The organism is Paenibacillus sp. 598K (genome assembly GCF_003851045.1).
GTDB lineage: Bacteria > Bacillota > Bacilli > Paenibacillales > Paenibacillaceae > Paenibacillus_D.
In genome coordinates this window covers 631-46854 of sequence record NZ_BFBX01000045.1, presented here as the reverse complement: position 1 = coordinate 46854, position 46224 = coordinate 631, and the positions used below count along the sequence as shown (strand labels likewise).

Sequence of the window (46224 nt, the reverse complement as noted above, 5' to 3'; positions counted from 1 at the left end):
TGTGCTACGATTTCAGACTTATAGCCTCCTTCATAGCACACTCGTCCTTCATACGAGGAACGTCGGCCAATGGCTTCAAAGAAAGCGGCCCCCATCCCGAACTCGCATGATGAGGACCGCCAAGGCGCGTATAAAATCAGACCGATTGCTTTACTTTTTTGTCGGACTTGCCAGCGAGGCCGAGCACCTCGACATTAGCCGTATCGATCTGATCGATCAGCTCGGGATTGTCCATCAGCTTCAAGCCGTAGGACGGGATCATCTCGCGCAGCTTCGGCTCCCACTCCTGCAACTGTCCAGGGAAGCACTTCTGGATGACTTCAACCATGACGGATACGGCTGTCGAAGCGCCGGGGGATGCGCCGAGCAGCGCAGCGACCGAGCCATCGGCAGCGCTGATGACCTCGGTGCCGAATTGCAGCATGCCCTTGCCCTGCGGCGTGTTCTTGATGATCTGTACCCGCTGGCCAGCGACGAGCAGCTCCCAGTCCTCGCTCTTGGCGTCCGGCACAAAGTCGCGCAGCGCCTCCATCCGCTTCTCCTTGGAGAGCATGACCTGCTTGATCAGATACGTCGTCAGCGGTACGTTCTTGACCCCTGCCGAGGTCATCGTCACGAGATTATGCCCCTTGACCGAGGTGATCAGATCGAACATCGAGCCGAACTTGAGGAACTTCGGCGAGAAGCCCGCGAACGGGCCGAAGAACAGCGACTCCTTGCCGTCGATGAACCGCGTGTCCAGATGCGGCACCGACATCGGCGGCGCGCCGACCGGCGCCTTGCCGTATACCTTGGCATGATGACGAGCGACGATCTCCGGCTTGCGGCACACCATGAAGATACCGCTGACCGGGAAGCCGCCGATCCCCTTGCCCTCGGCGATCCCGGTCTTCTGCAGCAGATGCAGGCTGCCTCCGCCGCCGCCGATGAAGACGAACTTGGCATTCAGCCGCTCGACCGAGCCGTTCTGGGTATTGCGCACCTTGAGCTGCCACGAGCCGTCGCCTGCGCGCTTGATGTCGTCGACATTGCGATTGTACTGAAGATCGACTTTTTTGCGCTTCAGGTGATCGAACAGCAGCCGCGTCAGCGAGCCGAAGTTGACGTCCGTGCCCGAGTCGATCTTGGTCGCCGCGATCGGCTTGCCGGCGCTGCGATCCTTCATCATGAGCGGGATCCACTCATTAAGCTTGGCATGCTCCTCCGAATATTCCATCCCTGCGAATAGCGGATTGGCCGACATCGCCTCGAACCGCTTTTTCAGGAACTTCACATCCTTCTCGCCTTGCACGAAGCTCATATGCGGCAGCGAGACGATAAAGTCGCGCGCGCTCTTGATCATCTTCTTCTTGACGAGATAGGACCAGAATTGCTGCGACACCCGGAATTCCTCATTGACCTTGATCGCCTTGCTGATATCGATCGAGCCGTCCGGCTTTTCGGTCGTATAGTTCAGCTCGCACAGGGACGCATGTCCCGTACCGGCATTATTCCATTCATTGGAGCTCTCCTCGCCCGCAGTCGACCGCCGCTCCAGCACGGTGATGTTCCAGTCGGGAGCCAGCTCCTTCAGCAGCGCGCCGAGCGTTGCGCTCATGATGCCGGCCCCGATCAAGATGACGTCTGTTGCCTGTTGTCTGTTGCCCATGATTACCATCCTTATATCTTGAGATTTGCAGAAAGGATGCAGGCGCCCCAGCTCCAAAACGCCACAGCAAAGCCCGAGCGCAAACAAATGTCGCACCCCTCCGAATCACTACATACCTATCTATCTTATCACTATTGGGGGTGGATTAAAATATGTATTTCCATGCTATACCGTTGGTTATATTTCGGAAGATTAATTAGGGGCGGGTATAACTTTCGTGGAATCACAGATCAGTATGAATTGGGCTATGCTGCGAAGGTAAATATACACCTACAGAAAAAGGGGCCCATCCACCATGCTGGTCGTAGGAAGAAAACCGGGACAATCCATCATTATCGATAACAGAATCGTCGTATCCGTCATTATGAGCGAGGACGGCCAGCTACGACTGGCGATTGATGCGCCGCGAGACGTGCCGATCGTGCGCAGCGAGCTGCTGGAGCGAAATCAGGGGCAGCCCTGACTCGCTACTCCAGCAGCCTTAGCTCGCGTGCTCGCGTGATCGCCTGGACGCGCCGATTGACTTGCAGCTTGCCGTATATATTGAAGGCGTGGATCTTCACGGTACCTTCCTTGATGCCTAGTCGGGAGGCGATCTCCTTGTTGGAGAGCCCCCCGGCCATCAACCGAAGCACGTCCAGCTCGCGCGTAGACAGCTCCTCGAAGGGCCCGATGGCCGGGGACGACATGTCCGCAACAGTCGTCGCCAAGGATGCCGGCTCCATCGTTGGCTCCGCCCTTACCTCTATCGTAGGCCCCATCTCGGTCGACACCGCTACCGACTCCAGGTCCGACACCGACGCTAGCTCCGTAGCCACGGCCGCTGCGGCTTCGGGAGCGTCGGCGGACGAGGCATAGGTATGGGCGGCATAGATCATCCGAGAGAAGGCCATCTCCAGCAGCGGCAAGCAATCCGTCGTCATCACGCCAGGGAGCCGGTTGTTCTCCAGGTAGACGAGCAAGGGCTGTCGCCCCGGCCACGGCAGCGACATGCACAGGATCGAACGCGGCGACCGCTGGCGAATATACGGGTCGGTGGCATAGACGCTCTGACTTGCATCGACCACAATGACGGCTTGTCTGGTCCGCCTGACATGGTGTACGACCGAGCTGGCGTAGCATCCACCCCCTCCTTCGTTGCCATCGGCGGCGAGATCGTTAACGTCCCGCGCGCCTTCGATGACCACCCCCTGCTCGCCGATCGACAAGAGCAGTCCGCGCTCCGCTCCGGAGTTCAGCAGGGCCAGCTGCAGGAAAGCGCCCAGCAGATCTGCAAGCTGCGCATCGCTGCCATCCAGCTTGGACGCATGGCGCAGCGCATCCATCGCCCAGCGATCCTCGACCCCGGCGTTCAGCGGCGGACGCGGCTTGGCGTATTGCGACCTTGGACGCTCAGGCGGCTCGGCTGCATCCGCTGCTACAGATTGACCCGCCCCTCTCAGCTCTGGGTATAGCCGCTGCAGTCGGTCAGCGACGCCATCCGCCCCCCATCTCAGATAAGCCTCATGCGCTCTGAGGATATAGTCCGCCTCCCGGTCTGGGCGATGGAGCGTTTGCTGGAGACGTGCCGCCCGTTCGCTGGCGATCGCTTCGTCATGCGCATCACCGATCGATCGCGCATAGTCTATGGCTTGATCATATCGATTGCAGGCCGCCTCCAGCTTGCCGTTTAGCCGGTCCGACTCTGCCAGCAAGACGAGATATTTGGCCCTCGTTCGCTCGGGCACGACGTGGGTCCACTTTTTCATCTGGCCGAGCAGGCGCTTGAGCGCCTTGCGATAGCTCCTCCGAAGGGAGGGCGGGGCATCCGCGTAGATCGTCATCATCGTCAGGGCAGAGTAAAAGCAATATCGCTGATGGTAGGACAGCAGCATCGTCGCCTTCAGACGCCTTGACTGCTCTACGACGGCTGCCGCTTCTCCGTACCTGCCGTGCAGGTAGCTCACCTCAAGCTTGCACGTGTAATAGTAGAGCAAGTGCGAGACGTGAGTGCCCTCCTTCGGCAGCCGCTCCAGCAGCGCTTCATCGATATCGCCGTCGTCGAGTCGGAGCCTGGACGTGTCGGCTTCCGTCCGCAGCAGCTGCAGATAGCGGCCGACGATACCGACGACCCGCTTCGTCATGTCGTCCAGACGATGCAGCTGTCGTGCATAGTGCCGCCATAGCTGCTCCAGAAGCCTAAGATCCTGGCTCTGTGTAATCAGTCGCGAGGAGATGGCATACCCCGCATACACCAGATCGCCTTGGCTCGCACAGTATGCCTCAGCCTGGGCAAAGCAACGATCCGACTCGCCCGGACGCAAAAACTGCAGGATGAGAGCGTTCATGAACAGCACGATGCCCTGCAGTCTAGCATTGCCTGTCCGCTCTGCATATTGCAACGCTTGCTCGGCAAGGCGAAGCGAACGCTCGTAATCATGCAAGCCGTAGCATAACGCGATGGCATATGCGCTCAGTCCGATCGCCAAGGCGCCATCGTGACGCTGATCTGCGGCGATCCGTACATATCTAGCCAGCATGAAGGTGGCCAACTGCGAATGGGTCATGAACAGCAGCGACGATGCAAGCGTAATGATGTCCGCCATAGCCAAGTGAATCGGATCATCGCTTGTCGGCCCCTGCTCAAGCTGCTGTGGTCTGCGTGCAAGGTAGGCTCGCGTCCGCAGCATCTCGGCAGCCATCCCCAGACGAGAGGGAGCGGCCGGGAGCTTCAAGCCGAGCTCGGCCAGCGCATGGATCGCGATCTTCGCTGCTTGCCCATCCCGCTTGCGATAGGCGCACATCGTCATCTGGATGACGTAGATACGCGCGCGTCGCTGCGGGGCCTTCTCCCATCCCAGCAGTTCCTTCAGCACATGCTCGGCACGATCGAAGTAACCGCAGCAGTACTGGCATTCCGAGCTCTCCAGCAGCAGCTCCGCGTATAGCTCGCCATATCGACTCCAGCCCTCAGCCTCGACCAGCTTGATCCCCTTCTGCAGCAGCTCCAACGCTTGTACATGCGCCGCTGTCGCCTTGGCCAGCTTGCCCGCCTGCAGATTGATCCGCGCCAGCTGCTCTCGCTGCTCCGGCTCCCTCATCAGACCGCTGCCCAGATTGGCATGATGCGCGATCTCGAACAATTGGAGAGCCGGCATGTCCTCCCCACCATACTGACGCTGCAATTGGCGACCGATCGATTGATGCAGCCGCTCCCGCTCCGCAGCCGGGATAGCTTCATAGATGGCCCGCTGCACTTCATCATGCGAGAAGCGGTAGGACATCTCCTCGCCCAGCAGGATCAAGCCCTCCTCCAGCGCAGATTGCAGCTCCAGCCGCACCGTCTCCGTACCTATACCCTCCAGCAGCGCCAGCTGCTCCAGCTCGAATCCCCGTCCGAAGCAACTGGCGCTGCGGAGTAGCCGTCGCACCTCTGCGGGCAACGCCTCGAACCGGCAGACGATGAGCCCGACGACGTCCTCGAAGCTTTCCTGTTGCTGGATCTCCGCGAGTTCCCATATCCACAGCGACGACTCGCCATCCTCGCGATATCGGAGCCATCCTTCGTTGTAGCAGCGCTGCAGCATTTGTTCGAGGTAGAAGGGATTGCCGGCCGTTTTTTGGTAAAGCGCTTCCGCAAGCGGCTTGACAGTACAGGGATCGCTATGAAGCGCTTCTACGACATACCTCTTCACGCTGGCAAGCCCCAGCTCCCGGAGCTCGATGAGTTGTACGCGCGGCTGCGCCACGCTCTCGTCCGTGAGCAATAGGTCCAGCAGCACTTGAGCGGCATCGAATCCATCGTTGCGGAAGGCCAGCAGGATGAGCAGATGCTGACTGTCGGGGTCGCTCATCAGCGCTCGCAGCAGCTGCAGCGAGGCCGGGTCTGCCCACTGCATGTTGTCCAGGCAGAGCACGAGCGGATGCTCGGCATCCGCGAGCGCCCGCAGGAAGCCGCAGAACACCTGATGAAGCCGGACCGTCGTCTCCGATGGCGGCAGCTCGTGAAGCGGCGGTTGTTCGCCGATGATATGGACGAGCTCCGGGATCATCCCTAGAAGGATCGCTCCCTGCTGCCCTACAGCGGCAGTAATGCGGCCGCGCCAATAATCCAGCTCCGCATCGCTCGCTCCCAGCAGTCTGGCCGCGAGCTCCCGAATCGCCTGGACCAGCGGCAGATAGGGCGCAGCAGCCGTCTGTAGGTCGAACGCGCCGGCGAGGAAGTGTCCCGACTGCTCGAAGACGACTGCTCGAAAAGCCTTCAGCAGTGCTGTCTTGCCGCTGCCGGCGCGGCCTCCCACCAGGACGGTCTCTACAGCTCCGGCGACGGCCTCCGCATAGCTGGAGCGCAGTTGCTCCAAGAATGCCTCCCTTTCATACAACACTTCGGGAAGCTGTAGACGGCTCCGCCGATCCGCGCGCCCCAGCTCGAACCCTGGGATCACGCCGCGCTGGCGCAGCTGCTCGGCGCACTGCTCGAGATCGGCGAGCAAGCCATATATGCTCTGGTAGCGGTCCTCCGGCAGCTTGCTTAACAGCTTCATGACGAGATCGCCCAGGATGACAGGAATATCCGGGCGCACCCTCTCCGGTCTCGCCGGGAGCTGCGCCAGATGGGCATGCGCCCACTCTAGCTCAGAATTCGCCGCGAATAGCGGCGCCCCTGTCAGGCATTCATAAAACAGGATGCCCAAAACATAAAAGTCGCTGCGTAGATCAACAGCTCGGATGGTACGGCCAAGCAGCTCCGGCGAAGCGTACATAACATCTCGGGTAAGGTTGTCGGATGGCGAGGAGTTGGGTGAATCGAATGGGGTCAAAAGGATCTGGACGGAGGAGTCGTCCGATATGAGTACCGAATAGTGGTCCGGGTGAAAGGGATGACGTGGACTGTCGTGGTCGGCTTGACGTTCGACAAGTCGGACAAGCTGCCGGGCGACTGAAAAAAAGAGATGCCGATTATCCCGCGTGTGCCGGACAATTTCGGTCAGGGGGATCGCGCGTGTGTCCTCTAGCATGGTATGGAACCTCCGAATGCAGGGTAGACGGATAGGACTTTAGTAACAAGTATACCAAAAAAATTTTTGGAATGCCCTAAACTTTTTCGGACCCTGTGCCGATAACGGTAGTAAGTAGATATCCGCTTCCTCATGGACGAGTAGAAGCGCATGTGTATTCAAGGACGACGAAGGTCGAAACATGCGCGCTAGTCGTCTTTTTGCTGTTTTCTCAAGGACACTCGCATGCCGTATAGCCAAGCTTAGGGACGAGCAAACCCATCGCCGATACGCTTCAGGACGAAGCCAGGCCGCGATGTGTTTGCTCATTTTTGGGTTCGGCCGATGGCCACATAAGGAGAGATGAGCAGATGCTCGTATTAGGGAGAAAGCCAGGGGAGTACGTGATGATCGACAACAACATCATGGTCAAGGTAGTCAAGAGCGAGGAGGGGCATCTGCGTCTGGCGATCGACGCGCCTAGACATATCCCGATCGTAAGAGGCGAATTGGCGGACCGGAGCGACAGCATAGACGATAACATAGAGCAATAACGCATAGAACCTCTGCCACTTATGGACGAGTGGTGTACTCAGGGAAGAGCCGCGTACGAGTCTGTCTGGACTCGCGAGGCGGATCAGCGCGCGATCCGTCGGCAGCGACAGAGCAGGTCTCACGCAAGGGCTTCGCACGGGATGCAAATGGAGAGGCATCCTGAACCACACCACACGGAGGTAGAGAATGATGAGAATCAATCACAACATCGCGGCGCTGAACACGCATCGGCAGCTGGCAACGAACAACGTAGGCACAAGCAAATCTTTGGAGAAGCTGTCTTCCGGTCTGCGGATTAACCGTGCCGGCGACGACGCGGCCGGTCTGGCGATTTCCGAAAAAATGCGGGGACAAATCCGCGGCCTGGAGCAGGCTACCCGTAACTCGCAGGACGCCATCTCGCTCATCCAAACGGCTGAGGGCGCACTCAGCGAGACGCACAGCATTCTGCAGCGTATGCGCGAGCTGGCGGCGCAATCGGCGAACGGCACGAACTCAACGGAGGATCGCCAAGCGATTCAGGAGGAAGTCAACCAGCTGACCTCCGAGATCAACCGGATCGGCAATACAACCGAATTTAATACGAAGAGCCTGCTCAAAGGCGAGCTTAACGTGGAGACGGCGAAAACGGCCAACGTGACTGGCGGAGCCGTGACCGGCACAATCTCGATTACAGCAGCAGATACGGTTGCAACTGCAACAGGCACTGCGCTTGGCAATGTCAACATCTCGGCAATCGGCGGCGGTACGGTAACCGGCAATGTCGCTTATAGCAATCCTTCGAGCGCAGGCAGCGGTCCGAACATTGAGGCCACTTCTGCAACGGCAACGGGCACGGTCGATGCTTCTACGCTGACCGCAGCCTTCACCATCGTTGATGCCACAACAGAAGGCGCAACGATTACTTCTTCAAAAGCTTACACTACAGCTGCAGGTCCAACGGTTACTGCAAATGACAACGAGCTTACGGTCAGCCTGAACGGGGTCTCCGCCTCAGTTGCATTGGATGTAGTCGATTATGACGGCACTCCAGGTCAAACGGCGGCTGATTTCAGAGACGACCTGCAAGCCAAGATTCAAGCGCTGGGCGGGGACTTTGCCAATGTGACGGTCAACTTCAACGGCGATAGCGAGCTCGTCTTCAAAACGGCTGATGCAGGCGACACCTTCGCCTTAACTGGCGGCAATGCGCTCACCCATCTGTCTACAGCCGGCGACGGTTCCGACCTGGTGGCTGGTGCGGACACGCCGAACAATGAACTTACACTGACAGTTGGCGGCAATACCCAGACGGTCAGCTTGGCTGCAAATACGTATGATATGACGACTGGAGCCGGTCGCAACACCTTCCTGACAGACCTGAATACGCAGTTGGACAGCGTGTTCGGCAATGGCAATGTCATCGCCTCCTTCGAAGCCAGCACGAACAAGCTGGTCCTGACGAACAACGTAGAAGGCGTAGCCAGTACCATTACTAATATCACAGGCTCGGCGGCGGCTGAGCTCGGCTTGACTAGTGCAGCTTATGAGCAAGGTAGCCAGAACAATCTGCTGACGGTCTCCTTGAACGGCGTGGAGCAGACGATTAGCCTGGCCACGCAAGACTACTCGGATACAGCTGGCGGCTTGAGCGCGCAAGATTTCCTCGATGATATCGAGACCAAGATTCAAGCGCTCGGCGGCGCATTCGCAAGCGTATCGGTTGGCTTTGACGCCGATAACAAAATCGTGTTCTCCACGGCGGATGCAGCAGACGATTTCGCGGTTGTTGGAACAGGCGGCGCAGCGGCGTTAATTGGAACGTCGTTCACAACGGGCACAGAAGGTTCGGGCAACAACCAGTTGGCCGTCACGGTTGGCGGCGTGACGAAGAACGTGACCCTTGCAGATGGCAGCTATAATTTCACGAACGCCAGTGATCGCACGAGCTTCCTGACCGATCTGAACAGCAAGCTGGACACCGCCTTTGGCACAGGCAATGCAGAGGCGTCCTTCACCGCCGATAACAAGCTTGTCATCACCAACACGCTGACAGGCACTGGCAGCACGGTCGGCGCGATTACGGGAAGCGCATCGACTGCGCTTGGCCTCGGCTCGGCAGCGGTACAGCAAGGACATAATGCCAACCACACGGGCACGTTGACCATTGACGGCATTGATGTGGATATCGAGCTGGCCGTAGGCAACTATACTGCAGGCGCTCTGGCTTCCGACTTGCAGACCCAGATCCGAGCGGCTGACCCTGCTCTGGCCAATGCAACGGTAAGCCTGGCGGATGGCAAATTCGTGATCTCCTCCGGAACGCAAGGCGCTGCCGGAACAGTATCCATCGGTGCGGACGAGCTAGCAAAAACATTGAAATTGACCGCTTCCGAGGGAGCTCAATCGACAGTCGGAGCCGACGCAGTAGATCAAGGTCTGAAAATGCAAATTGGCGCCAATAACGGACAAACGCTGACCGTGGACATCGGCGACATGCGTTCGCTGGCACTGGGCATCTCTGGCACAAGCGCAGGCGCCGCACATGGCACAGTAGCCGGCGCAGCGTTCTCCGCCTTCCAAGCCGTAACGAACGGAACAAACAACACTGGCGTGGAGTACAGTCTGGACGTTACGACATCAGAGAAAGCAACCGCTGCAATCGAAGTACTGGACAATGGGATCCGCGCGGTCTCCAATGAACGTTCCAAGCTGGGAGCGTTCCAGAACCGTCTGGAGCACACCATCAACAACCTGGGCGCATCCGCAGAGAACCTGACGGCGGCCGAGTCCCGGATTCGCGATGTCGATATGGCCAAAGAGATGATGGAATTCACCAAAAACAATATCCTCACCCAAGCGGCGCAAGCGATGCTGGCGCAAGCCAACCAACAGCCGCAAGGCGTACTGCAACTGCTCCGTTAATCGCTTGTATAGAAACAACACCCCCGTGCGCATGGCGTACGGGGGATTTCTATATTCCGGCAGCATATTCTAAGGGCACTGCCGTGCCGCCGCCTGCGCCCTTGAATATATTATACTGCCAATCAACGACAAAGGTGGTAGCGTGATATGAAAAAACCTGTGAAAAAGCCAAGCGCGCTCAAGCGTCGGCTCAAAAGCCTCATCAAACGTCCCGTCTCGAGCAAGCAAACCGTGCTCCGCTTCTCTGTTATCGGCGACAGCCATGTCGGGTACGGCAACAGCGAGGCTATCTTCCGACAGCTGCTGCCCCGAGCGATCCGCAGCGGCACGCGATACGTCATCTTCGGCGGCGACAATGCGCATGCCGGGGCCGATCATGGACAGTTCGCGCAAGCGCGGTACACGACCTTCCGCGATACAGCCAACGCCGTGCTTGGACCGCGCAGCATCCCGTACAAAGCCTCCATCGGCAACTGGGAGACAACGACGCGCAGCCTGTTCCGCAACTACCTCGGCACCGAATACGGCTTCCGCAGCTTCCCCGGCACCGGGGGTCGGGTGCGACATGTGTGGCTGGACAACGCCACTGGCCGCTTCAGCACCGAGAGCATCAACCTGCTGCGCAGCCTTGACGACAGCCGCTACTACTACATCTTCGACTTCCATTGGCCGCTTAATATTACTGGGCTGACCGTCGACCCTTCCCATGTGCTGAGTCCAGCCGAGACGCGGCGTTTCTTTGACGCGGTGCCGGCCTCGATCCGCAGCAATGTGCTGGCCATCTTCACCCACCATGCCCACTTATTCTTCCAGAAAACCTCCAATGTCTATCCCGGCTTCCCCAACACCAAGTTCTATGTGACCGGCTGCTCCGGCGCTTATGCATGCAGGGATCGGGACCGGGGCTATTACGACGCTGCACTCCTCATCGATAACAACCGCTATTCTGTACGGGCCAGAGCTGTTAATGCCTGAGCTGCGGTTCGCCCCAGAACGCCCAGTCGTAGCCGTAATCGCCGAGCGCATCCGTAATTAAACTAATGACGACAGCCTGGCCGGCGTAATCGTCCAGCGACACGTCAAACGGCATCCAGGCTCCGCCTGGCAGTAGGTCCTCTGACCACAGCTCTTTGCCATTCACTGCGATACGGAACCCGACCCCGTTGGAGTCGTCCGCGCCGTCCTTGATCCCTGCCAGCCCGGTCAGCCTCGCATCCGCTGTCGGCAGCTGCACCACATAATCGATCTGCGTCTGCCCGCGCTGAGGCGGATGGGCGTCAAGCCCTTGCTTCTGCACGCCACTGACTGTCCCCGTGCCCGCGTACCCGCCGAACGGGCTCTGCGGCAAGGACTCCGTCCCGTTGTCAAACCATAAGCTCGCGTCGAACGGCGTCGTATCCAGCGCAAGCGGCAACGTCGGAACGGCCCCTGCATCATGAAGCAAGTACAACTGGTCGGTCGCCGGCGTCGTGATCTCGTACCGATCATTGCCGAGCGAGACTACGTCCGCCGCGCCCGAGCGCGAAACGACTGCTTCGACCGGCTCGGGACTGACCAGATGCAAGACGACGCTGCGCGACTGCCCAGCCTGCTGTTCATGCGCCACGCGAGGCGTCACCCAGACCGCCGAGTCATTGTCTACCGTAGCTCCCGGATGCGTCTCGAGCCGCAAGGTCACTTCCTTGCCCTTCCACTGCGACAAGTCCAGCTCCATGGCGATCGGCGAAGCGGTGGCATTAAATTGCTCCGCCTCCAGCACCGGGCGGGTCGCTGCCGGAGCGGCCTTCTCCCACGCCAGGATGTTGAACGTCACGCCGTCGCTGGACTGGGCATTCTGAGCGCTCCCCAGCTGTACAGCCGTGCGGAAGAAGGAATCCCGATCCGATGGCAGCGTGACGTCGAATTCCAGCCACGTCTGTCCGCCCTGCCATGATCCAGTATACGGCGGATGCGCAAGTATCCGATCCCCCCAGTGCTGCACGGTTCCGCCCTGGGCGAACGTATGGGAGAATCCGCCTACCGACGAGAACGGCGCGGCGGTCTGATTCACTGTACCATCCCCCAGCCGCTCGCCTGCCCGGATCGGCCCGGCATAGTCCAGCAGGTCTGTCGCATCGGCCTGCTGCTCGTCCTGGAGGGCAAGCACGGTATGACGGCTCTTCAAGGACAACCGCTTCACCGCAACCTCCGCCGGAAGATCGTCGATATGGAAGGCATCCAGGTCCCGCAGCTCATCGGAATAGATATACGTGCGATCCGGATTCAGTCCGAACAGCCGCGTATCATCGTACAGATGCCAGCCCGGGATCTGTCCCGGCAGCTCGACGCTGCTCTGCCCGTATAGATAGCGCAGCACATCCGTCTCGCCAGGGGCGCCGGCTGCCGCCATCGACAGCTTCTCCCCGTAGGCATCGCGTTTGTATTCGGCGCTCCCGCCGCCCTCTGTCTTGAAGGCAAACAGGGTATTGTCGGACCAGGAGGACAAGTCTGCGGTTGGCCGATGCTGCTGATACCAGTTCACTTCATCGAGGAACTGCTCCATGAGCGGAGACGCGCCGGACACCTGCGCATGATTGGGACGTGTCAGCACGGGAATCGAGCCCAAGCGGTTTTGCACGACCTTATGCCAGGCGAGGAAATAGTCCTCCGTCATCGGATTGGCATGATCCGGGTGCCCGTAGATCTTCGTGTACGGGGCAAAGATCGCCGAGCTGGCCGGCACCACCTGATCGATCCTTCGTTGGTCCCATGTTCCGCTCGGGGCGAAGACGCCATAGGCATGCCGCTGGGCAAACGCTTCGTAGCGAGTCGTAATTTCATTCAGACTCTCGCCGCCCAGTGCGACATTATCCGGCAGCTGCTCGCGCAGCTCGCGGTGGAGCGCGATGTTGCCTTCCATCATATTCATACCATCGATCTCGCCATTCGCATCATTATACATGAGCAGCGACTGATCGAGATGGAGCGCGTCCGGCTGGACCGTCTGGACCAGCTCGACCATCCTGTCCGCGAACAGCTCGCGCCAGTCCTCCGAGGCCGGGTTGATCTGGGCGAACTTGATCTGCTCCGAGCCTGCCGTATACTCCGAATAGACGGGCTGCAGCGTATACGGATCGATAACCTGATACTGCTGCATGGACGTATACGCAGGGTTGTCCGGCGAGACGCCAAAGATATTGACATAGAGCATCACTCGGTACCCGAGCGCCTGGGCGGCCTGGATGCGGGTCGCCATATCGGGCTTGGGCGTATAATCCGGGAAGTTGACATCGTAGGGGTCCAGACGCCAGCCCGGCACGACCAGCAGCGTCTGCTCGGCCTCGACCTGCTGCGCCAGCGCCTCCAGCATCGGCTGATCCTCCAGATCGGTCACGACAGCGAACTGGATGTCCTCCGTCCACGCCGGCTGCTCGGCCAGCAAGGCGGACAATCCGAACTCCTGATCCGCCCATCCCCGATACAGCTCGGCTCCCTCGACCCACTCCCCGGCATAAGCCTGCAAGCGCCAGTCGGTGGAGACGGCTTCCGTAATCGCGGCGAAGGGCGCCGGACTATGGGTCTCCATGCCGATGTAGAACTGGCCGTTCTCATGCTTGACATGCAGCGTCTTAAAAAACTGAGCGTCGTCATCGGCATGGACGAGCATGCCGCCGTCCTCCCCCTGGATGAGGAACATCTGCGCCTCCCAGATGTTCGGATAATCGAACTGCTGGAACCCGTAGGCCGCGTCCGGCGACTCGGCTGTCAGCCGGATGCCGCCCAATACCGGGAGGATCAGGTCATACGAATCGGGTACGATCATCCCCCATTGCACGCCGCTGATGCCCGGCGCTTGCGTCATCGCATCCTGGCTGACCGTCAGCGTCCCGTTATATTTTTTCCGCACGGTCGTCTCCAGGTCGGCCTTGCTCTGGCCGCTGCCCCAGCTATGCTCCACGGTCGTATGCCCCCGCTTGATGTCGGTGCTGGCGATCGCGACGTTATTCCACAGGTTCGTTAATGAGGTATGACGGATGCCGGTCAGTTGACCGCTGCTCCCCGTACCCAACGTCACGCTGCCATAGGTAAAGTCGATGAGGCCTGTAGTCGGATGGTAGACAACGCCGGGCTGGTTAGCCGCAGCCATCGATCCGAATATGGAAAACACGAGGATAATAGCTATACTGAACGACAAGGCTGATCTGGCCTTTCTCTTCATTGTGAGCCCCTCCTGTATTGGTTTCCTTCCGAAGCCTATCTGCCGAATAATGCCGCCTGGAAGCTCGCGCTCCCTTCGCTCACGAATACCCCCCATCCGCCTTCCGTGTGATCGTACAGCCTCGCGCTCATCGCGATCGTGCGATTGACATAGACCTCGCATACCGTGCCGTCGAGCAAGATGCATACCTCGTACCGCGTATCCGGCTGCAGCTCGAGCGGACGCTCCAGCCCTACGGCATGCGGGATGTCGCCCGGTCTTGGCCACTGGTCGAAGACGACCCGGCGCCGACCCGGCTCGAACCGGATCTGGTATCCGTATTCCAGCTGTTCACCCCCTCTCAGGATGATGCCGCAGCTCCGCGTATCGGCTGCGAAGCTGAGGCTCAGCTCCAGCTTGCAGCTCTCCGGCAAGCGGCCAGCCATGGCGCAAGCGAAGGCATCGCCCGCATCGACGGCCGCGCGCCCTGGCCCTGTCTGCCAGTCGCCCAATACCTGGGCAAACGCAAACGGAAGCTCCGCAGGAAGGGCCGCTCTGACGGAGTCGGGAACCGTGACGGACAAGACGCCGTCGGCTTGCTGAATGATCTCATGGACGACGAGATGACCGCCCCACTGCCACGTCCCCTGATCGTGCTCACCCTCTCGCGTCGGATTCCAGCCGAAGGCGTAGCGGCGCTTGCCGTCCGTCCAGGTCTTCGCCGCGTAGAATGCGCGATTGTCCAGGCTGTCGTTATCCGGCGCCAGCCACGGCCCCTGCAGCGACTGGCTCATCCGGTAGTGGGTCACGGTACGATCCGAGAAGGTGGAGTAGATCAGGTACCACCACTCCCCGATGCGGAACAAATCCGGGCACTCATGCGTCGTATACAGATAGGGCGCCCAGAAGGGATCTCGAACCTCCCAGCGCTTCAGATCGCTGGAGGCGCACAAGGCGACGCAGCCCCGCCGATTGGCCGGACCTTCCTTCAAGCGCGCAGCCAGCAGCATCCAGTACTCGCCCGCCTCCTCGTTCCAGAAGACGAACGGATCGCGCCAGTCATGCTCCTCGTACTGGTCGGAGGGCGCGTAGAAGGCGTCCTCCGGCAGCTTTTCCCAATGCACCATATCCCGACTGACGGCATGCATTACTGCCTGCTGCTGCTTGCCCTGCGCCGGGAAATGAAAATTATTGCCCGTATAAAAAATATGGTACAGGTCGTCTGCCTTCAAGATACAGCCGGTGTAAATATACAAATCCTGCTCATCCTCGCGGCCTCGCGGCAGCACTTCCCCATATTCGGTAAAGCGAACAAAATCCTGCGTGCCCAGCAAAAACCATGGCGTGCCTTCGCCGTAGGCTTCCTTATCCCGCCAGTCCTTCAGATACAACAGCTTGAACTCGCCTTCGTCATAGAAGGGGATGACATCCGCCAGCCAGCCATCTGTCGGCTTGTAAAAAAGAGAACTCATGTTATTCCTTCACGCTCCCCAATACGATTCCTTTGACAAAATACTTCTGCAAAAACGGGTACACCAGCAAAATCGGCAACGAACCGACAATGATCTGCGCGGCCTTGGAGGTGCGCGTCGAAATCTGCGACAGCTTGTGAATATCCTCCTGCTTGACCTGCGAGAAATCGAAGTTGATAATAATCGTCTGCAAATAGGAGGACAGCGGATAATGCTCCGGCTTGTTCATCAGAATGAGGCCGTCAAACCAGGCGTTCCAATGCCCGACGATCGTGAACAGGCCCACCGTAGCTAGCCCGGGCAACGATAGCGGCACATAGATGCTCCATAACGTCCGGATATGTCCAGCGCCGTCCATAAAGCAGGATTCCTCCAGCTCCTTGGGCAGTCCGCGGAAGAAGTTGAGCAGCAGGATGACATTAAAGACGGGCACGGCTCCCGGCAGCACAAGCGCCCAGATCGAATCGAGCAAGCCTGTGTAGCGGATCGTCATATACCAGGGGACCAGCCCGCCGCTGAACAGGATCGTAAATACAAAGATCCACACATACACGGTGCGGAGACGAAAGGCCTTCACTTCCTTGGATAGCGGATAAGCGACCATCACCGTCAGCAGCATGTTGATCGCCGTCCCCAGGACGACACGCTCAAGCGTAATGCCCAGCGAGCGCAAAAACTCGGGGCGACTCACGATGAAATCATACGACTTGAGGGTAAAATCGACCGGCCAGAAGGTCACCTGACCCGCTGCTACCGCCGCGCTCTCGCTGAAGGATACGGCCATGACATGAATCAGGGGCAAGAAACAGAGCACGGCCAGAAACGCCAAAAACAACGTATTGAAACGGAGGAACAAACGTCTGCTCCAGGAGACATGATGCACGCATATCCCGCTCCTTTCCTAAAAAATCCGGTAGTTCGCAAATCGGTAAGCCAGCAAATACGATATGGAAATGAGCAGGAACGACACGACTGATTTAAATAGCCCTACTGCGGTCGCCAGGCCGTACTGCGCATCGTTAAACGCGATCCGGTAGATCATTGTGTCGAGGATATCGCCGCTCTCGTACACAAGCGGATTGGCCAGATTAAACACCTGATCAAATCCCGCATTAAGCACATTGCCCAGACTGAGCGTCGCCATCAGGACGATGATCGGCATCATGCCCGGCAAGGTGATGTGCAGCGTCTGCCTCCAGCGATTGGCGCCGTCCATCACGGCCGCTTCGTACAGCGTCGGATTGACGCTCGTGATCGCCGCCAGATAGACGATCGTGCTGAAGCCGAACTCCTTCCAGACATCGGAGACGATCAGGACGGCCGGGAACCAGCGGTTATCAGCCAGGAAGAAGATTGGCTCGATGCTGATCCACGCGAGGAAAGCGTTCACCAGCCCTTCGGAGGGCGACAGCAAGTCGATCAGGATGCCGCTCAAGATAACCCAGGACAAAAAGTGGGGCAGATAGATGAGCGTCTGGACGCTTCTCTTGACGAAGGCGCGCGACACTTCATTGAGCAGAATCGCAATTACGATCGGTACGATCAGACCCGCAACGATCTTCATACTGGCGATAAACAGCGTGTTCCAGATGACCCGTCCGGTATCCGGCAAATCCAGCACATACTTGAAGTTGTCGAGTCCCACCCATGGGGAGCCAAACCAGCCGCTGAAGATCGTAAATTTCTGAAACGCGATCACCACCCCAAGCATCGGCACGTAACTGTAGATCAGCACAAGCGCCAGACCGGGCAGCAGCAGCAGATGCAGCGGCAACTCGCGTATCCATTTTGCAGCTTTCACAGGCTTTCTCACCGCCTCATTGATCGATAGATAGGCAGGACGAAGAAGGGGAGGAATGATGCCATCTCCCCTTGCCCTGTCTTTATCATGCAATTAGTTACGTTTATTGCGAAGCGATCCAGTCGTTGATTTCCGCGAGGATCGTTTCTCCGCCCAGCTTGTTCCAGTCGGCGACGAACTTGTCGAACTCATCCACCGGCGCAGCGCCCATAATGATTTTGGTGAACGTCTCCTTCTCCAGCTTGTCGAGGGTCGCCCATTTGTCTGCCATCGTCGGCGTCTGCCCGCCGAACGCCGTCATGAGCAGCCGATCTTCCGTATAATTGTCCATCGTCACTTCGAAGCCGAAATATTGATGCGCGACAGCCCAGTTGTCCATATTGCCGGTTTTCAGATAATCAACGGTCGGACCATACTTATCCGTCTCGGTGAGCGCATCCGCGAGCAGACTCTCGTCCTCGTTGTTGATCGCTTCCCGCAGCAGCTTCAGCGACTCGAGCACGCCGTCATTGGACACCCCGGATTGTACGATCGACAGTCTCGAGGTGTTGATGCGCTCGCCGTTTTCCTCCACGGTAATGAATTGCTCCTCATCCCTTCTGGAGCCGTGTACGACTTCCTCATGCAGATTAAGCATCTTCACGACCGCCTCCGGATGCTTGACGCCCTTGCGGACGACGACATAGCCGCTCGCCGAGAAGCCTACGCTCGCTTTGGACGGGGCGCCGTCTACCGAAGGGACAGCGAACGGCTTCCATTCCATGCCCGGGTTTTTCTTCACCGCATCGAGGAATACATAAGGATTCCAGTTGGCTCCGAAGGCCATGCCGAACTTGCCGGCGGCGATGTCCTCTGCAACCTTGTTGCCATCCTTGACGCCAAACTCACGATCCAGTTGACCCGCCTTGTACATCTCCTGAAGCTTCCCCAACGCAAGCTTCATCTCGGGCTGTGCCGAGCCGTAGACCACCTTGCCGGCCTCATCCTTCACCCAGGTTTGCGGGTAGGCGTGGAACGCATTGGCGAAGCCGGTAAGCGACGTGATCGGCCCATACAGGTAGTTGTTCACCGCCAGTCCGTAGGTATCGGGCTTGCCGTTGCCATCCGGGTCCTGCTGCGTGAACGCCTCGGAGATACGCAGCACATCCTCGAACGACTCAGGCTCAGGCAAGCCCAGCTTCTCCAGCCAGTCTGTGCGCACCCATAACAGATTAGGCTCGTAGATCGGGGCATTCACTACCGGGATCGCCAGCAGCTGGCCGTTGAAGGTCGCGGAGGCCAGCGCCGCGCCGCCATCGCCCATCTGCAGCTTTTTGGTATGATCGGAAGCGTATCGCTCGTATACGTCCGTCAGATCCTCGAGCTGTCCGGCATCGGCCAGTTGCTTCAATTGGCTGGCCGATACCGCGAATACTTCGGGCAGACTGCCGGAAGCGATCGAGACATTCAGCTTGCGGTTGTACTCGTTGGCCAGCGCAGTCCAGTCATGCACGATTTTGATGCCCAGCAGCTCCTCATATTCGCGGTACCACACATTATTGTCTATACTGTCGCCTTGCGGATACGTCCAGTTCTGTTCGACCGCGCGCGCCACATGGAGCTCGATCGGAGGATCGAACTTGCCGAATGGGTCTGCGGGCTCGGACGGGCTATCGCCTGACGTTTCCTCTGCCGTCTCTCCGGTTTGCGGCGTTGGCTCATTCGTATTGACGTTGCTGTTCTGTCCATTGCTGCATGCCGCTGCGATGCACGAGAATGCCAGCACGAGGGTTACCATGAAGAGCAGACTTCTCTTTTTCAATTTCCCTTCCCCCTTGGATGTGATGCAGGCTGCGATCCGCGCCTTGCTTAGCCTTAGTATAAAGCGGGGCCTGACGCCCGCTCTACTCGCCGATTTTCACTTTTCATTATCCGTTTTGGATAACATGGATCGCTCCCTGTATTCCTGGGGAGTACAGCCAGCAGCCTTTTTGAAGAAGCGGTAAAAGGACTGCTCCGTCATAAAGCCGACCGCTCTGGAAATGTCTTGTACGATCATCTGCCCCTCTGTCAGCAGCCTCTGCGCCTTGGCCAAGCGGCAGCGAATAATGTATTCGGTCAGCCCTTCGTTCGTCCTCTGCTTGTACAAGCGCGTCAAGTAATAAGGGTTGTAGCCGACAACCTCGCCGATCCGGGTCAGTGACAGATCGCCGGCCAAGTTATGCTCCACATAGAGTTGGACATGCCGGATCAGATGGCCCTCGCTGCTATGCTGGTCGAGCTGCTTTTGCTCGAAGAGACGGTCTGCGAGGCTGGAGAAATAAGCCTCCACCTCATGCCAATGGCGATCGGCGTCGAGGCTGGCCAATCGCCCCAGATCAAACGTCTGGCCGATCTCGGCATGCAGACCCCAACGGTTCATATAAGAGAGGAAGATAGCGACCAGCGAAGCGTAGATCTCCAGCCTGAGATACGTATCCGGCCGGTCGAGACTCGCGGCCATATCCATCAGCTTGGCATACTCCGTCTCGAAATGCTGTCGCTGACCGTTCTCCAGATAGGCCGACATCGCGCCGAGCTTCTCCAGCTGACTGCGCATCGCCTGCGTCTGGATGGGCGGCTCCTGGACTTGTCCTCCCTGGGATGACTTGTCCAGCAGGATGAACTCCTTGCCCAGGCCGAGACCTCGGCCGAACAGGCGCTTCAAGGCATGGAACTGCTCCGGCGCGTCCTCCCAGGCACGCATCCTGTCCGCTGCCGCAAAGGACAACGACAGCTTCAGGTACTGCTTGCACGCATATTGGACCGTCTCGATAGTGCCGTGAATAAACCGGATGAGCTGGCTGTGCGATGCTTTGGTCGACAGTTCGCTGTCCGCCGCTCCATCCCCCGCAGGCTGAATGAGCCAGAGCAGCTTGTTCCGCTCGAAGCTGACCGATACGCAGCGGGAAGCCTTGGCGAAGTACTCGTCTGCTATATTCGCTATCGCATACAACAGCAGCTGCCTGTCCGAGTTGCTCAGACTATCCCCCCAGTCATCGACGCGTCCGATCGCCAGCAGCACCTGATCCGCGCTCCCTAGCGGGAGGCTCAGCTCGGCGAACCGCACCGCTCTCCGGCGATGGGCATCCGCGTCCCCCTGGACCAGCTCCATCACATACTCTTGGAGCAGCAGCGGTCTGGCCAGTTGCAGCTGTCGCTTCGCATGCTCGAGCAATTGCCGGGACGCCACCGCCTCATAGAGCTCCGCAGCCGCCTTCTCTACTGCTCGCACAATCGCTTCGTTGCCCTCCATCTTGAGCAGATAATCGATGCCGCCATTGCGCACCGCCTGATGAATATATTCGAAGTCGTCATAGCCCGTCAGGAAAATCACCTTGCACCACGGCCATTCCTTGACGATCTCCCGCTGCAGCTCCAGCCCGTCCATCCCGGGCATGCGGATATCCGAGAGCACAATATCGATCCGCGTCCGCCGCAGCAGCTCGAGCGCCTCCAGCGAGGAGTAAGCCCCGTGGACCTCCAGCTCGATCCGCTCGTTGCGTTCGAACAGATCGAGCAGGCTCTCCACGATAATCCGCTCATTATCGACGATCAACAGCTTCAACATGCCTCTCTCCCCCTTCGCTTGTGAGCCGGATCTGCACGTTCATCCCGCCCCATGCGCCTCTTGCCACGGTCAGGCCGTATTCGCGTCCGAATCGGAGCTGCAATCGGCGATGCGTATTCAAGATGCCTGTCATCTCCATCGCCTGCTCCGATCGCTCCAGCTCTCGCGCCAGCTGCGCCAATCGTTCGTCGCCCAGCTCGGCGCCGTTATCCTCGACTTCTATGGTCAGGACACGCCCCTCGTCTTGCTCGGCGAAGCCGATGCGCAGCCTCCCGCCCGTCACTTTATGCTCGAGGGCGTGCTTGTAGGCATTTTCGATCAACGGCTGCACGATCAGCCTCGGGACCTCGACCATCCGCCAGGAGGCCGGCAGGCTATCCATCTCGACATCGATGGCGTCCCCGAACCGCAGCTTCTGAATCTCGACATAGGAGACCGCATGGCTGATCTCCATGTCCAAGGGGACGAATTCCTTGCCGCTGCGGGTGATGAAGTGAAAGTAGCTGCCCAGATGATGCAGCATCCGATCCGCCAGCTCCGTCTGCCCCATGCGGACGAGGCCTTGCAGAATAAAAAAGCAGTTATAGAAGAAATGCGGATTAATCTGGGACTGCAGCTGCTTCAGCTCCGATTGCTGAGAGCGGATCTGCTGCTCATACACTTCCCCGATCAACCGCTCGATCCGGCTGAGCATCGTATTGAACTGAGTGTACAGATAATGGAACTCGTCCTGGGTATCCGGCTGCACGCGGACCCGAAGGTCGCCCTTCTCCACCTTGCGGAACGAGACGACGAGCCGCCTCAGCGGCCGATGAATCAGTCGATAGATCCAGTAGGCGAATAATGCGACCAACACGACGGCAATGAACGACAACAACCAGAGCCAGTCCCGGTGCTCGCTCAGCGGCTGCAGTACCTGCTCGACCGGGACGAATACGGCAAGCGTTGCATCCAGCAACGGCGAGTACGCATACGCGATAAAATAATTCTTGCCGCTCATCGTCAGCGTCATCTGACCGGCTGTCGCCTGATGCGCCCCATCGTCCAACCCCGTCTGCTGCTGCAACTGCTGCGTGAATTCCGTCAAGGAAGCCTCATCGATGCCCGAGGAGAGGCTCCAGCTCCGATCCCTGTTGATGAGCGCAGCGCCCCCTTGCTCTCTGGTAACGATATTGGATAGGGTACGAACCATCTCCTTGCGGGAGAGCTCGATCCCGATCGCCAGGATCGGCTGTCGGTTCAGATAGACGGCATCCGGATAGACGCCGCTCATCAGCAAGGCATCGTTCATGCTGAAGATGGGCGTCCTCATATTGTCCGGATTGAGGATGGCGTCAAGCTCCGCCTGCGCGATCGTATCCTCATAGTCATTGGCCGTAATACTGCGACCGAGCGCCGGGACGAACAGCTTTACATTGTTCACGAACGGGCTGGAGCTCTTCAGTAGATAGAGCTTGCTCTTGACGGCCAGGATAAGCTCGGTTCGTTCATAATCGTTCAGCAGCTGCGAAGCTGCCGCAAGATCCATGAGATCGTCGTCGGTCATATACTCTGCTTTGAGCCGGATCAGTCGAGCAAACTCGGTGTCCAGAGAGGAGAGGTAAAAGTGGATCCGGGAAGACAACGATTCCGCGATCTGGTCCTTGACGTAGTCTTGTCCGGATTGATTCATCATGAGGCTGGTAATATAGATGGGCAGGATAATGAGCAGAAAAGACAATACAAGCTTGGGATATATTGTTAGCGCTTTCAGTCTGGAAAACATGGGGTTGTTCCCTCCTGCTGCAAAGACTGGGGGTGTCGTCTGAAGCCTATCATAGCATATGCGCAAAGAGCTGTCTCCGGCCCTTCTCAGCGCTCTCGGAGCGCTTATCCAGGGGAGACAGCGGTTGGGGAAGGCCTACGTATCCGCATGTTGCTGACGCATACCCAGCATAAAGGAGATCGTCTTGTCCTCGAACCCCGGCAATCGCTCATGCCCGTAGTCCGGGTAGAGCTCCAGATGCTTGGGAGAGGCGATCTTGTTGTAGATGGCGAACTGCGTCGAGGGCGGACAGACCGTATCCAACAAGCCGACGCCAAGCATCACCTCACCGCGAATCCGCCCTGCCAGGTGCTGGGTATCAATATAGCCCAGCCTCTCGAAAATCTCGTCCTCGCGCGCATGCTGCGGATCATGATGACGGAAAAAGACGCGCAGCTCCTCATACGAATCTCTGGCCAGGTCCATCTCCCATACGCGCTTGTAATCGCTCAGGAACGGCACGCTGGCAGCGACCCGGTTGATGCGCGGCTCGAGCGCCGCACAGGCGATCGCCAGACCGCCGCCCTGCGAGCCGCCCATGACGCCGACACGCGTCCCGTCCACCTCAGGCAGATCGATGACGATGCCGGCGAGCTGCGCGGCATCGAGGAAGATCTGCCGGAACAACAGCCGGTCGGGGTCATCCTCGAGGCCACGGATGATATGTCCCTTGTGGGTCGTTCCCCTCACGCCGCCGGGGTCCTCGGATAGTCCGCCTTGTCCCCGGCAATCCATCGTGAGTACAGAGAAGCCTGCCAACGCATAACTGAGCTTATCCGCCCAGTCGCCGGAATGATGCGCGTACCCGTGGAACAACAGTACCGCCGGGTGCGGAGCCGGCGCATGCTTCGGGCGGACATACTTGGCATGAATCCGGGCTCCCCCGACTCCGGTATAGTAGAGATGGAAGCACTCGGCATAGGGTACCTGGAACTCGCTGGCCACCAGCTCCACCTGACTGTCCAGACGCCGCATCTCCTGGATCGCACGATCCCAATACGCTTCGAAATCCGCCGGCCGCGGATTGGTGCCCGGATACGTCTGCAACTGCGCGAGCGGCATATCCACCATTGGCATTTCGACTCACTCCTATGTTCGGTATTTGAGTACAAGATGATATATAGTACAATATTTTCGTATATAAAATGCTGGCATCCCCAATTTAATGGAGAATAGATTACATTTCAATAGGATTATTAGAGCAAGGAGGTAGTATTATTTTGCTCAGAACCAATTATGGCTTTCGCTACAGAGACGATTCAGACCCGTTGATGGTCATCCGCACCGTAGGCTGGGAGAGCGCCGTCAATGCAAGCTACCGCTGGGACGGCCGGACGCGCGGCGACAAGTTCGTGCTGTTCCAATATACGCTCTCGGGCGAAGGCCATCTGGAGATCGGCGGCAAGCATTATACCGTACCCAAAAACCATGGCTTTTTCGTCCGCATACCGGACGACCACCGCTACTATTATCCTGCCGATGCAGCCGAGCCGTGGGAGTTCGTCTTCCTGACCGCCGAAGGCGACCATGTCCACTCCTACTGGAACGAGATCATCGAGAAAAACGGACCGGTGATCGCCTTAAAGCCGAATGCCCAACCGATCGCGATGCTGTGGGAGATGATGCAGGACGCTCACAATCAAGCGCTGCAGGACAAATACGATATCTCCGTCCGGCTTTATCAGTGGATTATTAGTTGCCTGCGCTGCGTGGAGGGCAAATCCGAGTCGCCGCAACATATGCCCGAAGCGGTTATCGCCGCTCAGAAGTTTATGCGGGAGCAATTTCATCGCGCGTTGACGCTCGAGGAGATTGCCGCCTCATCAGGGATGTCCAAGTATCATTTCTGCCGATTGTACGTCAAACATACCGGCCTAACGCCGATTCAGCATCTGACCAATATCCGGATCGGCGAAGCGTCGCGGCTGCTCCGCCAGACGAGTCTTGCCGTTGCGTCGATTGCCGCCGCCACCGGCTTTGACAACAGCAGCTACTTTGGCAAGGTATTCCGAAGGATGCTGGGCGCTTCGCCCCAGCAATTCCGCGAGAGCGCAGAGGACATCCCCGCCCACCATATTTTTGTGGATTAAGAGATGAGCAATATTGTACTACCCTATCGATAATAAGTTCCTATTTACGCCATCCCCCCTCGGATCTATGCTTAATGGGAAAAGTGTAAGGGAGCAATTATTTTATACGGGGGTGCAGATAGAACATGATAAAGATCGCAATGATCGGAGCAGGCAGCATTAATTTTACACGCAGATTGATCATGGATGTAATGGCGGTGCCGGAGCTGCGCGACACGGAGTTCCGACTGATGGACATCGATGAGGATAATCTGACGATGGTGACCAAGCTGAGCCAGCATATGCTCGACATCAACGGACTGGATCAGGCGACGATCCGCTCCACTATGGATCAGAGAGAGGCAATCGCCGGGGCGGACTATGTCATCTGTCTGGCGCGCGTCGGCGGACTGGAGGCCTACAAGCACGACATCGAGATCCCGCTGAAGTACGGCGTCGAGCAATGTGTCGGCGACACGCTGGGCCCTGGCGGCGTATTCTTCGCGCTGCGTACGATCCCGGTCCTGCTCGATATCGCCCGCGATATGCGCGAGCTGGCCCCGGACGCGCTGCTGCTCAATTACTCGAATCCGATGGCCATGAACACTTGGGCGGTGCGCCGGGCCGGGGGCATCCGGGTCGTCGGTCTGTGCCATGGCGTGCAGCACGGCCACGAGCAGATCGCCGAGGCGCTTGGCCTGCCGCAGGATGAGCTGGACCAGATCTGCGCCGGCATCAACCACCAGACGTGGTTTGTCAAAGTATCGCACCAGGGCAAGGATATGCTGCCCGGGCTGCTGGAGGCCTTCGAGAACCATCCGACGCTGCCGCAGACGGAGCCTTGCCGGATCGATGTGCTGCGCAGGTTCGGTTATTATTCGACCGAATCCAACGGACACCTGAGCGAATACCTGCCTTGGTACCGCAAAAAATCCGCCGATATGGACCGCTGGATCAATGATAAAGAGTGGATCGGCGGCGTCACGGCGGGCTATCTCGAGCATTGCCTGACCCGGTATGAGGACTATAAGGCGATGTATCCGAAATGGCTCAGCGGAGAGCTCGATTCGATCCCGCTCGGACAACGCTCGGAGGAGCACGGCTCTTACATCATCGAAGCGCTCGAGACAGGCAAGGTGTACCGCGGCAACTTCAACATCGCCAATCAGGGCCATATCACGAACCTGCCGGACGGCGCCACCATCGAGATCCCTTGTTATGTAGACCGGAACGGGATCGCGCCGACCTGGATCGGCGATTTGCCGCTCGCTTGCGCAGCAACCTGCCGGGCCAGCATCAACGTCCAGGAGATGGCTGTGGAGGCGGCATTGACGGGCAACCGCGAGCTAGTCAAGCAGGCGATCCTGCATGACCCGCTGACCGCGGCGATCTGCAGCACCGAGCAGGTATGGAGCATGTGCGACGAGATGTTCGAGGCGCTGACGCCTTGGCTGCCCCAGTTCAATGGAGAGGGCCGCACCTGGGCGGACATCCCGCAGCCTGCGGACGCCTTGTACCACTTTACTCGCTAGACGGACGTCGCCACGCGAGGCGATGTACCAAGAAGAGGCCACCCTCCCGTCGATATCTCGGCTGGGAGGGTGGCCTCGCTTTTTTGAGAGCATGAATATAAGCTCGTCAGTGTGTTCGTCCCGACCGCCGTCATGCCGCCAGACCACGCGTCGACTACGCGCAGACGCTGCGCAAGGGCTCTGCCCGAGCTACCGCAGCTCCAAGCGTATCAGGTCCGCGCCGCCATCTGCACAGGTATCCAGACCTCCGAGCGATAGTCGGCCGAGGCCGGGTCGCCTGGCGGGTAGAACTCGAAATCCGGCCCGCCCGTGTGCTCGTAGCCGGTCGCTGGGAACCATTCCTGGTAGATGCGCTGCCACACAGCCTGGATCGCGCCTGGCATCGGACCGACAGATGTAAATACGGCCCATGTCGCAGCGGGAATAACCCGCGTCGACAGTCCCGCTTCGTCGGGGCGGTCGGCCTCTACCGCGATCCAGTACGAGAAGGAATCTCCCTCCGGGCTCATGTCGGCACAGATGCCGAGCAGGTCATGCTGGCCGCCGCCCAGTTCCACCAAGCGGTCCGAGGTGCCGTCTGCATGGCACTGCTGCCAGAAGGCAGGAATTTGACGAAGGTTCTCGCCATCCACATGGGTGCAGACAATCTTCTTTCCTGTGACTGTAAAGGCCTCTCTGTTCACAATACGATAATCCATATCTTGGTCTCCTTTCAAGGACAGGTGGAAGGTGAGGCGAGGATAAGCCTTGAGCCGCGCATCCTGCTCGCGCGCCGCCGACGGCGCGATGCCGTGCGCTTTGCGGAACGCCTTGGCAAACGCCTCCGGCGACTCGTACCCGTACTTCAACGCCACATCGAGCACCCTCGCCTGTTGAACGGCAAGCTCCTGCGCAGCCAGCGTCAGCCGACGGCGACGGACATACTCCCCCACCGAGACGCCGGTCAGCATACGGAACATCCGCTGGAAGTGAAATGGCGACGCATAGGCTGCGCGGGCCACCTCTTCGATACCGAACGGCTCCGTCATATGGTCCTCGATATAGGTTAGGGCATCCTGCATTCGTGTCAGCCACTCCATAGCCTCACTCTCCTTGCTTCTCATCCTACCACTCGATCCCTGCCTCGTCCTGTCTTTCTGTGCTCTTTGCGGCAAGCTGCCTTATCGGGAGGACGTGCCTTTAGACTCTGGTCCCGCATGAACCGACGGCGGTAAAATAAGGGCATTGTTAGACTCGATCAAATGCCCCGAAGGGAGATGTCGTTGGATGAAAGCGGATTTGCTCAAGAAGCTAAACGTGTGGTATGGCAAGCAAAAACATGAGGCCATCGTCGCTGAGCTGACAACCTTGCCGGAGGAAGAGCTGGATGCCGAGTTGATCGGTCATCTGGCGCGCGCGCACAACAACATCGGCAACTATGACGAAGCGATTCGTCTGTTGCTCACGGTCCAGGAGCAAGGAGCAACGGATGCGCTGTGGCAATTCCGCCTGGGCTATGCGTATTATTATTCGGATCGTTATCAGGAAGCGTTGCCCTGCTTCGAGGAGGCCTGCCGTCTGGAGCCCAAGGATGCGCTCAACCGGCAATTCCTCGACATGACTCGCGAACACCTCAACCTCCGCGACATAGGAAAGTCCGCAAGCAAGCCGAAGACCAAGAAAGTGTCTGTCAGCGGCTTGAGTCGCACTGCAGAAACTGCTGCTCCAATCGACAAGAACCAGTTCGCCCCTTTCAAATGGATCGTCCACGACCGGTCGGTGTCGCTGATCCTCACGGCAGGGAGCTACAAGCAAGAGGTGTTCGCCGAGCGGGAGGACGAGGGCTTCGAGGGCAACGGCTATGACTGGGGGTCGCTGGCGGCGGTGTTCATCAAGGAGCGTATGCCGAAGATAGAGAGCGTCGTACATTTCGACCCCGAGGCGGATATGTTCTGCGCTTATTCCGAGGACAGCCAGGCGCTCGCACGATTCGCCGCAGGGTTCCTGGAGGCCTGTGAGGATGATGCCGTCATCCGAGACCTGTTCTCGCGAGCGGAGTTGGACTAGTAGATAGCTCATAAGTAACGTTTTCTATCCCGCGCTTTTGCTCAAACAAAGGCCAGCCGGATAGCGATAAATGCAAAAGTACCTTTATTTCCGGCGAAACAGGGTTAAAACAGGTAAATAAATGCAAAAGTGCACTTAATCGGATTGAAATTCCCCCATCATGCGCCGTTTCCCAAAAATAACTGCACTTTTGCATTAAAATTCCCATTGCACGCACATTGGAGCATAATTAGAGGTATTTTTGCAGTTAAGCGAGTACAGGTATCCCATCAGGATCGCTCATACGCAGGTCATGCGCGTATGGAAACGCTTGTTGGCCGAAAGGGCGCCCACTGTAACGCTCACCATGGCGCTTATTGGCGGCGATTGGCTCCGATTCGGAGTCTAATGCTTACCACGGCGCTTATGGGTATGAAAAAGCCGATTTTGGAGACAGAATTGCAAAAATAAGCGCCTCCGCGAGCGTTAGACTGGGCGTCGTACGTTTTTCGAGCAAATACGGCCGAGGGCAAGCGTTAGCGTAACTGCCATCCTAACATCGCATATCGCACGGCTCAGGATACCAGCAGCCCCCATACGCTTCCGGTACAGCGTACTAACCGTCCCCTCCGGACTACCCGACCCCAGCCAAGAGGAAGGGCTGCCACTTTAGCGGCAGCCCTTCTTCGATGCTTATTCGGTGCTTATTCGGTGCTTATTCGGTGCTTATTCGAGACTTAGTCGATGCTTATTCGAGACTTATATGAGACTTATTCGCGTTCCAGTTAATAGCTTACGACTTCACATTCTCCGCCACCCAAGCGTCGAGCTGGCGTTGCAGCTCATCGCGCACCTTTTCGGCGCCGGCGTTGCGCAGCTTGGTCAGATACTCGGGCAGATACGTCTCGGGATCGACGGTGCCGGTCATCAGCAGCGGCTCATACTCCGCCTTGACGGCCATCACATTGGCATACTCCGCCTTGACCGCCGTATCGTCAAAGGAAAAGCCGAAGGTTGGCTGGACAAATGCCGATTCGTTGAGCGCCTTGGTCTTCTCCCACGTATCCGGGGCTTGCCCTTCAACCAGATAGCCGTTGAAGACGTTGCCGAACACCCAGTTTTGGGCCCGGTAGCTGGCGTTTGGATCGATGCGGACGGTGTTCTCGTCCAGCTTTTCGTAGTGCGTGCCCTCGATGCCAAAGCTGAGCAGATTGTACAGCTCCGGATCGGTATTGACCAGCTCGATGAGCATGACCGCCCGCTCCGGGTTAGCCGAAGTACGGCTCACTGCCGTCAGCGTCGTAATGTTGGATGTGCGGCGCGTCGTCGCCTCGGTGAGCGGGATGCCGATCACGTCATAGCCGCCGTTGGACGCTTTTTTCTCCGCCTCGTAGCCCGGCTTCATTGCGCTCTCCAGACCGGAGGCATACTTGCCGTTGTAGAGGGCGTCGATTTGTTTGACCGTCGAGGCATCGTCGTTGATGTAGCCTTTCTCGAACCAGCTGTGCATCAGCTCGACGAAGCTCTTGTACTCCGGCGTCTCCTCCAGGATCTGCGTCTTGAACGTGTCGTCGCCGATGCGGATGCCATTGTCGTCGAAGCCGTACATGAACGGCTCGAACTTGGTGCCCGGCCCCGTCAGCATGAGCGGAGTGATGCTCGGGTCGTTCTCTTTGACCAGCGCCAGGAACGGCTCCAGATCCTCCAGCGTCTCTACCGTCGAAGCGTCAAAGCCGTATTTGTCGGCGAGATCCTTGCGGATGCTGGCTCCGTAACGCGAGGTGATCGTCTGATAGTTGGGCACCGCATAGATCTCGCCCTGGTATTTGGTCGCATCCCATGTGAACGACGGGATCGCCTTCAGCGTCTCTGGCGCATGCTGCTCCAGCAGCTCGTCGAGCGGGATAAACGCGCCTTTTTTGACATTCTCGTCATAGTTGAACGCCCAGTTGGCAGTCCAGACGAGGTCGAACTTCTCTCCGGCTGCGCTGGCGGTGTTGAGCTTGGTCGTATAGCTGCCGAAATCGATCGGGCGCAGCTTCACCGTCGCATTCAGCTTCTCTTCCACGATGCGGTTCACCTCAGCCTCGATCTTCTGCTGATCCGGCGACACCTGGGACACGCCGTAGTACCAGATCAGCTCCACATGCGGCAGCTCGCCGTCTGTCTCCGCATTCACCGGCGTCTCTCCGCTATTGCCCGGCGCTGCTGGCTCCGCGTTCGACCCGCCTGGATTGTTATTGCCGCCGCTGCAAGCCGCCAGGAAGACCAGACAACCTAGCCAGACGAGCAGCGCCCGTTGCATTTTTTTCATTCGAACCCCTCCATCTACTATTTACTTCACTGAACGATCCCGTGACCGTAGGCTTGATTTTTCAACAGTTACCCCTTCAGGGAGCCTACGGTCATCCCCTGCACAAAATACTTCTGAAAGAACGGAAACACAAACATCATCGGCCCCGCCACCATGACGACCAGCGCCATCCGCACCGATTCGTTGGGGAACTGGCTCATATCGAGGCCAAGCGACTGGATATACTCGCTGTTGTTGCGCAGGAAATCAAGCGTATTCATAATCCGCACCAGCAGCAGCTGCAGCGGCACCCGTCGATCCTCGTCGATGAACAGCAGGGCGTTGAACCACTCGTTCCAATAGTTGAAGGCAATAAACAGCCCCAGGGTTGCCAATGCCGGCGTCGAGAGCGGCAGGATGATGCGGAAGAAAATCCGCCATTCGCCAGCGCCGTCCATTTTGGCCGACTCGATGATCTCGAACGGTATCTTGCCCATAAACCCCTTCATGATCAGCACGTAGAAGGGAGAGAGCAGCCCCGGCAGGATAATCGCCCACAGGGAGTTTTTCAGATGCAGATACTGCGTCATCAGGATGTAGAACGGCACGAGCCCGCCGGAGAACATCATCGGAATAAACACATAGATCGTCACCCAGGAACGGAACGAATAATCGCGCCGCGAAATCGTGTAGCCGATGATGCTCGTCAGCAGGATGCTGAGCAGCGTCCCCACCACGGTTATAAACGCCGTATTGCCATAAGCCCGCAGGATAACCTTCGGGGTCTGCAACAGGTACTCATACGCCAGCGAGCTGAACTGACTGGGAATAAACGAATAGCCGTAGGTCGTCAAAGCGCGCTCATCAGTTAGCGAAACGGCGACGATCAGGATGAACGGCGCGATAATGACGAGCGACAACACGATAAAAAAAGTATTCAGCAGGGCATTGACGATGCCGCTGCGCCGCATAGCATAGGTTTCCATCGGTCAATCCCCTACCATAATGAATTTTCTTCGCTGAATCTGCGGACGGTGTAGTTGGCAGCTACCACGAGCACCAGCCCGACCGCCGACTGATACAGGCCCACTGCCGTCGCCATCGGGATATCGCCGCTGACGCTGAGCGCCCGGTAGACGAAGGTGTCGATAATATCCGTCGTATTGTACAGGAGCGGCGAGTTGTTCGGGACAAAAAAGTGCAGGCCGAAATCGCCGCGGAACATGTTGCCGATCGCCATAATCATCAGGATAATGATGAGCGGCGCCAGCATCGGAATCGTAATCTTGCGGGCCATCTGGAAGCGGGATGCGCCGTCCATACGCGCCGCCTCGTAATACGATGGATCGATCGCGACGATGCCTGCATAATAGACCAGCGCCGAGAAGCCGATCGACTTCCACAGATGCGCCGATGTCAGGATCGCGGGCCAGTAGGAGGCTTCCAAATACCAGCGGACGCGATCCAGACCGAGCGACTCGGAAAACCGGTTCAGGAACCCGTAGTCGTGGCTCAGGAACATCTGCACCAGGAACATGACGACGACCCACGAGACGAACGTCGGCAGGAACATGATCGTCTGGTAATACTTGCTCCAGCGACGCGATATCTCGTTGAGCAGGATCGCGACCAACAGCGCAGCAAACGTCGTAATGACCCAGAACCAGAGACTGTACAGGATCGTATTGCGGGTGACGATGAACGCTTTCTCCGAGATGAAGAAGAAGCGGAAGTTGCTGAAGCCGACCCACTCGCTGCCCAGAATGCCGAGATCGTACCGGTAGTTCTTGAAGGCGATGATGACGCCGAACATCGTCAGGTAGCTAAAGACGAAGATATACAGGAGGGAAGGCAGCGCCAGCAGCGTCAGCTCGCGGTCGCTCTTCCCCATGCGGAACAGCTTCTTCAAGGTTGTTCACCCCCTTACCCTCATTAGTGGGGGAAAAGCCTTCACGAACGGATCAGAACTGTCCGCTTCGGCAATTCCCCCTATGGTGCCTTCATCATGGCATGGGGGCTGAGGCAAAATAAATCCTAAAAAGCGGATAAAGTATTAAATCGCGTATTAAAACGGCGCTTTTGTTGCAGACTGGAGCGCTTGCAGCAGGTTGTAGATCGTCTGCGCCGTCTCATCGCGGCGCGCCGTCTGCTTGGGCTCGAAGGCGCCGCCCGGATAGCCCTGCATCAGGCCGAGGCCGATCGCCTCGGCGATGGCGTCACGGGACCAGGCAGCGGCTGCCGCCAGATCGGTCAGCGCCGTTGGTGCAGCTCCAGCACTCGAAGCGCCTTGGCCAGCAACGTAAGTATACGCTCTCAGCAGCATCACAGCCATCTCCTCGCGAGTGATCGTCCGCGACGGGGCGAAGCTGCCGTCTTCGCTGCCGAGGACCAGCCCTGCCGCCTCGGCAGCGGCGACAGCGCCAGCGTACCAATCCGCCGGGCGCACATCTGTGAAGGCAGACGCGGCGACGGCGTCCGGCACGCGCAAGGCGCGGACTAGCAAGGCGGCGAACTCGGCGCGCGTCGTCGATGCGGCAGGGTCGAAGCGGTCGACGCTGCGGCCGGTCACGATATGCCGCGCGGCCAGCGTCTGCACAGCCTCGGACGCCCAATGCGCGGCTGGCAGGTCGGCGTAGCTCGCCTCGTACGCCAGCACGGCGAAGGTGCCGGGAGCAGTCAGCTCCGCGATAAACTGACGACCGTCAGCCGATGCGCCGCCCCCTTGATAGGCCCATGAGCCATCCACTGCAGGCAGATACAGTCCCAGCCAAGCTGCTGTTCCTGCGAACTCCGCCAGCGACAAGGTCAATTGCACAGGCTCCGGCAACTCGCCTTCGTAAGCGGCGCGCAAGCCATCGCGGATCGTAAACAACGCCAGCTCATAAGGAGCTCCAGCAGCGTGATACCGGTGTCCGTCTCCTCCCGGCTGCGACAGGGCAACCGCCCTTTCGCTGATGACCAGGAGCAGATCAGCAGCGTCAGCTTCAGTGTTGCCAGACTCCTGCACCGCCGTTGCCGTGTCCTGGCTTGCGCTTGCGCCTGAGGCGCCCTCCGTCCGGGCGGCTGCAGCCGACTGTGCAGACTCCGACTCCCGCGACGCCGCTTCCGCCATCGCGTTCAGCGCCTCCAGCGGGAAGGTCAGCGTCAGCGGACCGCTGCGAACAGCCAGCGGACCCTTCAGCTGAGCCAGCATCCCCGCAGGAATGTGCAGCTTCGTCTCGCCCGGCTCCAGCGGAACAGCCACGGTGCCATCCTCATCCGCTGCCGTAACATCATCGGCCGTTAGGACGCGCAGACCGTCTTCCGTCTCAGGCTCCGGCTCTGGCTGCTGAGGCTCCGTCGTCACCGGCGGCATGTAGATCGGTCCGCCTGTGCTTGGCGCGGTTACGCGCACCTCTGCCTCGACTGTCAGCCCGCCATACGTCGCCGTCAGCTTGGTCGTGCCCGCTGCTACTGCGGTCAGCTTGCCTTCAGGCGTCACCGTTGCTACGGCTGGATTGCCCGTCGCATAGACTACGCCCTCAGAGACCTCCGCTGTGTCCCCATTGCTATAGACGGCCTGGACAGTCGCTTGCGCCTGGCCGCCGGTTGTCAGGTTATACTGCGATTGATCCAGGCGCAGCTCGCTCAGCGCCAGCGCTGGCTTCAGCTCCAGCGTGTTGTCTGCGCCGGTGTAGTGATAGACATTCAGATAGCCCTCGTCGGCGATTGGATTGTCCGCATCTTCATCCAGAATGTTCAGCGCGGTTACGCCGTCCACCCGCAGGATGAAGCGGACACCGTCTTCCTCGTCGATTGCTCCGATCTCGATCTCGTGTTCCTGATTCGGAAGGATCGTCGTATTAGGCACGATCTCGACCATCGTCTGCCCCGGCTTCCAGGTCTGGAATTCGATCTGATCCGCCTTGATAACGACCAGATAGCCTTTGTTGGCGCCTACCCAGGTCGGGTCTGCCGTGCGGTCGGAGCGCAGCGCAAAGCCGTACCACCCCGTGCCGAAGGCACCGAAGTCCGCCCGGAAACGCAGAAGGCCGCTGCCGAAGCGCTCGCCCTCATAGCCGAATACGCCCTCTCCATTCAAGCGCACCGTGCCCTCGCCGAATGTCAGCCCTTCTCCGCCGACCCAATCCTCGCTGCGGCCCAGATGCTCGCCCAGATCGATGAAAGGATAGTCCTGCTGCGCGCCTACCGTCACCTCCAGCTCGGCCGTAATCTCCGGATAGGCTGCGGCTGCAGCCGTCAGTACCGCCGTTCCGGGGCCGACTGCCCGTACAGTGCCGCTTCCTTCCACCACGGCGACAGCGGGATCGCTGGACTGCCACACCAGCCGCTTATCCGTCGCGTCGATCGGCGTCACGATCGCTTCGACCCGCCGCCGCTCTCCCGGCGACAAGGCCAGCGACTCGCTGCTCAGCGACAGTCCGGTCACCGGGATACGGACGATAGAGACGGTCACGTTATCAAACATAAGATTGGCGAAGCCCTCGACATAGAATCCGATTTTGCCCGATGGACTATGTCCCGGATTTTCGCCCTCGAGGACCAGCTCGCCATCCACGAATACACGGATGGACGGACCCTGCGCGATCACGCGCACATCATAGTCCGTATTGGCTGCCAGACCCGCTCTAGGCAGGATAACCTCCTCCAGCGTCCGCCACTGGGCGTCGTACAGGATCCAGGAGGAGCCGCTCTCCGAGTGACGGTAACGGATATGGCCGCTGCCGTTGTCCCCATTGCGGTCGTACAGGATGAGCACCCCGCCCTCCGGCATCGCAGCCGGCGTACGGAGCCTGAAGCTCAGCTCGTAGTCTGCGAACAGCCGAGGATGCTGGCTATTCGCCCCGTTCACGATGCTGTACCAATGATTGCCCGTCTCATCTGCGGTAATGCTATGGTTGGCATCGACCAGCCAGCCATTGCCGCCCGATTCGAAGTCGGTGAAGTGCAGGACGCCTCCCCCTTCGGTGACGGTCACCACCGCCTCTGCGGTGAGGGCGGGGTTAGCCGCAGAGACGACCGTAATAACCGCCGTCCCCGGGAGCAGCCCCGTGACGCTGCCGTCCGCATCGACCTCGGCGATCGTCGGCTCGCTGCTGCTGTACGTCACGGCCGTCTCTGTCGCATTCCACGGCACGATCTCGGCCCGCAGCGAGACGCTCTGGCCGATCGCCATCGTCACTTCCTCCGCAGGCAGATGCACGCCGGTCACCTCGATGGTATCCGGATTGCTCGAGACGCCCACCTTACCCTGGGTGCCGATCTGCTCGAACGGAATCTCCACGAAGCCCGGGATTCGCGTGAACACCTCCGCATCCTCAGTCAGCCGGAAGTCGCCCGCCGCCGGGTCCACGAAGCCGGGATTGCTGGTGGCGATCCAGTTGTTTTCATAGTTCATTAGATTATGGATGTCCCGCGCTCCGTTCGTATTGGTCTGATTCGAGCGAGTGAGCGTCGGGTTGTAGATGACATTGTTTTTGAAGTGATTGGTCGTCGGGAAGTACCGATCCTCCTCGAAGAACGTCAGCAGCTCCGGATACTTCTCTGCATAGATCGAGCCCTCGAAGTTGTTGTAGCGCTCGAACAGCTCCAGCCACTTCGGCATGTAGTCGCGGTCCACCCGGTTGTCCGGCTCGCGGCTCATGAACATCTCGTAATTGTCATACGGCACGTAAGTGTCGATGAACATATTGTTGGCTGCGTAGATGTACGAGCCCGTACCGCTCTTGATGGCGCTGTTGCCCATTTTGTAAAAAATATTTTCCTCAATCGTGATGTCCATCGTCATATTGTCCGGGTAGACGCCCTCCACGCCGTGAAGGTTCTCCCCGATATGATGAAAATAGTTGCGCCGGATCACCGTGCCGCGTTCATCCGGCATCATCCCGGCGTTCATGTAGATCGCGCCAAGATCCTGGAAATCCTTGCAAATGTCGTAGATGTTGTTGTACTCGATCAGGTGATCGTTGCCGTACAGGATGATGCCGGGATGCGGCGCGTCATGGATCTCATTGCCGATCGCCTGATTGCCGACACCAGAGAACAGCACGCCGGGGTTATAGGCCTTGTGGTAATAGGCAAAGTCGTGGATATGCGAATTTTCCACCCGATTGTTGCCCGGCTCCAGCGTCTCCTTGTCGCCGCCATTGAGCGTCACCGCTGTACCGCCGACATGGCGAATATGCGAGGAGATGACGGCATGGTTACTACCGTTGCGGTCGTTCTCCACACCGTCGTAGCCGTAGCGGCCCGGAGCGTTGATGCGCACGCCGCCGTTGGCAAAGTTGCTAATATCGCAGTTCACGATCTCGACATGGCTGCCGCCGAGGATGATGGCTGCGACATCTCTTCCATACTCTAACCCTAGCTCCTCGAAGCGGATATGCGAGGCTCCCGTCGTGCGCAGCATCGGCTCCTTCAGCATGGTCACCGTCGCTTTTGCCTCACCGCTGCGGAAGGCTGCGTTAGGCATCAGATACAGCAGACCCGCATCGCGATCAATGTAATACTCGCCCGGCGCATCCAGCTCCTCGAGCAGATTTTCCGCAAAGTGGAAGTCGGGGTACCAATTCTTCAGTAGACCCGACATCTCGCCATACTGCAGCGTGATCGTCTTGTTGTCGAGATCGATGCTCTCCACCTTGTTGTAGGACCACTCCCAGCTGTAGCCGAAGATGCCGTCCAGCCAAATATCCTCGGCCTGTGTCCAGTAGCGGGGCCGGTCGTACGTATACGAGAAGGTGCCGCCGCGCTCATGCAGGTCCGCATCGTTGACCGTCGGTCCCGGATCGAGGATCTCGTTCATCTGTACCGTGCCTTCGTTGGGCCAGCGAGCCAGCGTCATGCCCTGACCGCCAATATACAGCTCCATCGGCGGGACCAGACTAAGATCGTTGGCCTTCCAGTAGCCATGCCGGCTGATCTGCCCATAATCCGTAATCCCGGCTGCGGACAGGTCAAATTGCAGCACCTTGCCGCGGGCACTCGGCTCGATGATGCGCGTCAATACGTCGGAATCGGTGACGGGCTGGAAGCCGGTCGTGTCCAGCTCCTGTCCTCCGGTCAGCCGCACCGTCTCGCCAGGATACGACCGGTACACGATCGGCGCATCAGCCGTGCCGGAGTCTTCCTCTCCCAGCTCGAACGTAGCCGTACGCGTATAGGTGCCTTCCCGCAAATAGACGGTGATGCCGCCCTCCGGCAGCCCCTCCTCGCTCTTCAGCTCGCGGACCGCGTCCCGCGCCCCCTCCAGCGTCAGCAGCGGCTCTGCCGCCGTTCCGCTATTGGAATCGCTTCCATTTGGCGATACATAAATCGCCGTCTCTGCTGTCGCAACCGGCTCCGCCTGCGCGCCCGGGACGGGCAATCCCGTCCAGGCCACTGTGACGGCCAACAACCCCACCAACCAACGTTTCTCTCTTGCCACTGCATTCATCCTTTCCCTGAATCTGAAATGGATTGCCCCTGTATTGTGGCAAGAGGAGGCGCTGGAGGATATCCCAAAATTCGCGAATCATGCGCAGGCGGGTTTTAATTTTGGGCTTTTATATGAATATCGCGCGAAAAATTATTGTCCCAGCGCAGCATTCAGGCGATACTCCTTCGGAGTCATGCCGTATTTTTTCTTGAACAGGGTGATGAAGTAGCTGGCGTTGTTGAAGCCGAGACAGTCGGCGACCTCCTTGACGTTGTAGCTGCTGCCGACCAGCAGCTCGCACGCTTTCTCCAGCCGGTAGCTATTCAGATAATCCCCCACCGAGCACTGCTCATACTGCTTGAAGAGTCGTCCGACGTAGGCCGGGGACATCTTCAGATGCTCGGCGATCGACTGCAGGCTCAGGTTAATGTCGGCGTAATGGATCTCGATGAACTCCTTCATCGTATCGACGATCAGCTTGTTGCGGTCTTCCTTGAGTGGCGAGTGGTCCGCTTGGCAGATCTGGGCGAGGTACCCGCCGAGCAGCTCCTGCATGCCTGTCAGCGATTCGGCCTGCAGCACCTTGCGATTCAGATGCTGCAGCTCGACCGAGCCTGCATGCGCCGCGAAGGCCGGCTCGCGGAGAATCTGCTTGATGACCAGAATCACCTGCATGACCGCATACGTCATGTAATCGTAATGAATGGCCCGGATCAGCCCGAATATCCGTCCCAGCACCGCCTGCACGGCGTCTGCATTTTTGGCCCGCAGACCCTCCGCCAGCTTGTGCTCCAGCTCTGCCGGGATCGCGAAGTCCTGGCGTGTCAGGTTGCCCTCGATCGCGTCTGACGTGATGATCGCGTCCGGGCCGAGCGCCAGCCGGTACATGAGCTGCTGCACGGCGGCTTCGTAGGTTGCGGTCAGCTCGCTGTAGGCGACGGCCGCCTGGTTCAGCGCCGCTGCGAAGGTGCGGCCCCGGTAGAAGCGCTTGTACGTCTGCTGCGCCTCGCCGAGCAGGCCCGCCAGCCCGCTCATGTCTACCTCCCCGGTCTCTACTTGCAGGATGGCGACCAGATACTCGCCGTTCATATCCACCACCCGGTTGGGGTAACGTCTGGCTAGCGTCTCCTCGATAATATTGCAGGCTGCGAACCGGTAGAGCTTCTCCTGACGCGCCTCCGCCTGCGACATCACGCCGCCGGGAGCGTGCGGCTGATCGAGCGCGACGACAGCGATCGCCCAGCGCGGCTCCAGCTCGGACTCGGTCGTCTCCGCAGGCGCGAATAGCTGCGGGCTTGCCTCCGCAGATACGAACAGCTGCGGACTCGCCTCGGCAGATGCGAAGAGCTGCGGGCTCGCCTCGGCACAATGCTGCAGCTCCTCCGGCGTCATCGTTGCGCTGTCCGCGATCCAGCGGCGCAGGTAATAGTCGCCGACAATCTTGCGGCTGCGGCTCCCCTCCTGATCGACCTCGCGCAGCTTCTCCAGCGTCGATTGATACACATCCGTGATGAAGCGCATCTCGTCCTCGCTGGCAGCGACCGCCGTCGCCGCCCCCGTGTCGCCGCCTGGCAAGCCGGTCCGCTTGAACAGCTCGAACAGCTTGCCCACCGGGCGATACAGCCGGTTGGAGATGACGAGCGACAGGACGAAGCTGGCGACGAGGAACGCGCCGATCAGCAGCAGCATCGCATTGCGCAGCGTCTCGGCTCGGCCCATCACCTGCTCGTAGGGCAGGATATTGAGCACCTTCCACTGGCTGACGCCGACACTAAGCTCAGAGATGACGTACCTGTCCCCTCCGATCGGACGGATCGAGAAATCGGCCGTGGCCTCGGCTTCCGATGTCGCGTGCGTCGCAGACAGATACGCCTGAACAGCCGGCGGCTGCAGCGCTTCCATCCCTTCCGATTGCAGCAGGCGGCCGCGCTCGTCGACCAGCACCATGCCGCTCCGCGTGTCCGTCATATTGTCCAGCTGCATAATATTCTCGAAGATCCACTCCGGCCGGATGTTGACAACGACGGCGTTGGGCGTCGCGCCCTGACCGGGATAATGATCCACCACGATATAGGAGAACAAGTCGACATAAGCTCCACTCTCGTCCAGCTTGAGCGGCAGGAGCTGCGCCAGCAGTCCTACATCGGAGGGACCCAGCCGCGCCAGCAGCCGCTGCTGCAGCTCCGGCCAGTGCTGGCGCGACCAGACCCCGGAGCCGGCGCTGTAGAACTGGTCGGCAGCTCCGCTGTAGACGACGATGGATTCGACAAAGGACGTGGAGTCCGCCAGAATATCCAGCTTGCGCAGCGTCTGGAATTTCATGACCGGGTCGGGCTGCGCTGCATTCATCAGGTAGATGATGCTCGGATCGAGCGTGGCCACCATACCGAGATTGCGCACGATATCATGAATGTAATTGATGTTGTGCTTGATCTGCGTCAGCACCTTCTGATTGGCTTCCTGCTGGGTCTGCAGGATCGTATCGCGGGAGAAGAGATAGAAGGACAGAGCCGTTATGAGCAGCAGCCCGGCCATGGAGAGGTTGAAATAAAAGAGGATGCGCTGCAAAAATTTCCTGCCGGCGATATGCCCCATCAGTTTCATCGGCTGACCACTCCACTCCGTAAGATGGCCTGCCCGGCCGTACGACCTCCTTAAGCAAGTCTAAGGAGGCTTACGCGCGCGGGCAGGCGTACATTATGTCAGAGTGTACCGCCCTCCGGCAAGGACGGTCAAGGCTAATCGCAGGTATTTATAACAATCTGCGGATTTTGATATCCATAGGAGCTACACCAGCGGCACATCATTCATCTTGATGCCATCCACGATCGTATCGCTCCACTCCGGGAGGCTGTCCGTAGCGCCAATGAACCGACTCCCGTAGAAGGAGCCGCCCCCCAGTACGCTGCCCTCGAAGCTGCAGTCTTCAAACACACAATGCATAAGCATCGCCCCGCGAAGCTTTGCGGCATCGAATCGGCACCGCACGAACGACACATCCCTGGCGATCGCCTTGCTCAGATTGCTGCTTGTAAAGTCACAATCCACAAACCGCTCGCCTAACCTGGCCTGGCTGAGATTGGACTGGCGGAAGGAACAATGCTCGAAATGGCGCGTCACGAATCGGTTAGTCAACTTAATGCCTTGGAGCAGGCAATGGGACAGAGTCGATGAGCGCAGCGTAGCAGCGTCCAGAAACTGGGCATAGGACAAATCGACCCGTTCCAGCGTAAGATATTCCATGGCTTCGGTCAGGGCGACCCCTCTGAAGTCCGCGTAGCCCTCCTCCGTCAGCCCGAAGGGAGAGGATGGGAGGGCACGCTCTTTTTTGTGTATATTGCGTTTGCCTGTTATGGCAGCCAGCTCCTCCTGGAACCCGGCTATCTGTTCGGGTGACCATCGGGCGGCAGCTTGTTTTTTGTTCACGGCGACTCACTCCTTATTATTCGGTTAGGGCTGCACGCCCCCCCAGCGGCTATATTGTCGGGATGGATATCCGCCCGCTCATCCGCATGGTGCATACGAAGCAAGAGCTGTTCGACCTCGGCCAAAGGCAGGTCCAGTTGCCTACTAATCTCATGCAGTCCTATATCCTGACCGAGCAGCTCGCGTGCCCGCTGTAGCCTGCCGTTCAGCCAGTCGTTCGCCTCCATCCACTCCCTCACTTGCGTCAACAGCGCCTCCCGGGCCGATTTGTCGGCGTGCTTGGGGTACTTGGCCAGCGACTCGGACAGATACTGGTCCAGTTGCAAGCCTAACGCTTCCCGCTGCTCATGCTTGGACATGCGCAGATACTGCTCATAGCTGATGCTGATATCCAGATACAGCACCTGCTCCCGGCTGTCGAACCGACGGAACGTCTTGCGGCCATAGCTCTCCGGCAGGACGCGCAGTGCGATGACGATGCCGTAGGAGAAGCTCCAGCCCTGGGCCAGCTCCTCCAGCGGCACCAGCTCATCCCTCAACTGATGCACACAGGTCCCATGCGTATCCAACACAAAAGCAAATTCCATCATAACCTCCTCCATCATTTCGATGCTTACTCCTATCCTACCATGAGATTCGGGCATGGGACAGGCGGGGCCGCAAGCGGTAGTTCAGAATAGTGCTACTAACGGTTGATGATAGCAATTCGGTATGGTATGGTCATAAAAATTGGAAAATCAGGTGTGCGGGTAACAAAAGGAGGAGAGGCACGGATGAGACAGAGGATATGGCTCCTATCCATCCTGGCAGTTTGCGTAGTGGCTGGCATCTTCGCTGCAACCTACTTCATGGGCAATCGAATGAGCCCGACGGCGGTGGCTCAGGTAAAAGAAGTTACAGTAGAGCAAGAGGAATTCGTGGAAATAAAACAAAATCGCGCCTTGCTCCGCTCATTGGGGCATGAGGTGCCGGAAGCCAGCGACGAACAACTCATCGAACGTCTGCTGACGCCAAAGCTGATCGCACAAGAAGCCGAACGTCGAGGCCTCTCCGTGCCCGAGGCGGATATCGATGAGCAGATCGCTTCTCAACGAGATGCGCTAGAACAGATCGATCCCGATGACGAGCAAGAGGCGTGGATACTGCCGCTGATGGCCAAAACCTACGAGATGAAGGGTGTAAGCGAGGAGCAGCACTGGCAGTCGGAAAGGACAAGAGAAGGATACCGCCACGGGCTCTATCTCGTCGCCCTGCGCGATGACATGGTAGAGAAGGAAGAGATTACGAGCGAGGAGCAATTCGATGCTTATAAGCAGAGCCTCTATGATAAGATTCGGGACGAGATCGTCTATAACTATACTCTACTGGATCAGATCAACGTTTCTATCGAAGAGCCATCGCCCCTATGACAAGCACGGTTAACGATGTCGTTCTCATTCACACGCCAAAAGGACTGCCGCAGATCGAACCTGAGCAGCCCTTTTTGTCTTATCGAGTTGGAGCATTACGACCCTATGTCCTCCCCGTACTCAGCAAAAATCGCCTGATACTTCCCTTCAAAGTACGACCACCGATTCTCTTCTCCGTGCTTGTCCCGCAAAGCCGCCACATAAGCTCTGGCCGCGTCCGGCTCGCCGGAGCGGATCAGCAAGCGCATCCCTTCCTCGCCCAGATGCAGCGCCGGAATGGCGCGATAATAGTCCACGATCGATCGGGCATCGGGCATCTGAGCGTAATAGTCTAACACCTGCTCGAGACCGCTGCGCAGCGACTGCCGAACCGAATCGATATCCGTCGCTTCCGTCAGTTCATAGCGAGCGGGCACCCCTTGGGCGATGTGCTCGATGCGCTCGCGGAAGTGGCACTCCACTTCTGCGGGGGCTTCGTTGACGGACTTTCCTTGAATCTCGGCCAGCTCGGCGCTATAGATGCCACAGTTCACATAGAACATCAGCTGATCCGCGCTATTGCCCGCAGACTTCTGGAAGCTGATAATATAAGTCATCGCATCAGTCGCCTTGCTGAAGTGCAATCCTTTTTTGGCGTATCCATGCTCCTTCAACAACGGCTTGATATCCTGCTTGATCAGATCGTTAAACACCTGCTTCATTTATCTCCACCTCCACGGGCTTTTGGACCTTATGATGCCATGGAGGCACGGAAATGTCTATGAATCGCAAGATGCATTTAGTCTGACTATCCTCAAAAAAGCGTGCAGGCACGACCAAAGGATCGATGCTTAAGTGCTCCAGCAGTTAAAATAGGGAATGCTTATGCGTTCGAGGCTCACCACGTCCAGCGAAACTTGTGCCATAGTTGGCACAGCTCCGGGCACGGGGCGATGCCTCGCCGATACTTGTGCCATATTTGGCACAACTTCAAGCACGGGGCGCTCCTTCGCCGATACTTGTGCCATAGTTGGCACAACTTCGAACCCGGGGCGCTACTTCGCCGATACTTGTGCCATAGTTGGCACAACTCCGGGCACGGGGGGATGCTTCGCCGGTACTTGTGCCATATTTGGCACAACTTCGGGCACGGGGCGCTCCTTCGCCGATACTTGTGCCATAGTTGGCACAACTTCGGACCCGGGGCGCTCCTTCGCCGATACTTGTGCCATATTTGGCACAACTTCGAACCCGGGGCGCTGATTCACCGGTACTTGTGCCATAGTTGGCACAACTCCGGGCACGGGCCTCCCTGGCATTTTGAGGGCTGTCTAGTTTAGAGCTTGCCGTCGAGCCGAATCTCGCGTCCCTCGGCGGCGGATTGATAGATTGCGGAGAGGATCTTGATCATGTCGACGCCATGCTCCGGCAGATTGATTGGCTCTGCCCGCTGCTGCACCACGTCGATGAAGTGCTTGAGATGCTCGCCGTGCGCAGGCGGCGCCTCGCCTCGGAACGCCGGCTTTAGATTCGTCAGTTGGCCAGCCGTCTCGGTGAATACCTCCAGCTCGCCGCGCTTCAGGCTAAAGCCCGACTTGGTGCCGCGCAGCTCGACGAAGTTCATCTCCTCGGCAACATTCGAGGCCCAGCTGAACTCGAGCTGCAGCGTCGCCCCATTCTCGAAGCGGATAAAGCCGGTCGCCAGATCCTCCACGTCAAACACGGCCTCGCTGCCGCTCACTTTATCCCCGAAGCTGCTATGCGCGGAGTCGCTCAGCTCGTCGTCGGCAAACTTGGTATAGGTCGCCCCCGACACCGCCACAGGCTTCGGATTGCCCATCAGCCACACCGCGAGGTCGATGAAGTGGACGCCCAGGTCGATCAGCGGCCCGCCGCCCGACAGCTCCTTGGTCGTGAACCAGCCACCCTTGCCCGGGATGCCGCGCCGCCGCAGCCAGCCGCAGCGTCCGGTGTAGATCTCGCCCATCAGGCCGTTTTCGATGTAGCGCTTGATATATTTGGCTGCCGGCGTGAAGCGGTTGTTGCGCATCGTCATCAGCACCTTGCCGCTTGCCTGGGCCGCATCGGCCATCGCCTGCGCCTCGTCCGGATTGATCGCATCCGGCTTCTCGCAGAATACATGCAGGCCCGCTTGCAGCGCTGCGACAGCGACCTTGGAATGGTACAGGTTCGAGGTGCAGATGTCGACGGCGTCGAGCTGCTCCTTGGCCAGCATCTCCTTATAATCCTCATAATAAGCAGGGATGCCGTTAGCTGTCGCCACCTCCTCGGCGCGTCCCGGCTTGATGTCGCAGACGGCGACGATCTCCACCTCGGGATGCTCGAGCAGCGGCTGCAGATGCGCGGCCTTGAAGATGCCCCCGGTTCCTACGATGCCTAATCTGAGCTTTTTGTCCATACCTGTTGCCTCCTAGTACTATTTGATGTATCCGCCAATCCTTCATATCCGGACCGCAGCTGCCGATTACACCTCAACAACCCTTAACGGGCGGAATGCTAACTATAATCAAGTTTCAGTATACGACTGAAGCGCTCTCATTGTCGTTAGCGTGGATTCCGATTTTATTGACGTATCTTCCGATCTTCTGTACTTCATACGTCTTCTGCGAGTACAATGGAGCCAAGTCAGAGGGAGGTAAAGGAGGCGGGCTTGTGCTGGAGGTCGTCAGTGCCGGTTATTCGCGACATACGAAGCCTTTTCAGTCGAGCAACGTGCAACAGGTATATCTGCTGCGCTTGCAGGTGGAAGGAGAATGTTATGCTATCGTCAATGAGACGCAGTACGATCTCGGCCCTGGCGACTTGCTGTTCTGCAAGCCGGGGGATCGCTACCAGCTCTATATCCTGCATGAACCTTCGTCTCACGGGGCAAGCGGGGATTATTACTTCGGCCTCCGGCCGGAGGATGGCTGGATGGCGGCTTATCGGGCCGCATTAGGGGAGCAGACCTTGCTACATGCGGGAACAGACCCGACGAGCATCGCGCTATGCAGGTCGCTAGTCGGGGAGCGTCGGCGGGTAAATGACGCCCACCCGGCGATCCTCGACGGGCTGGCGCGCAGCCTGTTGCTGCACTGGCAACGGCAGGCGGGCGATGGACAAAGCGGCGATGTGTACCAGCGGCAGG

The 46224-nt window shown here is 58.6% G+C and carries 29 protein-coding genes; 9 read left to right on the top strand and 20 right to left on the bottom strand.

Annotated features, from left to right (window positions below):
* Window positions 1-136: 136 nt before the first annotated feature.
* Window positions 137-1648, bottom strand: coding sequence for a malate dehydrogenase (quinone) (gene mqo, locus PA598K_RS14920; protein WP_128657731.1), 1512 nt, complete (start codon window positions 1646-1648; stop codon window positions 137-139).
* A 295-nt stretch (window positions 1649-1943) separates the two neighbouring features.
* Here mqo and PA598K_RS14915 point away from each other — a divergent pair, with 295 nt between their 5' ends.
* Window positions 1944-2111 (top strand): carbon storage regulator, encoded by a 168-nt coding sequence (locus PA598K_RS14915; RefSeq protein WP_128657730.1) that lies wholly within the window; start codon window positions 1944-1946, stop codon window positions 2109-2111.
* A gap of 4 nt (window positions 2112-2115) precedes the next feature.
* Here PA598K_RS14915 and PA598K_RS14910 read toward each other — a convergent pair whose 3' ends face one another.
* Window positions 2116-6210 carry a helix-turn-helix transcriptional regulator gene (locus tag PA598K_RS14910; protein WP_185601988.1) on the bottom strand — a complete coding sequence of 1365 codons (4095 nt, stop codon included), beginning with the start codon at window positions 6208-6210 and terminating at the stop codon, window positions 2116-2118.
* A 785-nt stretch (window positions 6211-6995) separates the two neighbouring features.
* Here PA598K_RS14910 and PA598K_RS14905 point away from each other — a divergent pair.
* The 3 genes from PA598K_RS14905 (at window position 6996) to PA598K_RS14890 (ending at window position 11058) form a co-directional block, all read left to right on the top strand.
* Complete coding sequence (locus tag PA598K_RS14905) at window positions 6996-7178, top strand: carbon storage regulator (RefSeq protein ID WP_128657728.1); 183 nt, start codon at window positions 6996-6998, stop codon at window positions 7176-7178.
* Between the two features lie 190 nt (window positions 7179-7368).
* Window positions 7369-10083, top strand: coding sequence for a flagellin N-terminal helical domain-containing protein (locus PA598K_RS39020; protein WP_376739047.1), 2715 nt, complete (start codon window positions 7369-7371; stop codon window positions 10081-10083).
* Window positions 10084-10230: 147 nt separating this feature from the next.
* Window positions 10231-11058 carry a metallophosphoesterase family protein gene (locus tag PA598K_RS14890; protein WP_260405418.1) on the top strand — a complete coding sequence of 276 codons (828 nt, stop codon included), beginning with the start codon at window positions 10231-10233 and terminating at the stop codon, window positions 11056-11058.
* Here the strand turns inward: PA598K_RS14890 and PA598K_RS14885 are convergent.
* The 8 genes from PA598K_RS14885 to PA598K_RS14850 all read right to left on the bottom strand — a co-directional run bounded on the left by PA598K_RS14885 (window position 11048) and on the right by PA598K_RS14850 (window position 24003).
* Window positions 11048-14281 carry a DUF6259 domain-containing protein gene (locus tag PA598K_RS14885; RefSeq protein ID WP_128657727.1) on the bottom strand — a complete coding sequence of 1078 codons (3234 nt, stop codon included), beginning with the start codon at window positions 14279-14281 and terminating at the stop codon, window positions 11048-11050. The two genes, PA598K_RS14890 and PA598K_RS14885, sit on opposite strands and share 11 nt — an antisense overlap.
* 35 nt (window positions 14282-14316) lie before the next feature.
* Complete coding sequence (locus PA598K_RS14880) at window positions 14317-15732, bottom strand: glycoside hydrolase family 32 protein (RefSeq protein WP_128657726.1); 1416 nt, start codon at window positions 15730-15732, stop codon at window positions 14317-14319.
* A 1-nt stretch (window position 15733) separates the two neighbouring features.
* A complete protein-coding gene (locus tag PA598K_RS14875; RefSeq protein ID WP_260405417.1) occupies window positions 15734-16615 on the bottom strand; it encodes a carbohydrate ABC transporter permease in 882 nt (293 codons plus the stop codon).
* Window positions 16616-16633: 18 nt separating this feature from the next.
* On the bottom strand, window positions 16634-17533 hold the full coding sequence (locus PA598K_RS14870) for an ABC transporter permease (protein ID WP_128657725.1): 900 nt from the start codon (window positions 17531-17533) through the stop codon (window positions 16634-16636).
* Window positions 17534-17636: 103 nt separating this feature from the next.
* Window positions 17637-19334 carry an extracellular solute-binding protein gene (locus tag PA598K_RS14865; RefSeq protein ID WP_128657724.1) on the bottom strand — a complete coding sequence of 566 codons (1698 nt, stop codon included), beginning with the start codon at window positions 19332-19334 and terminating at the stop codon, window positions 17637-17639.
* 96 nt (window positions 19335-19430) lie between these two features.
* Complete coding sequence (locus PA598K_RS14860; RefSeq protein WP_128657723.1) at window positions 19431-21122, bottom strand: response regulator; 1692 nt, start codon at window positions 21120-21122, stop codon at window positions 19431-19433.
* Window positions 21097-22887 (bottom strand): sensor histidine kinase, encoded by a 1791-nt coding sequence (locus PA598K_RS14855; RefSeq protein ID WP_128657722.1) that lies wholly within the window; start codon window positions 22885-22887, stop codon window positions 21097-21099. The genes PA598K_RS14860 and PA598K_RS14855 overlap by 26 nt, the downstream gene beginning before the upstream one ends.
* Before the next feature lie 135 nt (window positions 22888-23022).
* Complete coding sequence (locus tag PA598K_RS14850; RefSeq protein WP_128657721.1) at window positions 23023-24003, bottom strand: alpha/beta fold hydrolase; 981 nt, start codon at window positions 24001-24003, stop codon at window positions 23023-23025.
* Window positions 24004-24146: 143 nt separating this feature from the next.
* Here PA598K_RS14850 and PA598K_RS14845 point away from each other — a divergent pair, with 143 nt between their 5' ends.
* Both PA598K_RS14845 and melA read left to right on the top strand, forming a co-directional pair.
* Window positions 24147-25016, top strand: a complete 870-nt coding sequence (locus PA598K_RS14845; protein ID WP_128657720.1) for an AraC family transcriptional regulator — start codon at window positions 24147-24149, stop codon at window positions 25014-25016.
* Window positions 25017-25141: 125 nt separating this feature from the next.
* Window positions 25142-26527, top strand: a complete 1386-nt coding sequence (melA, locus tag PA598K_RS14840) for an alpha-glucosidase/alpha-galactosidase (RefSeq protein ID WP_128657719.1) — start codon at window positions 25142-25144, stop codon at window positions 26525-26527.
* A gap of 209 nt (window positions 26528-26736) precedes the next feature.
* Here the strand turns inward: melA and PA598K_RS14835 are convergent, their stop codons facing one another.
* Window positions 26737-27606, bottom strand: a complete 870-nt coding sequence (locus PA598K_RS14835) for an AraC family transcriptional regulator (protein WP_128657718.1) — start codon at window positions 27604-27606, stop codon at window positions 26737-26739.
* Window positions 27607-27793: 187 nt separating this feature from the next.
* Here PA598K_RS14835 and PA598K_RS14830 point away from each other — a divergent pair, with 187 nt between their 5' ends.
* A complete protein-coding gene (locus PA598K_RS14830) occupies window positions 27794-28573 on the top strand; it encodes an Imm51 family immunity protein (protein ID WP_128657717.1) in 780 nt (259 codons plus the stop codon).
* 772 nt (window positions 28574-29345) lie between these two features.
* On the opposite strand, the gene PA598K_RS14825 is transcribed toward PA598K_RS14830, so the two are convergent.
* From PA598K_RS14825 to PA598K_RS14795, 7 genes are all read right to left on the bottom strand, one after another.
* Window positions 29346-30866, bottom strand: coding sequence for an ABC transporter substrate-binding protein (locus PA598K_RS14825; protein WP_128657716.1), 1521 nt, complete (start codon window positions 30864-30866; stop codon window positions 29346-29348).
* Window positions 30867-30934: 68 nt separating this feature from the next.
* The gene (locus PA598K_RS14820) at window positions 30935-31831 is read right to left on the bottom strand and encodes a carbohydrate ABC transporter permease (protein WP_128657715.1); all 897 of its coding nucleotides are present in this window, start codon (window positions 31829-31831) and stop codon (window positions 30935-30937) included.
* A gap of 11 nt (window positions 31832-31842) precedes the next feature.
* A complete protein-coding gene (locus PA598K_RS14815; protein WP_260405416.1) occupies window positions 31843-32754 on the bottom strand; it encodes an ABC transporter permease in 912 nt (303 codons plus the stop codon).
* A 156-nt stretch (window positions 32755-32910) separates the two neighbouring features.
* Window positions 32911-38271 (bottom strand): S-layer homology domain-containing protein, encoded by a 5361-nt coding sequence (locus tag PA598K_RS14810; RefSeq protein WP_185601987.1) that lies wholly within the window; start codon window positions 38269-38271, stop codon window positions 32911-32913.
* A 141-nt stretch (window positions 38272-38412) separates the two neighbouring features.
* Window positions 38413-40866, bottom strand: a complete 2454-nt coding sequence (locus PA598K_RS14805; RefSeq protein WP_128657713.1) for a helix-turn-helix transcriptional regulator — start codon at window positions 40864-40866, stop codon at window positions 38413-38415.
* Between the two features lie 183 nt (window positions 40867-41049).
* Window positions 41050-41688 (bottom strand): pentapeptide repeat-containing protein, encoded by a 639-nt coding sequence (locus PA598K_RS14800; protein WP_128657712.1) that lies wholly within the window; start codon window positions 41686-41688, stop codon window positions 41050-41052.
* Window positions 41685-42293 carry a hypothetical protein gene (locus tag PA598K_RS14795; RefSeq protein WP_260405415.1) on the bottom strand — a complete coding sequence of 203 codons (609 nt, stop codon included), beginning with the start codon at window positions 42291-42293 and terminating at the stop codon, window positions 41685-41687. The genes PA598K_RS14800 and PA598K_RS14795 overlap by 4 nt, the downstream gene beginning before the upstream one ends.
* Window positions 42294-42461: 168 nt before the next feature.
* Here PA598K_RS14795 and PA598K_RS14790 point away from each other — a divergent pair, with 168 nt between their 5' ends.
* The gene (locus PA598K_RS14790) at window positions 42462-43097 is read left to right on the top strand and encodes a SurA N-terminal domain-containing protein (RefSeq protein ID WP_185601986.1); all 636 of its coding nucleotides are present in this window, start codon (window positions 42462-42464) and stop codon (window positions 43095-43097) included.
* A gap of 95 nt (window positions 43098-43192) precedes the next feature.
* Here the strand turns inward: PA598K_RS14790 and PA598K_RS14785 are convergent, their stop codons facing one another.
* Window positions 43193-43798, bottom strand: coding sequence for a DUF4304 domain-containing protein (locus PA598K_RS14785; RefSeq protein WP_128657710.1), 606 nt, complete (start codon window positions 43796-43798; stop codon window positions 43193-43195).
* Window positions 43799-44412: 614 nt separating this feature from the next.
* Window positions 44413-45495 (bottom strand): Gfo/Idh/MocA family protein, encoded by a 1083-nt coding sequence (locus PA598K_RS14780; protein WP_128657709.1) that lies wholly within the window; start codon window positions 45493-45495, stop codon window positions 44413-44415.
* A 254-nt stretch (window positions 45496-45749) separates the two neighbouring features.
* On the opposite strand from PA598K_RS14780, the gene PA598K_RS14775 reads away from it, so the two are divergent.
* Window positions 45750-46224, top strand: a 475-nt coding sequence (locus tag PA598K_RS14775; RefSeq protein WP_185601985.1) for an AraC family ligand binding domain-containing protein, incomplete at its 3' end; no start/stop codon positions are given.

Bases quoted from the DNA above. Each gene is read 5' to 3' on its own strand.
- PA598K_RS14850 (WP_128657721.1), bottom strand. From the start codon at position 24,003: ATGCCAATGGTGGATATGCCGCTCGCGCAGTTGCAGACGTATCCGGGC.
- PA598K_RS14885 (WP_128657727.1), bottom strand. From the start codon at position 14,281: ATGAAGAGAAAGGCCAGATCAGCCTTGTCGTTCAGTATAGCTATTATC.
- PA598K_RS14805 (WP_128657713.1), bottom strand. From the start codon at position 40,866: ATGAAACTGATGGGGCATATCGCCGGCAGGAAATTTTTGCAGCGCATC.
- PA598K_RS14880 (WP_128657726.1), bottom strand. From the start codon at position 15,732: ATGAGTTCTCTTTTTTACAAGCCGACAGATGGCTGGCTGGCGGATGTC.
- PA598K_RS14860 (WP_128657723.1), bottom strand. From the start codon at position 21,122: ATGTTGAAGCTGTTGATCGTCGATAATGAGCGGATTATCGTGGAGAGC.
- mqo (WP_128657731.1), bottom strand. From the start codon at position 1,648: ATGGGCAACAGACAACAGGCAACAGACGTCATCTTGATCGGGGCCGGC.
- PA598K_RS39020 (WP_376739047.1), top strand. From the start codon at position 7,369: ATGAGAATCAATCACAACATCGCGGCGCTGAACACGCATCGGCAGCTG.
- PA598K_RS14915 (WP_128657730.1), top strand. From the start codon at position 1,944: ATGCTGGTCGTAGGAAGAAAACCGGGACAATCCATCATTATCGATAAC.
- PA598K_RS14835 (WP_128657718.1), bottom strand. From the start codon at position 27,606: ATGGAGTGGCTGACACGAATGCAGGATGCCCTAACCTATATCGAGGAC.
- PA598K_RS14820 (WP_128657715.1), bottom strand. From the start codon at position 31,831: ATGGAAACCTATGCTATGCGGCGCAGCGGCATCGTCAATGCCCTGCTG.
- PA598K_RS14785 (WP_128657710.1), bottom strand. From the start codon at position 43,798: ATGAAGCAGGTGTTTAACGATCTGATCAAGCAGGATATCAAGCCGTTG.
- PA598K_RS14855 (WP_128657722.1), bottom strand. From the start codon at position 22,887: ATGTTTTCCAGACTGAAAGCGCTAACAATATATCCCAAGCTTGTATTG.
- melA (WP_128657719.1), top strand. From the start codon at position 25,142: ATGATAAAGATCGCAATGATCGGAGCAGGCAGCATTAATTTTACACGC.
- PA598K_RS14780 (WP_128657709.1), bottom strand. From the start codon at position 45,495: ATGGACAAAAAGCTCAGATTAGGCATCGTAGGAACCGGGGGCATCTTC.
- PA598K_RS14790 (WP_185601986.1), top strand. From the start codon at position 42,462: ATGAGACAGAGGATATGGCTCCTATCCATCCTGGCAGTTTGCGTAGTG.
- PA598K_RS14825 (WP_128657716.1), bottom strand. From the start codon at position 30,866: ATGAAAAAAATGCAACGGGCGCTGCTCGTCTGGCTAGGTTGTCTGGTC.
- PA598K_RS14905 (WP_128657728.1), top strand. From the start codon at position 6,996: ATGCTCGTATTAGGGAGAAAGCCAGGGGAGTACGTGATGATCGACAAC.
- PA598K_RS14795 (WP_260405415.1), bottom strand. From the start codon at position 42,293: ATGATGGAGGAGGTTATGATGGAATTTGCTTTTGTGTTGGATACGCAT.
- PA598K_RS14830 (WP_128657717.1), top strand. From the start codon at position 27,794: ATGAAAGCGGATTTGCTCAAGAAGCTAAACGTGTGGTATGGCAAGCAA.
- PA598K_RS14890 (WP_260405418.1), top strand. From the start codon at position 10,231: ATGAAAAAACCTGTGAAAAAGCCAAGCGCGCTCAAGCGTCGGCTCAAA.